Raw genomic sequence first — 57671 nt, forward strand, 5'->3', positions numbered from 1 at the left:
GCCGCCAGGTAACGAAATTCATAGAAGAAAATTTTCAAGAATAAACTATCGATACCAATAGACTATCAAGCCCATGTAAAGGCCGAATTTCCGCCTCTGCTCAGAACGCACTAGCCTTCACCCATCGGCAAATGATTCTCAACGAGGTGCGCCATGCTCAAGACCCTGACCTTTACCCTCATGCATTTCTGCATCGCCTTCGGCGTCGCCTACGTGCTCACGGGCAGCATCGCGGTCAGCGGGCTGGTCGCGGCGGTGGAGCCGCTGTGCAACTCGGTGGGTTTCTACTTCCACGAGAAGATCTGGCAGCGTTTCGAGAAAAATCGCCAAGCGCGTGACGAGCGGCCGAAACACGCCTGGTTGCATCACCACGCCTGAAGCGATTCGCCCCGAGCAGCCACCCGACAAACGTCCACCGCAAAGAAGTCGGTAGCGGCGCGCCAGCGCTTGTGCTGAACTGCAGCGAGTGACCTGCAGCCTCTCGCCAGGCGCACCCTGACCACGCCAACATGACCATGGCCACCTGGCGAATGGGCTTCAGCATCGACACTCCACCGCCACCGAGTGCGCTCGCGGCGGTTGCGCGCGCTTCCGAAACCCAGGCATGGCACTTTGCCTAGCTAGCCGTTGTCATACTCACGCGATTCAATCCAGACGATCTCTTGTCAAAGGGACTTTAAATTTATGTCCAGCCTTGCACGACTTGCCACCTGGCTCGGTGGCCTGGTCTTCTGTGTGTCCGCTGCGGCCGCCGATATCGACGCACAAAGCTATGGCTATCCGATAGCCAATCCGTTCGAAGCCACCATCGCGACCACGCCACCGGAGCTGCGCCCGAAGCTGCCGGATGACCGCGATATCGATCAGAGCGACTACTCGGTACTCCTGCGTCCGGATCGCGAGTTCGAGCTGCTCGACAACTTCTGGCCGGTGACACGCATGCAGTATCGCCTCGCTCAGCAGAAAGGCCGGGCGCCGCTGATCTTCATCATCGCCGGCACCGGCGCCAGCTACAGCAGTGGCACCACCGAATACCTGAAGAAGCTGTTCTACGGTGCGGGCTTCCACGTGGTACAGCTCTCCTCGCCGACCAGCTATGACTTCATGGCCTCGGCATCACGCTTCGCCACCCCGGGTTACAGCCCGGACGATGCCGACGACCTGTATCGCGCCATGCAGGCGGTTCGCGCGCAGCATCCGAAGCTGGACGTCAGCGAGTTCATGCTCACCGGCTACAGCCTGGGCGCCCTGCATGCTGCCTTCGTCAGCAAGCTGGACGAGACTCGCCGCGCCTTCAACTTCAAGCGCGTGCTGATGCTCAACCCACCGGTCAACCTCTATACCTCGGTCAGCAACCTCGACAAGCTGGTACAGACCCGCGTCCAGGGTATCGACAACAGCACCAACTTCTACGACCTGGTACTGGGCAAGCTGACCCGCTACTTCAACGACAAGGGCGGCTTCGACATCAACGAAGCCATGCTCTACGACTTTCAGCGCTCCAAGGAACACCTGACCGACGAGCAAATGGCCATGCTCATCGGCACCTCCTTCCGCTTCTCTTCGAGCGACATCGTCTTCACCTCGGATCTGCTCAACCGCCGCGGCCTGATCACCCCGCGCGACTATCGCATCACCGAAAGCACCAACCTCACGCCCTTCTTCGAAATGGCGCTACGCTGCGACTTCGAATGCTACATGACCGAACAGCTGGTACCCATGTGGCGCGCCCGCTACGACGGCGGCAGCGTCAACCAGTTGATCAACGAGAGCAGCCTCTACGCCCTGGAGGACTACCTCAAGGGCAGCGACAAGATCGCCGTGATGCACAACGCCGACGACCTGATCCTCGGCAAGGGCGATATCGGCTTCCTGCGCCGCACCTTCGGCGACCGCTTGACCCTGTACCCGCGTGGCGGTCACTGCGGCAACCTCAACTACCGCGTCAACAGCGACGCCATGCTGGAGTTCTTCCGTGGCTAAGCACAAAGTCCTGATCGCCGCCCTGCTGCTGGCCAGCGGGCCGGCCCTGGCCGAACGCCAGATCGATGCCGATGGCTTCACCAACCCGTTGCAGAATCTCCAGTTCAACCCCGGGCTCGACCAGCAGGAGTTCGAACGCGCTTCCAGCGACGCCCTGCAGGTCTATGATCCGCTGGAGCCGTGGAACCGCCGCGTCTACCACTTCAACTACCGCTTCGATCAATGGGTGTTCCTGCCCGTGGTCGAGGGCTATCAGTACGTGACGCCGAATCTGCTGCAGACCGGCGTGCACAACTTCTTCAGCAACCTGGGCGAGATTCCCAGCCTGGCCAACAGCCTGCTGCAGCTCAAGGGCGAGCGGGCGATGAACAACACCGCGCGCCTGCTGTTCAACACCATCCTCGGCATTGGCGGCCTCTGGGATCCTGCCACCGCTATGGGCCTGCCCAAGTACCGTGAGGATTTCGGCCAGACCCTCGGTTACTACGGCGTCCCGGCAGGCCCCTACCTGATGCTGCCACTGCTCGGCCCCTCCAACCTGCGCGACACCGGTGGCCTGGTGGCCGACTACAGCCTGGAGAATGCGGTCAACTACCTGGACGTCGCCGAGGCAAGCAGCGACAACCCTGGCATCACGGTCTTGCGCGCAGTCGACCAGCGTGCCAATACCAGCTTCCGCTATGGCCAGTTCAACTCGCCGTTCGAGTACGAGAAGCTGCGCTACTTCTATCACGAGGCGCGCAAGCTGCAGATCGCGGACTGAGCCCACAACCGGGGATGAATCGAATTATTCGATTAATCCCTGGAATATTTTCCAACCATCAATCGACTCATTGCGCATAGCATGGCGGCATTCCTCACCGAACAGGAGCCCGTCATGACCCAGCATCGCCGCGTTCTCAGCATTCAACCCGGCCAACCCGCCTCGGACGGCGCCGGCGTACGCCTCAATCGTGTGATCGGCGGCCCTGGCCTGGAGCGCTTCGACCCGTTCCTGATGCTCGATGAGTTCGCCACCGACAACCCGGACGATTACATCGCCGGCTTCCCGCCGCACCCGCATCGCGGCTTCGAAACCGTGACCTACATGCTCGAAGGGCGCATGCGCCACGAGGATCATCTGGGCAACGTCGGCCTGCTCGGCAGCGGCGGCGTGCAGTGGATGACCGCGGCGCGCGGCATCATCCATAGCGAAATGCCCGAACAGGAATCCGGTGCCATGCGCGGTTTTCAGCTGTGGCTCAACCTACCCGCCAAGGACAAGCTCGGCGAAGCCGGTTACCGCGACATTCCGGCCAGCGAGATTCCTCGGCTGACCACGGCGCAGGGCGTGGAGGCGGTGGTGATCGCCGGCCAGTTCGACGACGGCAGCGTGCAACAGCCCGGCGTCGTGCAACGCCCGCATACCGAACCGCAGTTGTTCGACCTGCGCCTGCCGGCCGGCAGCGCCATCGTCCCCAAACTGCCTGACGGGCATCGGGTGATGCTCTACATCTATCAGGGTGAACTGCAATTGCCGGACGCTTGCCCGGAGCCGGTCAAGGCGGGACGCCTGGTGCGCCTGTCGGACGAAGGCGCATTGCACCTGAGCAGCAGCCAGGGCGCCGGTGTGCTACTGATCGCCGGCAAGCCCCTGAACGAGCCGATCGTGCAGTACGGGCCCTTTGTGATGAACAGCCGGGAAGAGATCGAACAGGCCCTGCGCGACTTCCGCGACGGCGTACTGGCCTGAGCACGCGCTCAGGCTGGCTGCACCAACTCCGCCAGGCCCAGAAAGGCGCACAACTCGCTCTTGCGCGCCATGGCGTCCTGGTAGCCCAGTTCTATCAGCTCGTTGCAATAACCCGACTCGAACAGCAGGTAGCTGAGCACACCGGCACCACCGGCCTTGGTCGCCCCCGGCCCGCGCAGGAACAGGCGCAGCACGCGCGGCAACTCACGCTGGTGCCGCGCGGCAATCTGATCCAGCGGTCGGCTCGGCGCTACCACCATCACATCCACCGGCTTCAGCCCCAGGCCGCGCGAACGTGGCTCGCCAGGCAGCATGCCACTCAACTGGTTCAGCCGGTTGAGCAACTCGATATCGCTTTCCAGGCTGTCGATGAAGGTGCTGTTGAGCAGATGCCCACCAATCTGCGCCAGCGTCGGCGGTCGCTTGCTGCTGGGTCGCGGCTGCAGTTCCACGGTCGTACTTTGCGAACTGGCATTGCCGCTGACGCCGATCACCAGCACCCGGCTGGCGCCCAGATGCAGCGCCGGACTGATCGGCGCGGACTGGCGCACTGCGCCGTCGCCAAAATACTCACGGTTGATCTTCATCGGCGGGAAGATCAGCGGAATCGATGCACTGGCCAGCAGATGATCCAGCGCCAGACGGGTGGGGATACCGACCCGCCGATGACGAAACCAGGGGTCGATGGTGGCGCGCCCCTGATAGAAGGTAACCGCCTGGCCACTCTCGTAGCCGAACGCCGTGACCGCCACCGCGCGCAGCTTGCGCTGGCGCACGGCGGCAGCAATCCCGGAGAAGTCCAGCTCACGCTCCAGCAAACCGCGTAGCGGCCGGCTGTCGAGCAGCGCCACAGGCGTCTCGCGCCCCAGCCCCAGTAGGCTGTGCCCCAGAAAACGTGCAGCCTGGTGCAGCACGCCCGGCCAGTCGCTGCGGTACACCTGATGGGTATGGAAGTTCTGCCAGACAGCGGTCAGCCGGCGCACCGCCTCACCGAACTGCAAGGCTCCGCAGGCCAGGCTGACGGCATTGATGGCACCAGCAGAAGTGCCGACGATGACGGGAAAGGGATTGTGGCTCGGATCAGGCAACAGGTCGGCGATGGCAGCCAGCACACCGACCTGATAAGCGGCTCGTGCACCGCCGCCGGACAGGATCAGACCGGTGACGGGCGCATACGGCTGGGCTATGACGGTCATCGGGCGATCCTGTTTTTTGTTTTCAGTATAGAGAGCCCTAACGACGCTTTCCGTACAACTTCGCCTCCCCCTCCGGACGCGTCTTGAAACGACGATGGGCCCACAGGTACTGCTCGGGGCAGGCGCTCACGGCCTGCTCGATCCACTGGTTGATGCGCAGGCAGTCGGCCTCTTCGCTCTCGCCGGGGAAGCCTTCGAGCGGCGGATGGATCACTAGCCGATAGCCGCTGCCATCCTCCAGCCGGCGCTGGGTGAAGGGCACCACGCGCGCCTTACCGAGACGTGCGAACTTGGTGGTGGCGGTGACGGTCGCCGCCTGGATGCCGAACAGCGGCACGAAGATGCTCTGCTTGCGCCCGTAGTCCTGATCCGGTGCGTACCAGATCGCGCGGCCGGCGCGCAGCACTTTGAGCATGGCGCGGATGTCCTCGCGCTCGATGGCCGTGGCATCCAGGTTGTGCCGCTCGCGGCCACGACGCTGGATGAAATCGAACAACGGATTCTTGTGCTCGCGATACATGCCGTCGATGGTGTGCAACTGGCCCAGCAGCGCCGCGCCGATCTCCAGCGTGGTGAAATGCACCGCCATGAGGATCACGCCCTGCCCCTCGGCCTGTGCCTGCTGCAGATGTTCCAGGCCCTCGACATGCGCCAGGCGCGCCAGGCGCGCCCGCGGCCACCACCAGCTCATGGCCATTTCGAAGAAGGCGATGCCGGTGGAGGCGAAGTTCTCGCGCAACAGCCGCTCACGCTCAGCCTCGCTCTTCTGCGGGAAGCACAGCTCCAGATTGCGCCGGGCGATACGTCGCCGCGCACCGGCGCTGCGGTACATCACCCACCCCAGCGCCCGCCCCAGCGCCAACAGCCAGCGATAGGGCAACTGCACCAGCAACCACAGCAGCCCCAGGCCCAGCCACAGCGGCCAGAAGCGCGGGTGAAGGAAGAAGGCGCGAAAACGGGGGCGTTCCATGAAGCAGATCCGGTTACAGGCAAGGCCGCGCATTCTACCCCAGTTTGCCCGCCTCGCTGCCGACCACGCCTCGGCAGATGGCGAACCTGCGCGACATGTCGCGGTCAATCCCCGGGACAGGGGCTGCGAGTTGCGGTGCGCAGTCGTTACCGCTATAAGTCCCGCAAACTTTCGTACCGCTGCAGAAGCCCCGCGCCCGACCATGAGCCAAGCCGATCTCCTCGACCAAGACCCCGTATTCCAGCTCAAGGGCAGCATGCTCGCCATCACCGTGATGGAACTGGCGCACAACGACCTCGAACGCCTGGACGCCCAGCTCGCCGAGAAAGTCGCCCTGGCTCCGGCCTTCTTCAGCAACACGCCGCTGGTGCTGGCGCTGGACAAGTTGCCGGAAGGCGAAGGCGAGCTGAACCTGGACGCGCTGATGGACGTCTGCCGTCGTCACGGCTTGCGCACCCTGGCCGTACGTGCGGCGCGCGAAAGCGACATCGCCGCGGCAGAGGCGCTCGACCTGCCGGTGTTGCCACCTTCCGGCGCGCGCGAACGCCCCATCGACCCGGCGCCAAAGGCACCGCCGAAGCCGGTGGAGCCGGAGCGCAAGCCAACCCGCGTGATCACCACACCGGTACGTGGCGGTCAGCAGATCTATGCCCAGGGCGGCGACCTGGTCGTGCTCGCCCCGGTCAGCGCCGGGGCGGAACTTCTCGCTGACGGCAACATCCATGTTTACGCGCCCATGCGCGGCCGTGCCCTGGCCGGTATCAAAGGCGATGTCACGGCGCGTATTTTCTGCCAGCAGATGGGCGCCGAAATGCTCTCCATCGCCGGTCAATACAAGGTTGCAGAAGACCTGCGCCGCCACCCGCTCTGGGGCGATTCGGTACACGTCAGCCTGTCGGGCGACGTGTTGAACATCACCCGCCTTTGACGGATACTGCGGCCATTTTTCATGGACACAAAAGGAGCGTCTGAAAACCTCGGCAAAGCCACCCGCAACAGGCGAAAACAGGCGCATGCAAGCGATCTGTCATCGACCTTCGCGGCAGCCAAGCAAGGCGTTTTCAGAGGTTCGTCAAAGGGCATCCGGACGCCTCGACCGGCCGACGGATTCCCGCGTTATCTTCATTTCTTAGGGTGAATCACCTTGGCCAAGATCCTCGTAGTCACTTCCGGCAAGGGTGGCGTCGGCAAAACCACCACCAGCGCTGCCATCGGTACCGGCCTCGCCCTGCGCGGGCACAAGACCGTCATCGTCGACTTCGACGTCGGCCTGCGTAACCTCGACCTGATCATGGGTTGCGAACGCCGCGTGGTGTACGACTTCGTCAACGTGATCAACGGCGAAGCCAGCCTGACCCAGGCCCTGATCAAGGACAAGCGCATCGAGAACCTGTTCGTCCTGGCCGCCAGCCAGACCCGCGACAAGGATGCGCTGACCCTCGAAGGCGTCGAGAAAGTCATCGCCGAGCTCTCGGAAACCTTCGACTACGTGGTATGCGATTCGCCAGCCGGCATCGAGAAAGGCGCCCACCTGGCCATGTACTTCGCCGACGAAGCCATCGTCGTGACCAACCCGGAAGTGTCCTCGGTACGTGACTCCGACCGCATGCTCGGCCTGCTGGCGAGCAAGTCGCGCCGCGCCGAGAAAGGCGAAGACCCGATCAAGGAACACCTGCTGCTGACCCGCTACAACCCCGAGCGCGTCACCAAGGGCGAAATGCTCGGCGTCGAAGACGTCGAGGAAATCCTCGCCATCCGCCTGCTCGGCGTGATCCCCGAATCGCAGGCCGTACTCAAGGCCTCCAACCAGGGCATCCCGGTCATCCTCGACGAGCAGAGCGATGCCGGCCAGGCCTACAGCGACGCCGTCGAGCGTCTGCTCGGCAAGGAAATGCCGCACCGCTTCCTGGACGTGAAGAAGCAGGGCTTCCTGCAAAGACTATTTGGAGGTCGAGAATGAACATCTTTGACTTCTTGCGTTCGCGCAAGAAGGACACCACAGCCTCCATCGCCAAGGAACGCCTGCAGATCATCGTCGCCCACGAGCGCGGCCAGCGTACCCAGCCGGATTACCTGCCAGCCCTGCAGAAGGAACTGGTCGAGGTGATTCGCAAGTACGTCAACATCGATCAGAAGGACGTACAGGTGGCGCTGGAAGATCAGGGCAGTTGCTCGATTCTGGAGCTGAACATCACCCTGCCGGATCGTTAAGCGAACCCGGCAACGCTCACGGCGGCTTCGGCCGCCGTGTTCATTTCTAGCCAAACGCACCTGTAGGAGCGGATTCATCCGCGAAGCTTCTACAGGCCAACAGCATCGCGGATAAATCCGCTCCTACACCAGCCCAAACACCATGCCGCTAAGCCAGATCGAAATTCTCCACCAGGACGCCGCACTGCTGGTGATCAACAAGCCCACCCTGCTGCTGTCGGTGCCTGGCCGCGCCGATGACAACAAGGATTGCCTGGTCACCCGCCTGCAGGAAAACGGCTATCCCGAAGCGCGCATCGTGCATCGGCTGGACTGGGAAACCTCGGGCATCATCGTCCTGGCCCGCGATGCCGACAGCCACCGCGAGCTGTCGCGCCAGTTCCACGACCGCGAGACCGAGAAGGCCTATACCGCGCTGTGCTGGGGCCAGCCACAGGCCGATAGCGGTAGCATCGACCTGCCGCTGCGCTACGACCCGCCGACCAAGCCGCGTCACGTGGTCGATCACGAACTGGGCAAACACGCCCTGACGCACTGGCGCATCATCGAGCGCTGCGGCGACTGGTGCCGAGTGGAGCTGACGCCCATTACCGGCCGTTCGCACCAGTTGCGCGTGCACATGCTGTCCATCGGCCATCCGCTGCTGGGCGATCGCCTCTACGCCCACGAGCAGGCCCTGGCCGCCCATGAGCGCCTGTGCCTGCACGCCAGCATGCTCGCCCTCACCCACCCGCAAAGCGGCGAGCGTATGCGCTTCGAATGCCCGGCGCCGTTTTGATCACCCGCCGTAGGGTGGATGACACTTTTTCATCCACCTTTCTGACGGCCACAACCTGCGCCCAAGCCCCCGCAAACGCCTAGCAGATAGCCTGAAACTATCGCCCCAAACGAGTGCGCAGCCGGCACAGGGCGATGCAAATTGGTTACACTCGCGCCATCGTTGCCCGGAGTCCCTATGCGCGAAGAACTGATCCAAGGCCTGCTCGATTTTCTCAACGCCTCGCCGACCCCCTTCCATGCCACCTCCAGCCTGGCCATGCGCCTGGAAGCTGCGGGTTATCGCCATCTAGACGAACGCGCGCCCTGGCACACCGAGGCCGGCGGCCGCTATTACGTGACCCGCAACGACTCCTCGATCATCGCCTTCAAACTGGGCAAGCGCCCGGCCGTCGAAGGCGGCATCCGCCTGGTCGGCGCACACACCGATAGCCCCTGCCTGCGCGTCAAGCCGAGCCCGGAGCTGCAACGCCAGGGCTTCTTCCAGCTCGGCGTGGAAGTGTACGGCGGCGCCCTGCTCGCGCCCTGGTTCGACCGTGACCTGTCGCTGGCCGGCCGCGTGACCTATCGCCGCGACGGCAAGGTCGAGAGCCAACTGATCGACTTCTACCAGCCCATCGCGGTGATCCCCAGCCTGGCCATCCACCTCAACCGCGAGGCCAACCAAGGCTGGGCGATCAATGCGCAGAACGAGCTGCCGCCGATCCTCGCCCAGCTCGCCAGCAGCGAAACCGCCGACTTCCGTGCCCTGCTCGCCGAGCAACTGGCCATGGAGCACGACTTCAACCCGGACGCGGTGCTGGACTACGAGCTGAGCTTCTATGACACCCAGAGCGCCGCCATCGTCGGCCTCAACCAGGATTTCATCGCCAGCGCGCGCCTGGACAACCTGCTGTCGTGCTACGCCGGCCTGCAGGCGCTGATCGACTCGGACGACGAGGAAACCTGCGTGCTGGTCTGCACCGACCACGAAGAAGTGGGCTCCTGCTCCGCCTGTGGCGCCGACGGCCCCTTCCTCGAGCAGGTGCTGCGCCGCGTGCTGCCGGAAGGCGATGCCTTCGTCCGCGCCATCCAGCGCTCGCTGCTGGTATCGGCCGACAACGCCCACGGCGTGCACCCCAACTATGCCGACAAGCACGACGGCAACCACGGGCCCAAGCTCAACGCCGGCCCGGTGATCAAGATCAACAGCAACCAGCGCTACGCCACCAACAGCGAAACCGCAGGCTTCTTCCGCCACCTGTGCCTGGAAAACGAAGTGCCGGTGCAGAGTTTCGTGGTGCGCAGCGACATGGGCTGCGGCTCGACCATCGGTCCGATCACTGCCAGCCAGCTCGGCGTGCGTACGGTCGATATCGGCCTGCCCACCTTCGCCATGCACTCGATCCGTGAACTGGCAGGCAGCCATGACCTGGATCACCTGGTGAAAGTGCTGACCGCTTTCTATTCCAGCAGCGACCTGCCTTGAGGCCCGAGATGATCGAACATATCCGCAACAGCCTGCAGGAAGCCCAGCGCGCGCTGGAGGCCTTCCTCGCCAACGAACAGACCCTGGGCAATATCCAGAAGGCCGCCGAACTGCTGGTCGAGAGCTTCGAGCACAAGGGCAAGGCCTTCTCCTGCGGCAATGGCGGCTCGATGTGCGATGCCATGCATTTCGCCGAGGAACTGACCGGGCGCTACCGCAAGAACCGTCCCGGTATCGCCGCCGTGTCGATCAGCGACCCCAGCCACATCAGTTGCGTGGCCAACGACTTTGGCTACGACTTCATCTTCTCGCGCTACATCGAGTCGCACGGCCGTGAAGGTGACGTGCTGATCGCCATCAGCACCAGCGGCAAGAGCCCCAACGTGGTCAAGGCCGCCGAAGCCGCCAAGGCGCTGGGCGTGAAGGTGATCGCCCTGACCGGCAAGCCCGGCTCACTGCTGGAAAGCCTGGCCGACGTGTGCATCTGTGCGCCGGGCGGCGATTTTGCCGACCGCGTGCAGGAGTTGCATATCAAGACCCTGCATATCCTCATCGAGCTGATCGAGCGCAAGCTGAGCCCGCAGAACTACGCTTGAGTGCCAACGGCGGGTTGCACCCGCCCTACGCAGCGCGCAGGCGCTTCGGCGTCAACCCCAGATAGCGGCGCATCGCCGTGGTCAGCGCGCTCTGGCTGGAAAAGCCGCACTCCTCGGCAATTCGCACCAGTGGCAGCTTGCTTTCGCGCAGCAGGCGCGCAGCCCGGTCAAGGCGGGTCTTGAGCAGGTACTGATGAGGCGTCAGGCCGACGCTGCCCTTGAACTGCGCATGGAAATGACTGGGGCTGAGGCACGCCACCTGGGCCAGTTCGGCGACACTGATGCGCCGCGCCAGGTGCTCGCCGATATAGCCATCGAGACGCTGCAGATCCAGCGCAGTCTGTGGCGGCCGACGCTGCTCACCGAACAGACGCAGGTGCAAGGCCCGCAGCAGCACACCGCCAATCGAACGCGCCAGAATGGAGTCGCCGCCATAGCGCTCCAGCTCGGCGCCGGCATAACTCAGCAAATTCTGAAAATCCGCATCCAGAGCCGGGTAACAGGGCTTCTCGAAGAGGCGCTGGAGCAGTTCCAGGTCTTCGCCGGGCGTATCCTGCTCATCCAGATCGAGGATCAGCATGCGGTTCTCGCCCATGCCGGCGAACTGGTGCGCAGCATCGCCCGGCACCAGGCAAGCACGCATACGGCAGACCTCGCCACCGCGACCGCCCACCTCAAATTCGGCACGGCCGACCAGCGACATCACCAGTTGATGATGATCATGGGCATGGTTATGAGCCTGTTCGTCCAGGCGAATCACTCGGGCTTGCAGCATCGGTCAGGATCCACGACGCGAAACGAGGGTTGCACTTTACCGTTTTTTCGGAGAAAGCGCCGCAACCCGTCGTCGACAAAGGTTGCACCTTTAGCAACCAAGCCCCTTAAGCCGGCCTGAACACCCCATGAGTGACGAGTCATTCGGCCGAGCAGCGATCCGATCCAGCCTGTCCGCCAGGTGCCTCCATAGCGCCAGGAACCATTGGCAGGCGTTGAAAACCTCCGCGCCTCGCCCCATGTAGCAGCTAACGTACACGCACAGGTGCTCCATGAACGATCAGGACAACACCCCCGAAGCTGTCGAAGTTCACGTCCAGGCCGATAGCACCGGCCTGGTACTGCCCGCGCAGCAGTTGCCGGACAAGCTCTACATCATCCCCATCCACAACCGTCCGTTCTTCCCCGCCCAGGTACTGCCGGTGATCGTCAACCAGCAGCCCTGGGGGCGCACGCTGACGCGTGTCGGCAACACCGAACACAAATGCCTGGCGGTGTTCTACGTCGACAACCCACCGGACGAGCATGGCGAGTTCGATCTCGACAGCCTGCCCGAGCACGGCACCCTGGTGCGCGTGCACCACGTCAGCGAGGAAGGCGGCAAGCTACAGTTCGTCGCCCAAGGCCTGACTCGCGTACGCATCCGGGGCTGGCTCAGCCGCCGTGGCCCGTACCTGGCCGAAGTCGAATACCCCCAGGCGCCGAACGACCCGCGCGACGAGGTCAAGGCCTATGGCATGGCGCTGATCAACGCGATCAAGGAGCTGCTGCCGCTCAACCCGCTGTACAGCGAGGAGCTGAAGAACTACCTCAATCGCTTCAGCCCCAACGATCCGTCGCCACTCACCGACTTCGCCGCCGCCCTGACCACCGCCTCTGGCCAGGAACTACAGGAAGTGCTCGACACCGTGCCCATGCTCAAGCGTATGGAAAAGGTGCTGCCCCTGCTGCGCAAGGAGGTCGAAGTCGGCCGCCTGCAGAAAGAACTGTCCGCCGAGGTGAACAAACAGATCGGCGAGCGTCAGCGCGAATTCTTCCTCAAGGAGCAGCTCAAGCTGATCCAGCAGGAGCTGGGCATCAGCAAGGACGACAAGAGCGCGGATCGCGAGGAATTCCTCGCCCGCCTGGAAGGCAAGACCCTGCCGGCGCCCGCACAGAAGCGCATCGACGAGGAACTGAACAAGCTGTCGATCCTCGAAGCCGGCTCGCCGGAGTACGCCGTCACGCGCAATTATCTGGACTGGGCCACCGCCCTGCCCTGGGGCATACACGGCGAGGACAAACTCGACCTCGGCCGCGCACGCAAGGTGCTGGACAAGCACCACGCCGGCATGGACGACATCAAGGAGCGCATCACCGAGTTCCTGGCCGTCGGCGCCTTCAAGGGCGAGATTGCCGGCTCCATCGTGCTGCTGGTGGGCCCGCCCGGCGTGGGCAAGACCAGCATCGGTAAGTCCATCGCCGAATCCCTCGGCCGACCGTTCTACCGCTTCTCGGTGGGCGGCATGCGTGACGAGGCGGAGATCAAGGGCCATCGCCGCACCTACATCGGCGCCATGCCCGGCAAGCTGGTGCAGGCGCTGAAGGAAGCCGAGGTGATGAACCCGGTGATCATGCTCGACGAGATCGACAAGATGGGCACCAGCTACCAGGGCGACCCGGCCTCGGCGCTGCTGGAGACCCTCGATCCGGAGCAGAACGTCGAGTTCCTCGACCACTACCTGGATCTGCGCCTGGACCTGTCCAAGGTGCTGTTCGTCTGCACCGCCAACACCCTCGACTCCATCCCCGGGCCACTGCTCGACCGCATGGAAGTGATCCGCCTGTCCGGCTACATCACCGAGGAAAAACTAGCCATCGCCAAGCGCCACCTGTGGCCCAAGCAATTGGAAAAAGCCGGCGTGCCGAAGGCGCGCCTGTCCATCAGCGATGCGGCGCTGCGCGCGGTGATCGAAGGCTATGCCCGCGAAGCCGGCGTGCGCCAGTTGGAGAAGCAACTGGGCAAGCTGGTGCGCAAATCGGTGGTGAAACTGCTGGACGATCCCGAGGCGAAGATCCGCATCGGCGCCAAGGATCTGGAAGCTGCGCTCGGCATGCCGGTGTTCCGCAACGAGCGGGTATTGGCCGGCACCGGGGTGATCACCGGCCTGGCCTGGACCAGTATGGGCGGCGCCACCCTGCCCATCGAGGCGACACGCATCCACACGCTCAACCGCGGCTTCAAGCTCACCGGCCAGCTCGGCGAAGTGATGAAGGAGTCGGCTGAGATCGCCTACAGCTACGTCAGCTCGCACCTGAAGCAGTTCGGTGGCGACCCGACCTTCTTCGACCAGGCCTTCGTCCACCTGCACGTACCGGAAGGCGCCACGCCCAAGGACGGCCCCAGCGCCGGCATCACCATGGCCAGCGCCCTGCTATCCCTGGCGCGCAACCAGGCGCCGAAGAAAGGCGTGGCCATGACCGGCGAGCTGACCCTCACCGGCCAGGTGCTGCCCATCGGTGGCGTGCGCGAGAAGGTGATCGCGGCGCGCCGGCAGAAGATCCATGAGCTGATCCTGCCGGAGGCCAATCGCGGCAGCTACGAGGAACTGCCGGACTACCTCAAGGAGGGCATTACCGTGCACTTCGCCAAGCGCTACAGCGACGTGGCCAAGGTGTTGTTCGACTAAAGAGGCGTATGTAGGAGCGAGCTCTGCTCGCGAAGCTTTTCAGGCTCACAGACATTCGCGAGCAGAGCTCGCTCCTACGGCAAACCGCGCGTCTCTACGGTCGCCACCGACAGGCCTATGCCGCTATGCTGGGGCCAGGTTTCGTCGACTGGAGTTCGTCATGTACGCCACCTTGCGCCTGCTCACCCTGCCCGCCCTGACCCTGCTCAGCGCCTGCGCCCACCAGTCTGGCACACTGGAGTTGAGCAAGCAGCGGCAATGCCCGCTGACGCTGGACAAGGGTCAGCAACTGATCCTCAGCCTACCGAGCAACCCCACCACCGGTTTTCGCTGGGAAATCCGCGACGGAGCGGAGAAGGTTTTGCGCAGCCTCGGCCCCGAGGTCTACAGCAATCCGGAGGATGCCGGGCTGGTCGGTGCTGGCGGCATGTCCACCTGGCGTTTCACGGCGCGCGAGCCTGGCGAAGGTCGCCTGCTGCTGACCTATCAGCAACCGTGGGAGCCGAATGTGCCGCCGGCAGAAACCTTCGTGTGTGAACTGCGGGTGAAGTGACCCGACGGCTTCTGTGGCAGCGGCTTTAGCCGCGACAGCTCGAAATCAGTCGCCGCCAAGGCGCTTCCCGTAGGGCGGGTGAAACCCGCCATGAATATGTGGCGGGTTTCACCCGCCCTACGGGCTGAGGATTTCCCTCGTTTCGCGGCTCAGCTCTTGAGCCGGTAACCGGTCTTGAAGATCCAGCCCACCAGCGCGATGCACAGCGCCAGAAAACCCAGCACCATCGCCAGGCTGACGCCGACGTTGACGTCGGACACGCCGTAGAAGCTCCAGCGGAAGGCGCTGATCAGGTACACCACGGGGTTGAACAGGGTCACCGTCTGCCAGGCGGGCGGCAGCATGCTGATGGAATAGAACGCACCGCCGAGGAAGGTCAGCGGCGTGACGATCAGCGCCGGGACGATCTGCAGCTTCTCCCAGCCATCGGCCCAGACGCCGATGATGAAGCCGAACAGGCTGAAGGTCAGCGCCGTCAGTACCAGGAATGCCGCCATCCACAGCGGATGCTGAATCTCGAAATCGACGAACAGCCTGGCGGTGAGCAGGATGATGATGCCGAGGATCACCGACTTGGTGGCTGCCGCGCCGACATAACCGATCAGAATCTCCAGGTACGAGACCGGTGCCGAGAGAATCTCGTAGATGCTCCCCGAGTACTTGGGCATGTAGATGCCGAACGAGGCGTTGGAAATGCTCTCGGTCAGCAGCGCCAGCATGATCAGGCCGGGAATGATGAAGGCGCCGTAGCTCACGCCGTGCACCTGAGTCATGCTCGCACCGATGGCCGAGCCGAACACCACGAAGTACAGCGAGGTACTGATCACTGGCGTGGCGATGCTCTGCAGCAAGGTGCGCCAGGTGCGCGCCAGCTCGAACAGGTAGATGGCCTTGATGGCATAGAGGTTCATGCGCGCGACTCCTTGAGCAGGGACACGAAGATTTCCTCCAGCGAACTCTGGCTCGACTGCAGATCCTTGAAGTCGATGCCGTGCTGAGCCAGGTCGCGCAGCAATTCGGCGATACCGGTGTTCTCGTGCTGGGCATCGAAGGTGAACACCAGGGCATGGCCCTGATCGGCCAGCTCCAGGCCATAGCGCGCCAGTTCCGCCGGCACGCAGGACAGTGGCTGCTGCAACTGCAGGGTGAGCTGCTTCTTGCCCAGCTTGTGCATCAGCACCTGCTTGTCCTCCACCAGGATGATGCGGCCCTTGCTGATCACCCCGATGCGGTCGGCCATTTCCTCGGCCTCTTCGATGTAGTGGGTGGTGAGGATGATGGTCACGCCGCGCTCGCGCAGGCGCCGCACCATGTTCCACATGTCGCGGCGCAGTTCCACGTCGACGCCCGCGGTGGGCTCGTCAAGGAAGAGAATCTGCGGCTCGTGCGAGAGCGCCTTGGCGATCATCACCCGGCGCTTCATGCCGCCGGACAGTTCCATGATCTTGGCGTTGCGTTTGTCCCACAGCGACAGATCCTTGAGCAGCTGCTCCAGGTAGGCCGGATCGGGTTTCTTGCCGAACAGGCCACGGCTGAACTTGACCGTCGCCCAGACGGTTTCGAACACGTCGCTGACCAGCTCCTGAGGCACCAGGCCGATCTGCGAGCGGGCCGCGCGGTAGTCGCGGACGATGTCCTTGCCGCCGACCAGCACCCTGCCCTCGCCTGGATTGACGATGCCACAGATGATGCTGATCAGGGTGGTCTTGCCGGCGCCGTTGGGGCCGAGCAAGGCGAAGATCTCTCCCTGGCGAATGTCCAGGTCGATACCTTGCAGCGCCGGATGCCCGGACGCATAGATCTTGTTCAGTTGCTGGATGGAAATGACCGACTGCACGGTGGATGGCCCCTTGCCTGCGGAAAACGCCACAGTTTACAGGGCTTGCCAGCGCCAGGAGAAAAAACGGCGCACTTGTGGTGCGCCGGGGGTGCTGCTGGGAGGGAAGGAACGATTGCACCGCTTGTGACGGGGCAACGATAGGCCAGGCGGCAGGCGCAGCCCGGCGTATGCCGTAGGGCGGGAGCAACCCGCCAACTGAAGCGGCGGGTTGCACCCGCCCTACAATGGAGTCAGCAACCTGCCGTTGGCGATGAAGGCGCGCAGGTTATCCAGCACCAGATCAGCCATCTGCTGGCGCGTCTCGACGCTGCCACTACCGACATGCGGCAACAGCACCACGTTGTCCAGCTCGCGCAATGCCGCCGGCACCTGGGGCTCGCGTTCGTACACGTCCAGCCCGGCGCCGCCAATCACCTTGTGCTGCAACGCCGAGATCAGCGCGGCCTCATCGACCACCGAGCCACGTGCGACGTTGATCAGAAAACCATCCGGGCCCAGCGCTTCGAGTACCTCGGCATTGATCAGGTGATGGGTAGCCTTGCCGCCCGGACAGGTCAGCACCAGGAAGTCTGCCCAACGCGCCAGCGCCAGCAGATCCGGCTCGTGCTGGTAAGGGCTACTCTCGACCGCACGGCGATTGTGGTAACGCACCGGCATGGAGAAACCGGAGGCACGCTGGGTCACCGCCTCGCCGATACGGCCGAAGCCGACGATGCCCAGGCGCTTGCCGCTGACCCGACGCGCCAACGGGAAGCCCGTGGGGCTGTTCCAGGCGCCGCTGCGCACGAAGCGATCGGCCTCGGACAGGCGTCGCGCACTGTCGATCATCAGCCCCATGGCCAGGTCGGCGACACAGTCGTTGAGCACGTCTGGCGTGGTGCTGAGGGCAATGCCGCGATCACGCAACAGCTCCAGCGGATAGGGGTCATAGCCGACACCGAAACTGCAGATCGCGCGCAGATTCGGCAGCAGCGCCAGCTGGTCAGCCGTACAGCCGAAACGTGCCGAAGACACCATGTAGATGAACTGCTCGCCCTGCTCGCGCAGGAACGCCAGCGGCTCGGCCTGTTGCCACAGCGCGCTGACCTCGTACTCCTCGGCCAGTTCGCGATTGAAGCGCTCGCTCAACGGGCCGATCTGCAGCACCTTGGGTTTGCTCATGGATCCTCCTGTCTCGATTGTACGACTCACAGCAATTTGCCCGGGTTCATCAGCCCGGCCGGATCCAGCGCCTGCTTGACGCGAGCCATCAACTCCAGCTCCAGCGGCGCCTTGTAGTGCTGCGCGGCCAGGCGCTTGGACTGGCCCAGGCCATGCTCGGCGCTGATGCTACCGGCATAACGCAGGGTCTGGTCGTAGATCACGCGCATGATCGCCTCGGCCTGCGCCTTGAACGCGACATCCTCGGCGCCGATTGGCTTGCTGATGTTGTAATGCAGGTTGCCGTCGCCGACGTGCCCGTAGGCCACGATGCGCACACCGGGGAAGGCCTGCTGCAGTGCGGCATCGGTACGTTCGATGAAGTCGGGAATACGGCTGACCGGCACGCTGATGTCGTGCTTGAGGCTCGGCCCCTCGTGGTTCTGCGCCTCCGAGATGCCTTCACGCAACGCCCACAAGGCGCGCACCTGCGCGTCGCTGGCGGCGACCACGGCATCCAGCGCCACGCCCTGTTCGAAGGCAGCACCGAGGCCCTCTTCCAGCAACTCGTTCAAGGGCGCGTTGGGCTGGGTGTCACTCAGCTCGATCAGTACATACCAGGGATGCGCATCGGCGAACGGATCGCTGACACCGGCGACATGACGCAGGACGAACTCGACGCTTTGCCGCGACATCAGCTCGAAGCCGGTCAGGCGGTCGCCGCACAGCCCGCGCATCTGCCCGATCAGCTCGACGGCCGCCTGCGGGCTGGGCAGCGCCACCCAGGCAGTGGTCAGGCTGCGCACGGCGGGGAACAGCTTGAGCACGGCGGCGGTGATGATGCCCAGGGTGCCCTCGCTGCCGATGAACAGGTGTTTGAGGTCGTAGCCGGTATTGTCCTTGCGCAATCCGCGCAGGCCGTCCCAGATGCGCCCATCGGGCAACACCACTTCCAGACCCAGGGTCAGGTCGCGCATGTTGCCGTAGCGCAGCACCGCGGTGCCGCCGGCATTGGTCGCCAGGTTGCCGCCGACCGTGCAGCTACCCTCGGCGCCCAGCGACAGCGGGAACAGCCGGCCGACTTCGGCGGCGGCCTCCTGTAGCTGCTGCAGGATCACCCCCGCTTCGACGGTGATAGTTTCATTGCCCACATCCACTGCGCGGATGCGCTTCATACGTGTCAGCGACAGCACGACCTGCGCGCCGCTGTCGTCCGGAATCGAGCCGCCGCACAGGCCGGTATTGCCGCCTTGTGGCACCAGGGCGACGCCGGCCTGCGCGCACAAACGCACCACGGCGGCAACTTCCTCGGTCGAAGCCGGGCGCAGCACGGCAGCCGCCTGGCCACGGTAGGCACCGCGCCAGTCGCTCAGGTAGCTCTGCATGCGCTCGGTGTCAGTGATCAGGCCAGCCTCGCCGACCGCCTCGCGCAATGCCTGGAGCAGAGCATCGGACAGGCCCGTCATCTCAGGTCACCGGCGCCGGATTGAACAGCACCAGATCGTTGTGCAGGCGCAGGTGCTCGGCGCAGGTCTGCTTGCGACCACTGGCCACGTCCAGGTAGAGCTGGAAGATATGCCAGCCCATTTGCTCCAACGTCATGCACCCGGAAACGATCTGCCCGGCGTCGACGTCGATCAGATCCGGCCAGCGTTCGGCCAGTTGCGTGCGTGTGGCCACCTTGATCACCGGCACCATGGACAGGCCATAAGGCGTACCACGCCCGGTGGTGAAGATGTGCAGGTTCATGCCCGCCGCCAATTGCAGGGTGCCGCAGATAAAGTCGCTGGCCGGCGTGGCGCAGAACCACAGGCCCTTGCCACGAATGCGCTCGCCCGGCGCGACCACGCCGGCAATCGGGCTGTTGCCGGACTTGGCGATGGAGCCCATGGCCTTCTCGACGATGTTGTTCAGCCCGCCTTTCTTGTTGCCCGGTGTGGTGTTGGCGCTGCGGTCGGCCATGCCGCGCTGCAGGTAGCGGTCGTACCAGTCCATCTCGCGGATCAGCGCATCGGCCACTTCGATGCTGGCGGCGCGCGGGGTGAGCAGGTGAATGCCGTCACGCACCTCGGTGTTCTCCGAGAACATCACGGTGGCGCCGGCGCGCACCAGCAAGTCGGCGGCCACGCCGAGCGCCGGGTTGGCGGTAATGCCGGAGAATGCATCGCTGCCGCCGCACTGCATGCCAACCACCAGCTCAGACGCCGGTACGGTCTCGCGTCGGCGCTGGTCGAGCACCTTCAGGCGTTCCTCGATCATGCCCATGATCTGCTCGACCATGCCGGTGAAGCCGGTGCCGGAGTCCTGCAGGCGGAACAGCCAGTCTTCCTCGTCCATGCCGTTGGTGAGCTGGTCACCATCCATCAACTGGCTGGCCTGCAGCTTCTCGCAGCCGAGGCTGATCACCAGCGCCTGGCCACCCAGGTTGGGGTTGCGGCTGATGTTGTACAGGGTGCGGATCGGCACCACCGCGTCCGGCGCGTTGATCGCTACGCCGCAGCCGTAGCTGTGCGACAGCGCTACTACGTCGTCGACGTTGGGGTACTTGGGCAGGACTTCCTTGCGCACGCGCTCGACCACGTGATCAAGCACGCCGACCACGCACTGCACGGTGGTGGTCACGCCGAGGATGTTGCGCGTACCGACGCTGCCGTCCGGGTTGCGGAAGCCCTCGAAGGTATAGCCTTCCAGCGGCTCGCCAGGTGCGGTCTTGAGGGTCGCCTTGGGCAGGTTGTCCAGCACCGGCGGCTCGGGCATGCGCAGCACCTGCTCAGTGACCCAGCTGCCGGCGGCGATGGCTTTGAGCGCATAGCCGATGACCTCGCCATAACGCACCACCTCGCCACCTTCGGCGATATCCACCAGCGCCACCTTGTGGCTCTGCGGGATGCCTTCAATGGCCGTCAGGCCGTCGTCGAACTGGCCGCCTGCGGCCACGCCCTGGTCATTGACCACCACGCCGACGTTGTCGCTCGGGTGCAGGCGGATGTAACGGGGCGAATCCTGATGGGGAATCAACTGCATGCTGCGTGCTCCTGTTGTGCGTTCAGGATGCCGAGCCGGACGTGGCGTCCAGCTCGACCCTGTGAATACGGCCGACGATCAAGCCGAAGCTCACGACCGCCAGCAGGGCATTGAGGCCGACATAGACCAATGCCCCATCGAAAGAACCGCTATGGCTGACCAGATAGCCGATGATGATCGGCGTGGTGACGGCCGCCAGGTTGCCGAAAGTGTTGAACAGCCCGCCGGATAGGCCAAGGATCTGCCGGGGCGAGGTGTCGGCCACCAGCGTCCAGCCCAGCGAGCCGAGCCCCTTGCCGAAGAACGCCAGGGCCATCAGTGCCACCACGGCGGCGTCGCTGTCGACGTAAATGCACAGCACCACCGCGCTCGACAGCAGCAGGCCGAGCACCATCGGCAGCTTGCGCGCCAGGGTCAGCGAGTGGCCGCGACGCAGCATGCCGTCGGACAGCAACCCGCCGAGCACGCCACCGATGCAGCCGCTGATGGCCGGCAGCGCAGCGGCGAAACCGGCGCCGAGGATGCTCATGCCACGCGCCTGCACCAGGTAGACCGGAAACCAGGTGAGAAAGAAGTAAGTAATGGCGTTGTTGCAGTACTGACCAAGGTAGATGCCGATCATCGTGCGCTGGCGCAGCAGCAGGCCCAGGTAGCGCCACTGCGCACCGCCGTTACCGCCGCGCTGCCCTTCCAGATCGATCAGCGCCCCGCCCCGTTCCAGGTGGGCCAGCTCGGCTGCGCCGATACGCGGGTGCTGACGCGGGCCGTGCAATTGCTTGAGCCAGACGAACGACAGCGCCAGACCGAGACAACCGAGCACGATAAATACCGACTGCCAACCCAGAGTTTGCACCACCCAGCCCATCAACGGTGCGAACAGCGCCGTGGCGGCGTACTGCGCCGAACTGGAAATGGCCGTGGCGGTGGCGCGCTCGGCGGTGGGAAACCAGGAAGCGGTGATCCGCGCATTGCCCGGAAAGCAGGGCGCGCTGGCAAAGCCCACCAGCAGCCGCAGCAAAAACATCGAGGTTACCGCCCAGGTGGTCGGCAGCCAGCCGACGAAGCCTTGCAGCAGGGTCAGCGCCGACCAGATGAACAACGCCAGGGTATACACCGGCTTGGTGCCGAAGCGGTCGAACAGCCAACCGCCGGGTATCTGGCCGATCACATAGGCCCAGCCGAACGCCGAGAAAATGTAGCCAAGCGTCACCGCATCGATGCCCAGGCCAGCCTGCATCGCCGAGCCGGCGACGGACAGACTGGAGCGATCGGCAAAGGTGATGGTGGTGACCAGAAACAGCATCAGCAGAATGCTGTAGCGCACACGACCCGGTTTGGCATCTGGCATCGGCAAGGCTCGTGAGACAACAGGAAAGGCTAAGCCCGTAGGTGAGCAGGACACCCGTAGGGCGGGCCGGGCGGCGCTCCGCTTCAGCCCACCGATTGTAGTCACGGTGGGCTAAAGCCCACCCTACAGGACTGCGGGCTTGGCTCAACGCACCAGGCAGGGCTTCTTGTTATTGAAGGTCCAGCCGGGGATCAGGTACTGCATGGCCACTGCGTCGTCGCGCGCGCCCAGACCTTTGGCCTGATACAGCTCGTGCGCCTTGGCCAATGCATCCCAATCCAGCTCGACGCCAAGACCCGGCGTTTTCGGCACCTGCACCAGGCCACCCTCGATACGCAGCGGGTTGCGCGTCAGGTACTGGCCGTCCTGCCAGATCCAGTGGGTATCGATGGCGGTGACTCGACCCGGCGCCGCAGCGGCGACGTGGGTGAACATGGCCAGGGAGATGTCGAAGTGGTTGTTGGAGTGCGAACCCCAGGTCAGGCCCCAGTCGTTGCACATCTGCGCCACGCGCACGGAACCGGCCATGGTCCAGAAGTGCGGGTCGGCCAGCGGGATGTCCACCGATTGCAGGGAGATGGTGTGGCCCATCTGCCGCCAGTCGGTGGCGATCATGTTGGTCGCGGTCGGCAGGCCGGTGGCGCGACGGAACTCGGCCATCACCTCACGACCGGAGTAACCGTTCTCGGCGCCGCACGGGTCTTCGGCATAGGCCAGCACGCCATGCAAGTCGCGGCACAGGGCGATGGCCTGATCCAGCGACCAGCCGCCATTGGGATCAAGCGTCACACGGGCATTGGGGAAGCGCGCGGCCAGGGCACGAATCGCCTCGACCTCGGCCTCGCCATGCAGCACGCCGCCCTTGAGTTTGAAATCGTTGAACCCATAGCGCGCGTGTGCGGCTTCGGCCTGGCGGACGATGGTTTCCGGGGTCATTGCGGTCTGGTTGCGCACGCGCTCCCAGGTGTCATCGGCATCGCGCTCGTCGCGGTAGCCGAGATCGGTCTTGTCCTTGTCACCGACGAAGAACAGATAACCGAGCATTTCCACCGCGTCGCGCTGCTGGCCTTCGCCAAGCAGGGCCGCCACCGGCACACCGAGGTGCTGACCGAGCAGGTCGAGCAGCGCCGACTCCAGCGCGGTAACGGCATGAATGGTGATGCGCAGGTCGAAGGTCTGCAGGCCGCGACCACCGGAATCACGATCGGCGAAGGCGCGGCGTACCTGATTGAGCAGCGCGTTGTAATTGCCGACCGGCTGGCCGACGAGGATCGAGCGGGCATCTTCGAGGGTCTTGCGAATGCCCTCGCCGCCGGGGACTTCGCCGACACCGACATGGCCGGCGCTGTCCTTGAGAATGAGGATGTTGCGGGTGAAGTAAGGGCCGTGGGCACCGCTCAGATTGAGCAGCATGCTGTCCTGACCGGCGACCGGTACGACTTGCAGCTCGGTGATCAGCGGAGTGCCGACAGCGGCAGGAATCTGTGAAGTCATGAGCGTTACCCTGTTGTTCTTGTGCGGGTTCGACAATGGTTCAGCGTCGTCGCGCCGGGCCTGCCGGCGCGCGACTGGGCCGCTCACCAAGGCGAGCGGCCATCTGCGGTGTTACTGCGCGCCTTGCGCTTCGACCAGCTTGGCCAGAGCTTCGTACTCTTCCGGCAGCAGATCGGTCAGCGGAGCACGTACCGGGCCGGCATCGTAACCGACGATCTTGGCACCGGCCTTGACGATGCTCACGGCATAGCCGGCCTTGCGGTTACGGATGTCCAGGTACGGCAGGAAGAAATCGTCGATCAGCTTGCCGACGGTGGCGTGATCTTCGGCAGCGATGGCCTTGTAGAACGCCATGGCGGTTTTCGGAATGAAGTTGAACACGGCCGAGGAATACACCGGTACACCCAGGGCCTTGTAGGCCGCTGCATAGACTTCAGCGGTCGGCAGGCCACCGAGGTAGGTCAGGCGCTCACCCAGGCGACGGCGGATCGACACCATCAGCTCGATGTCGCCCAGGCCGTCCTTGTAGCCGATCAGGTTCGGGCAACGCTCGGCGACCTGCTCCAGCAGGTTGGCGTTGAGGCGGCAGACGTTACGGTTGTAGACCACCACGCCGATCTTCACCGACTTGCACACCTGCTCGACGTGAGCGGCAACGCCGTCCTGCGAGGCTTCGGTCAGGTAGTGCGGCAACAGCAGCAGGCCCTTGGCGCCCAGACGCTCGGCTTCCTGTGCCATCTCGATGGCAACGCGGGTCGGGCCGCCAACGCCAGCCAGGATCGGTACGGACTTCTCGCAGGTGTCCACGGCAGTCTTGATCACGGCGCTGTACTCGTTCGGCGCCAGGGAGAAAAACTCACCGGTACCGCCAGCAGCGAACAGGGCGGAAGCACCGTAAGGCGCCAGCCACTCGAGGCGACGGACGTAGCCAGCCGGGTTGAAATCACCAGCGGCATCGAAGTCGGTCACCGGGAAAGACAGCAGACCAGAGGAGAGGATGGACTTCAGTTCTTGTGGATTCATTATGCGAACACCCTGTAAAGCGAGTTGTGAGAAATGACGTCAGCCGCAGCTGTAGAGATACGTTATCGTACAACAACAAAAAAAACACCAGTTTTTGCATTCGCCGTTCGTCGAAGCCTTCCGCTTAATCCCAACGCTCCGCGTGCGTCCCTGCGTTTTCAAGGGAAAGCCACATGCAGAGCAGCTTCTACCACAGCCGCCGAATGAATGGCAGCGCAATCATCGTCCACCAAAACAGCGTTGACAGCCTCGGATCGGGCTGGTACTAATTTCGCCAAGTCATACGACAACCTATGACATTCCAATAAAAACAAGCGAGGCCCAGGTCATGTCACCGACCTTCACTGCCACCCTGCCCTGCCATCGCCCGGCTCCTCACCGCGATGCCAGCAGCCAACTGACCAGCGCGTCCTGCGCAGGCTTCGTTGCCGTTTTTGTCCACGCCTTCACGTGCAGCAGCGAGGATCGTCTGCTGATCCCGGCGCACGACTGAACCGCCCCTTCGCCATTGCGGCCAAGGGCCGCGCCAGTTTTGGAGCCCCAGCCAAGATGTACGAAGCCTCCCGCCATAGCACGCCGCAGATCGTCGAGATGGAGGTCATTCCGGTTGCCGGGCATGACAGCATGCTGCTCAATCTGTGTGGCGCCCATGCACCCTATTTCACCCGCAATCTGGTATTGCTCAAGGACAATGCCGGCAACACCGGTTGCGGCGAAGTGCCGGGGGGCGAAGGGATCCGTCAGGCGCTGGAGCGCTGCCGCGAACGGGTGATCGGTCAGCCGATTGGCCGCTACAACCGCATTCTCAACAGCCTGCGCCAGGCCATCGCCGGCCCGGCCAAGGGTCCGCAGACCACCCAGCACCAGGTCACCTCGGAATCCGAAGCGCGCGTGCTCAAGCAGCCGCATGAGATCAACCTGCGCCTGGACAACGTGATCACCGCCGTCGAAGCCGCGCTGCTCGATCTGCTCGGCCAGCATCTGGGTGTGCCTGCCTGCGAACTGCTTGGCAGCGGCCAGCAACGCGATAGCGTGCCGATGCTCGCCTACCTCTTCTATATCGGTGATCGTCAGCGTACCGACCTGCCCTACCTTGCCGGCAAAGGCTCGGCCGACGACTGGTACCACCTGCGCCATCAGGCTGCAATAACACCGGAGGCCATCGCTCGGCTGGCCGAGGCAGCGCATGCGCGCTACGGCTTCAACGATTTCAAGCTCAAGGGCGGTGTGATGCGCGGCAGCGAGGAGATGGACGCGATCCGTGCAATCAAGGCGCGCTTCCCCAATGCGCGCGTCACCCTCGACCCCAATGGCGCCTGGTCGCTGGACGAGGCCATCGCCCTGTGCCAGGGCCAAGGTCATGTATTGGCCTACGCCGAAGACCCCTGCGGCCCCGAGAACGGTTATTCCGGCCGCGAGGTGATGGCCGAGTTCAAGCGCGCCACCGGCATTCCCACCGCTACCAACATGGTCGCCACCGACTGGCGGCAGATGGGCCACTCGCTGCGCCTGGAAGCCGTCGACATTCCGCTGGCCGACCCACACTTCTGGACCATGCAGGGCGCCGTGCGCCTCGGCCAGGTGTGCGAGGAGTTCGGCCTGACCTGGGGTTCGCATTCGAACAACCACTTCGACATTTCCCTGGCCATGTTCACCCATGCCGCTGCGGCCGTACCGGGCCGTGTCACCGCCATCGACACCCACTGGATCTGGCAGGAAGGCGAGGAGCGCCTGACTCGCGAACCGCTGCAGATCGTCGGCGGCCAGGTGCAGGTCTCGGACAAGCCCGGCCTGGGTATCGAGCCGGACATGGAGCGGATCATGGCCGCACACGAGCTTTACAAGAAGGTGGCCAACGGCGCGCGTGACGACGCCATGGCCATGCAGTACCTGGTTCCGGGTTGGCAATACGACCCGAAACGTCCCAGCCTCGGTCGTGACTGACTCACGCGACCTCAATCCCCCACCCGGAGCATTCCAATGAAAAAAACATTCCGCGCCTCCCTCCTCTCTGCCGTCGTCGGCATCGGTGCCCTGGTCAGCCACGCGGCTACCTTCGCCGATGAGGTCAACTGGCCGACTCGCCCGATCCAGGTGGTGGTCATCGCCAACCCCGGCGGCGACACCGACTTCAACGCCCGCATGATGGCCAAGTACTTCAACCAGATCACCGGCAAGACCATGGTGGTGACCAACGTCGCTGGCGGCGGCGGCACCCTGGCGGCCGAACAGGTCAAGGGCGCCGCACCGGATGGCAACACCATCCTCTTTACCCACCCGGGCCAGTTGATCGTCAACGAAGTCGCCGGACTGACCCAGGACAGCTATGAAACCTTCGATGTCGCCTGCATCGCCGGTGTCGATAAAAGCACCGTGTTCGTCGCCTCCAAGCAGGCTGGCGTCAACAACATGCAAGAGCTGATCGACAAGTCCAAGGCCAATCCGGGCAGCGTCACCTACGGCACCGAGATGGGCAGCTTCTCCCACCTGCAGGGCCTGATGCTGGAGAAACTGGCCGGCATCAAGCTGAAGATGGTCGATGGCGGCACCGTATCCGACCGCGTGGTCGGCATGCTCGGCGGTCGCCTGGGCATGGGTGCCATCACCTACGGCTCGGTGCAGGATTATGTTCAGGGCGGGCAGATGGTCGCGCTGGGCCAGCCTAACGCCGAGCGTAACCCGATGATCGGCGACGTACCGACCCTCAAGGAGCAAGGTCTGGATATCACCATGGACAAGCCGTACGTGGTCGCCTTCCCGAAAGGTACCGACCCGGCCATCGTCAAGAAGATGTCTGACCTGATGAAGCAGATCACCGAAGTGCCCGAGTACGCCGAGGATCTGAAGAAGTTCAAGCAGCCGGTCGCCTTCTACGCCACCGAAGATGCCAAGGCCATCCTGGCCAAGACCCGCAATGACTTCATGCAGTTCAAGGATGACCTGCGCAAGGCCAAGTAAGCCCCATAGTGCTGCCGCCCCGCCTGATGCGGGTCGGCAGTGCACCTCAGAACATCGAGGCATGCGATGAGCACCCTGAACAAGAAAGAACTGATCATCGGCGTCGCCATGCTGGCCGCCAGCATCGGCTACATGCTGATGAGCTACCAACTGCCTGGACACCAGGGCGTAGACGCCGCGACCGTTCCCGTCCTGCTTTCCGGCCTGCTGCTGTTGCTGGGCGTGATGCAACTGTTCAGCGCCTTTGCCAGCAAGCCAGTGCAGAGCACCGAAGCGTCCGCCCAACAAGCGGAGGAAGACGGCGAAGCAGCAGCACCTGAAATCGTCGAACCCAAGACGGTCATCAAGACCCTGGTTCTGATCCTCGCCTACATGGCCCTGCTCGGCCCGGTGGGTTTCCCGATCATGACCGCGCTGTACCTGTACCTGCAGTTCATCGTGCTGACGCCGGTGAACCAGAAAGTCCGTCACCTGACCTACGCCCTGATCGCCGTGATCAGCTCGGCCGTCATCTTCCTGCTGTTCCGCGAGGCCTTCGACCTGTTGCTGCCCGCTGGCCTGCTGAACAACTTCATCTGAGGATCGACCATGCTCGAATTACTGCAGCAAGGCTTCGGTGCCGTCTTCTCTGTCCATATCATGCTGCTGATGGCCATCGGCGTAGCCGTGGGTATCGTCTTCGGCGCGGTGCCCGGCTTGTCCGCCACCATGGCCGTGGCCCTGTGCCTGCCGCTGACCTTCACCATGGGCCCCCACGCGGGTCTGTCGCTGTTGGTGGCACTGTTCATCGGCGCCACCTCCGGAGGTCTGATCTCGGCGATCCTGTTGAAAATACCCGGTACACCCTCCTCCATCGCCACGGTCTTTGACGGTGGCCCGATGATGGAAAAAGGCGAAGGCGTGAAGGCGCTCGGCGTCGGTATCGTGTTCTCCTTCCTCGGTACCATCTTCAGCATCGTCGCGCTGATGTTCATCGCCCCGCAGTTGGCCAAGGTGGCACTGAGCTTCGGCCCGCATGAATACTTCGCCATCGCCGTGTTCTCCCTGACCCTGATCGCCACCCTGTCGGCCGGCTCCATGGTCAAGGGGCTGTTCGCCGGCGCGCTGGGTATCGCCGTGTCCACCGTTGGTATCGCCCCGGTCGAAGCCATCCGCCGCTTCACCTTCGATTTCAGCGAGCTCAACGGCGGCTTCTCCATGCTCACGGTGATGATCGGCATGTTCGCCGTGGCCGAAATCATCAAGGTCGCCGAAACCGGCCGCCATGCCGTGCAGGGCAAGGCCAAGTCGGTGAGCATGAAGAACATCAAGGGCTTCGGCTTCTCGCTCAAGGAGTTCCGCGAGCAACTGCCCAACGCTGGCCGCTCCGGCCTGATCGGCCTGGGCATCGGCATCCTGCCGGGCATTGGTGCAGGCACCTCCAACCTGGTGTCCTACATCATCGCCAAGAAGCGTGCGAAGGACGGCCACACCTACGGCAAGGGCAATATCGGTGGCGTGGTCGCCAGCGAGACCGCCAACAACGCCGGTATCGGTGGCGCCATGCTGCCGCTGATGACGTTGGGCATCCCCGGAGACACCGTTACCGCGATCATGCTCGGTGGCTTCCTGATCCACGGCATCCAGCCCGGTCCGCTGCTGTTCATCAGCCAGGGCCCGCTGGTGTACACCATCTTCGCCGCCCTGATCGTCGCCACCTTCATGATGCTGTTCATGGAGTTCTACGGCCTGCGCCTGTTCATCAAGCTGCTCGACGTGCCCAAGCACATCCTGCTGCCGATCATCCTGGTGCTGTGCGTAGTCGGTGCCTTCGGCCTGTCCAGCCGCCTGTTCGACGTCTGGTCGATCCTGCTGTTCGGTCTGCTCGGCTACGGTTTCGTCAAGGCAGGCATGCCGGCAGCGCCGTTCATCATCGGCTTCATCCTCGGGCCGATGGCAGAAACCAACCTGCGCCGTGGCCTGATGCTGTCGGATGGCAACTTCGCCGACTTCTTCACCAACCCCATCGCCGGCACCTTCCTTGGCCTGGCGCTGGCGTTCGTGCTTTGGCAGGTGTTCAGCGCGCTGCGTCCCAAACCCAGCGCGATCAACGAGATCCTGCGTACCTGATCCACCTCACCGCCCCCTCTGCTCAGGGGGCGGTTTCTTTTCCGTCCCGTTATCCCTCAAGCCCTCTAGAACGATGTCTACAGCGGCTTGAAGCAGATAATGGACGCCTGCATTGATCCAGGTCTAATCTAATCCATCACTTGATTGATACCCGGATTGAATCAATGTTCGACCTCACCCAACTGCGCTGCTTCACCACTCTCGCTGCAGAGTTGAATTTCCGCCGCGCCGCCGAACGTCTGAACATGACCCAGCCACCGCTGAGCCGGCAGATCCAGTTACTCGAACACCAACTGGGCGTGACGCTGCTCACCCGCAGCACCCGTTCGGTCGCGTTGACGGCGGCCGGGCGCGCCTTCTTCGTCGAAGCCCAGGCCCTGCTCGATCAGGCGCATCGCGCCGCACAAAGCGCCCGCCTGGCTGCCATCGGAGAAAGCGGTTCGTTGAATATCAGCTTCGTCGCCAGCGCGGTGTACGACGTGCTGCCAAGTGCGATCACCACCGCCAAGCGCGAACGCCCCGGCGTCGATATCGCCCTGCAGGAAATGAGCACCTTCGAGCAGGTGCAGGCATTGCGCGCCCGGCGCGTCGACCTGGCCATCGTGCGGGCACCGTTGCAGCAGCCCGGCCTGGTCAGCGAATGCCTGCTGCGCGAGCCCTTCGTGCTGGCAGCCCCGGCCGAGCATCCCCTGGCGCAGCACGAACGGCCGACCCTGGAAATGCTCCATAGCCAGCCCTTCATTCTCTATGCGCATACGGCCTGGCAGCCGTTCAACGAACTGCATACCGGCCTGTTTCGCGCCAGCGGCATCCAACCGGAGTTCGTTCAGTCGCTGGGCTCGACCCTGACCATCCTGTCGCTGGTCAACGCCGGCATGGGACTGGCGCTGGTGCCGCGTAGCGCCAGCGCCATTCGCTTCGAGCAGGTGCGCTTCCGCGATATCGCGCTGCCGCAAGGTGTGTGCGGCGAGCTGCATCTGGTCTGGCGCGACGACAACGACAACCCCGCATTGCCAGCGGTGATCGATGCCGTGCGCCAGGCCGCTCGCGAAATTTATCCGCCTAGCTGACCACTCAGGCGCGCTTGCCAACCTCGGCCTGCTGCACCGTCCAGGCGGCGACCTGCTCGCTCAGGCTCAGGCCCAGGCCCGGACGGGTCGGCACCAGCATGCGCCCGTCACGAATTTCCAGGCGCTCGTTGAACAGCGGCTCCAGCCATTCGAAATGCTCGACCCAGGGCTCACGCGTATGGCTGGCGGCCAGGTGCACATGCAGCTCCATGGCGAAGTGCGGTGCCAGGGTCATGCCCGCCTGCTCGGCCAGGGTCTGCACACGCAGGTACGGGGTGATACCGCCGACGCGCGGCGCATCGGGCATGAGGAAATCGGCGCCGCGCTGGCGGATGAATTCCCAGTGCTCGGCCGGGCTGGTGAGCATCTCGCCGGTGGCAATCGGCGTATCGAACTGGCGCACCAGCTCGGCATGGCCTTCGGCGTCATAGCAATCCAGCGGTTCCTCGATCCAGATCAGATCGAAGGGTTCCAGCCGACGGCACATCCGCCGCGCAGTCGGACGATCCCATTGCTGGTTGGCATCGACCATCAGCGGGAAGCTCTCGCCCAGGTGTTCGCGCACCGTGCTGACACGATGGATATCCAGCGCCCAGTCGGGCTGGCCGACCTTGAGCTTGATACCGCCGATGCCCTTCTCGCGCGAGATATCGGTGTTCTTCAACAACTGATCTAGCGGCGTATGCAGAAAACCACCCGAGGTGTTGTAGCAACGCACCGAATCGCGGTGACTGCCGAGCAGACGCGCCAGCGACAGACCGCTGCGACGCGCCTTGAGATCCCACAGCGCGACGTCGAAGGCGCCGATGGCCTGAGTCGCCAGGCCGCTACGGCCGACCGAAGCGCCGGCCCAGCACAACTTGTCCCACAGTTTGGCGATATCGCTGGGGTTCTCGCCGATCAGGTTCGGCGCCACCTCCAGGGCATGGGCGAACTGCCCAGGGCCACCAGCGCGCTTGGAATAGCTGAAACCCAGACCGCGATGACCGTCACGGGTCTCGATCTCGGCGATCAGGATGGCGATCTCGGTCATCGGCTTCTGCCGTCCGGTCAGCACCTTGGCGTCGCTGATCGGGTTGGCCAACGGCAGCGCCACCGAGCGCAGGCTCAGCCAAACGATGCGGTCGTCATCGGCACAGACAGGGTTGGATCGATCATTCATGAAAACTTCCTCGGAATGGACAACCGACGACCCAACGAGGCCGCCGAAAATGAGCAACCCGATTCAGGCTACGATGATTGCGCAATCATTCAAGCAAGGTTGTGAGAGATGAACGATGGCCCACAGCCGCACTTGAACGGCAAACCTGTGCAAGCCACGATCTCGATAACAACTCACCCACTCACCCACTCACCCGCCCGACCAGCTCGAACCCCACATCCAGCCTGAACGGCTGGCGCGCCAAATTCGGCTCGGCGATACGGGCCAACAGGGCTTCTGCGATGGCGTTACCGATGCGCGGACCGTCGATGCGGATGGTGGTCAGCGGTGGATGGCTGTGTGCGGCGCTGGAGAGATCGCCGAAGCCGATGACTGCCAGGTCGTCCGGTACACGCAGGCCACGGCTGGCGGCTTCGGCCAGCACGCCTTGGGCCAGGGTGTCGGAACTGCACACCACCACATCACCGGCCCGCCCGTCCTTTAGCAACCTGGCACAACCTTCACGGCCGACCGCGAGGGTCGCCGGAGCCGGTAGTATCTGTGCGCCGAGCAGTTCGACGCCCTGTGCAGTCAAGGCCTGCGCCAAACTGCGGTAGCGACGCAGACCGCGCGGGTCGTCGAGGGTGACCACCGACATACGCCGATAGCCCTTGCCGACTAAATAATCTGCCACGGCCTGGCCCACCGCTTCGTGAGAAAAACCAATCTGCATGTCCAGCGGTTTTGCTGACAGATCCCACGCCTCGACCACGGGAATGCCGACCCGCGCCAGGCGCTCGCGGCTGGTCTGGGTGTGCTCCGTGCCGGTGAGCACGATGCCGTCTGGCCGGCGACCGAGCACGGTTTCGAGCAGCGCCTCTTCCTGCTCCGGGCTGTAACCGGTCAGCCCCAGCAGGGTCTGGTAACCGGCGGCTGCCAGGCGATCCGTCAGCGCCTGCACCGTATCGGCAAAGATCGAGTTGGCGATGGTCGGCAGAAATACCGCTACCAGCCGGCTGCGGCTGGAAGCCAACGCCCCTGCCGCCAGGTTGGGTACATAGCCTGTCGTCCGCACGGCCTCCAGCACCCGCTTGCGCGTCGTCGCCGTCACCACCTCGGGGCGCCCCAGGGCGCGCGACACGGTAATGGGAGACACACCCGCCACCTTGGCCACGTCGATCAGTGTGGGGGCGCTACCAGGACGTCCAGCTGAAGATCGCCTGCTCATCGGTCACTCCTTGGGCATTCAGGTGAGAGACCTTGTGTCTAACGCCTGAGGAAGATAGTTGTCATACAACATTGGTCGAATAGGCCCTATTGATGCAAGCTACCGTTTCGGTATGGCTCAAGCGGCGGCCCAATACTTATCGAAAAACATCAAGATGCCTGAGATAGAGCCGCCGGATTGACTGTAAAAAGCTGCAGAATGGCGCTTTCCCGATGCTCGGCGGCGTATCCAGAGCTGGATGAAAAGTCCTGATTCAGTGCTGGTTTCACGTTGACATCCCCTGGGGCAGATGTTGATAATCACTCCAAGTCATACGACAACGTATGACAACCCAATAACAACAAGCAATCTAGAGTTCAGGCCCCGCCATGACGACCACCTCCAGCGAACTGCGCCCTTTCAATCGCCTGCTGCTGACCGGCGCCGCCGGCGGCCTGGGCAAGGTACTGCGCGAACGCCTGCGCCCCTATGCCAGCATCCTGCGTCTGTCCGATATCGGTGAGATGGCGCCCGCCGCCGGCCCGCATGAAGAGATCGTGCGCTGCGACCTGGCCGACAAGAACGCTGTGCATCAACTGGTCGAGGGCGTCGACGCCATCATTCACTTCGGCGGCGTCTCGGTCGAGCGCCCCTTCGAGGAAATCCTCGGCGCCAATATCTGCGGCGTGTTCCATATCTACGAAGCGGCGCGCGGCCATGGCGTGAAGCGCGTGGTGTTCGCCAGCTCCAACCACGTCATCGGCTTCTACAAGCAGGACGAGAAGCTCGACGCGCATTCGGCGCGTCGTCCGGACGGCTATTACGGCCTCTCCAAGTCCTACGGCGAAGACATGGCCAGCTTCTATTTCGACCGCTACGGCATCGAGACCGTCAGCATCCGTATCGGCTCCTCGTTCCCCGAGCCGGCCAACCGCCGAATGATGAGCACCTGGCTGAGCTACGACGACCTGACCCAATTGATCGAACGCAGCCTCTACACCCCAGAGGTCGGCCATACCGTGGTCTATGGCATGTCCGATAACCGTGATGTGTGGTGGGACAACCAGTTCGCCGCGCATCTGGGCTTCGAGGCCAAGGACAGCTCAGAGGTATTCCGCGCCAAGGTCGAAGCGCAGCCGATGCCGGCAGCCGATGATCCGGCGCGTATCTACCAGGGCGGCGCCTTCGTTGCAGCGGGGCCTTTCGGCGACGACTGAAGCGCTCCCGACACCGCCGCCACGTCATAACAACAAACAGAGTGACGAACCCGCATGTCAGCCGAACTGATCTTCGACGCCCGCAACGCCACCGGTGAAAGCCCGGTCTGGCATGCCGCCGAACAAGCGCTCTACTGGGCCGATATACCCGCCGGGCGCCTGTATCGCTGGCAGTTGGCCGATGGCCAAACGCAAAGCTGGCAAGCCGAAGAGATGCTCGCCTGCCTTGCCATTCATCCGGCTGGCGGCTGGCTCGCCGGCATGCAGAGTGGTCTGTTCCATCTGCGCCCTCAGGACGATGGCAGCCTGCAATCCGAGCGCCTGGCACAGGTTGCACATGCTCGCCCGCAGATGCGCTTCAATGACGGGCGTTGCGACCGTCAGGGCCGCTTCTGGGCCGGCACCATGCTGCTGGACATGGCCGCCGGCGCACGCGTCGGTACGCTGTATCGCTACGACGGCCAATTGCAGCAGGTACTCGATGACCTGATCGTGCCCAACGGCCTGGCCTTCAGCCCCGACGGTCGCACCATGTACCTGTCCGATTCGCACCCCTCGGTGCAGGCGGTGTGGGCCTTCGATTACGACATCGACAGCGGCACCCCGCACAACCGCCGCCTGTTCATCGACATGAACCTGCATCCCGGTCGCCCGGATGGCGCGGCCATGGATGTCGACGGCTGCTACTGGATCTGCGGTAACGACGCCGGCCTGATCCACCGTTTCACCCCGGATGGCCGCCTCGACCGCTCACTCGCCGTGCCGGTGAAGAAACCGGCCATGTGCGCCTTCGGTGGCGCCAACCTGGACACCCTGTTCGTCACCTCGATCCGCCCGGGCGGCGACCTCACCGACCAGCCGCTGGCAGGCGGCGTGTTCGCCCTCGACCCAGGCGTACGCGGCATCGAGGAGCCCTCCTACCAGCCCTGAATCCGATCCACCCCGGGCCGCAACAGCGGTACCGGCTAGCCATGCTGTTCACCAACAACAACAAGATGGAGCTTTCCGCATGAACCTCAAACGCAAGCTGCTTCTCGCCACACTTCCGCTGGCGCTCGGCCTGTCCTCCTTCGCTCAGGCCGAGATGACGCTGAAGATCGCCGAGATCCACCCGGCGGGTTACCCAACCGTGGTCGCCATGGAACACCTGGGCAAGAAGCTTGAAGAAGCCACCAATGGCGAACTCAAGTCGCGCATGTTCTCGGGCGGTGTACTGGGTTCCGAGAAGGAAGTGATCGAGCAGACCCAGATTGGCGCCGTGCAACTGACCCGCGTCAGCCTCGGCTCGGTGGGCCCGGTCGTCCCCACCACCAACGTCTTCAACATGCCCTTCGTGTTCCGCGACGTTGACCACATGCGCAAGGTAGTCGATGGCGAAATCGGCCAGGAAATCCTCGACGCCATCACCGACTCGGACTTCAACATGGTCGGCCTGGCCTGGATGGAAGCCGGTAGCCGCAGCCTGTACACCAAGAAGCCGGTGCGCAAGATCGAAGACCTCAAGGGCATGAAGATCCGCGTGATCGGCAACCCGCTGTTCATCGATACTCTGAACGCCATGGGTGCCAACGGCATCGCCATGGACACCGGTGAAATCTTCAGCGCCCTGCAAAGCGGTGTGATCGACGGCGCCGAGAACAACTCGCCGACCCTGCTCGAGCACAACCACTTCCGCGTGGCCAAGTACTACACCCAGACGCACCACCTGATCCTCCCCGAGCCGCTGCTGATGTCCAAGACCACCTGGAACAAGCTCACTCCCGAGCAGCAGGCCCTGGTCAAGAAGCTGGCCAAGGAAGCCCAGCAGGAAGAGCGTGAACTGTGGACGGCCAAGGAGAAGGCCAGCGACGAGAAGCTCAAGGCCGAAGGCGTCGAATACATCGAAGTCGATACCAAGCCCTTCTACGACGCGACAGCCCCGGTACGTGCCAAGTACGGCGCGCAGTTCGCTGATCTGATCAAGCGCATCGAAGCGGTCAAGTAACTCCCTCCTCCTGAAGAACGTCGCGGCGCCGAAAGGCGCCGCCTCTGGTGAAGTCTCATGAAAAACCTGGTACTGGGCGTCAACGACGTCATCTACCGGGCCTGCATCGCAGTTGCCGGGATGGCGATCACGATCATGGCCCTGATCATCCCCTGGGGTGTATTCAGTCGCTACGTGCTTGGCCAGGGCCTGGGCTGGCCCGAGCCGATCGCCATTCTGCTGATGGTGCTGTTCACCTTCGTCGGCGCCGCTGCCAGCTATCGCGCTGGCGCGCACATGGCCGTGCAGGTGTTGAGTGACCGCATGCCTGAAACGCTACAACCGCTGCTGACCCTGTTCGTGCGCCTGGCAATGGGCGCGATCAGCCTGTTCATGGTGATCTGGGGCTACAAGCTCTGCGTGGCGACCTGGAACCAGTACCTCAGCACGCTGACCTGGATGCGCGTCGGCATCAGCTACGCCCCCATTCCGCTGGGCGGCTTCATCACCCTGCTGTTCGTCATCGAGCAGTTGCTGTATGGCGACCAACACCAGCGTCGTGTCGTCGATTACGAAAACTGCGCCGACTCCAAGGAGGCCGTGTAATGGACGCCTTGATCCTGCTGGGCAGCTTCATTGCCCTGATCCTCCTCCGTGTGCCGGTGGCCTATGCCCTGGGCATCTCCGCCCTGATCGGCGCCTGGTGGATCGATATTCCGTTGCATGCCGTGATGATCCAGATCGTCGGCGGCGTGAACAAATTCTCCCTGCTGGCCATTCCGTTCTTCGTCCTGGCCGGCGCAATCATGGCCGAGGGCGGCATGGCGCGGCGCCTGGTGGCCTTCGCCGGGGTGCTGGTGGGCTTCGTTCGCGGCGGCCTGTCACTGGTCAACATCACCGCCTCGACCTTCTTCGGCGCCATCTCCGGCTCGTCGCTGGCCGATACCGCCTCGGTCGGTTCGGTGCTGATCCCGGAAATGGAAAAGCAAGGCTACCCGCGCGAGTTCTCCACCGCCGTCACCGTCTCCGGCTCGGTACAGGCGCTGCTCACCCCGCCCAGCCACAACTCGGTGATCTACTCGCTGGCCGCTGGCGGCACGGTATCCATCGCCGCGCTGTTCGTCGCCGGCATCGGCCCAGGCCTGTTGCTCAGTTTCACCATGGCCGCGCTGTGCCTGATGTTCGCCAGGAAGCGCAACTACCCCAAGGGTGAAGTGATTCCGCTGCGCCAGGCGCTGAAGATCTGCGCCGAGGCCCTGTGGGGCCTGATGACCATGGGCATCATCCTCGGCGGCATCCTCAGTGGCGTGTTCACCGCCACCGAATCGGCAGCCGTGGCGGTGGTCTGGGCGTTCTTCGTCACCATGTTCATCTACCGCGACTACAAGTGGAGTGAACTGCCGAAGATGCTCCATCGCACCGTGCGTACGCTGTCGATCGTGATGATCCTCATCGCCTTCGCCGCCGCGTTCGGCTACATCATGACCCTGATGCAGATTCCGTCGAAGATCACCACAGCCTTCCTGACCTTCTCGGACAATCGCTACGTGATCCTGATGTGCGTGAACTTCATGCTGCTGGTACTCGGCACCCTGATGGACATGGCACCGCTGATCCTGATCCTCACGCCGATCCTGCTGCCGGTGGTCACCTCCTTCGGTGTCGACCCGGTACACTTCGGCATGATCATGCTGGTCAACCTGGGTATCGGGCTGATCACCCCACCAGTCGGTGCGGTACTGTTCGTCGGCGCCGCCGTCGGCAAGGTCAGCATCGAGAGCACCGTGAAAGCGCTGCTGCCGTTCTACGTCGCGCTGTTCGCCGTACTGATGGCGGTCACCTACATTCCGGCCATCTCGCTGTGGCTGCCGAGCGTCGTGCTCTAACCACTCCGGGCAACCCAACCGAACGCCGCCCAATCGGGCGGCGTTTTACTTTGGGCCATGACAAACAGGATTTTCGTCATGCACAGCTCCACCCTCTTCCCTCGCCATATCGCCGTGCTGATTCTGGCGCTCATCGCCTGCTCCTTCGCCGGCAACCATATCGCCGCGCGTATCGCCTTCGACCATGACACCGGCCTGCTGCTGGCCATGCTGTGCCGGGCCGGCGTCACCCTGGTGGCCTTGCTGGCCCTGGTGTTCTGGCGCCGCGAATCACTGCGCCTGGGTGCACGCACCTGGGGCTGGCAGTTGCTGCTGGGGCTGCTGATCGCGATCCAGAGCTTCTGCATCTACTCGGCTGTGGCGAGAATTCCGGTGGCCCTGGCGCTGTTGGTGGTGAACCTCTCACCCATCCTTCTGGCCCTGCTGACCTGGGCGCTGGGCGGCGCAGCGCCGACCCGCCAGGCGGTGGGCATCATGGGGCTGATCCTGTTCGGTCTGGTGCTGGTACTGGATGTGCCGGGACGCCTGTTCGGCAGCGATGCCACCGATGGTCAGTGGCTGGCCGGCATCCTCTTCAGCCTGACGGCTGCCGCGGTCTTCGCGGTGGCCCTGTGGATCACCGAGAACCGCCTGTCCAAGCTGGCTGGCTCGGTGCGCAGCATGCTTACCTTGAGCGTGGTACTCGTCGCCTCCAGCGCATTGGGGGTCAGCGGTCTGCTCCCTGGTGGTCTGAGCCTGCCCAGTGCCATGCCTGGCTGGGTGGCGCTGGCCTGCCTGGTGGTGCTGTATGGCGCGGCTTTCTCGACCCTGTTCATCTGCATGCCACGGCTGAACATCGCCCACAACGCCCCCGTGATGAACATGGAGCCTGTGGCCGGTATGGTGTTCGGCTGGCTGATTCTCGGCCAGGTGCTCGGCGCCCTGCAGGTGCTGGGCGGACTGATCGTGGTCGGCGGGGTGATCCTGCTGGCCTACAAGCGCTGACGGCCGATCATGCAGACCGGCCAGCTGGGTTCGTCAACCGTGCAGCGCTTCAGCCTCGGCGGCTTCATGCGCCTGGCGCAGGCGCTCGCGGCTGTTGGTCAGGTGCAGGCGCATCGCGGCACGCGCCGCCTCGGCGTCCTGACGGGCGATGGCCTCGAAGATCTGCTCGTGTTCACGCTCCAGGCGCGCCATGTAGTGCGCCTGATCATCATGCGCCAGACGGGCGGAATTGACCCGGGTGCGCGGGATGATGCTGGTGCCCAGATGGCTGAGGATATCGGTGAAGTAGCGATTGCCGGTCGCCTCGGCGATGCGCAGGTGGAAATGAAAATCCGAGGACACCGCGTCGCTGGAGCTGGCCGTGCTTTCGTTGATGGCGTCCAGCGCCTCACGAATCGCCTGCAGTTGCACATCGCTGCGGCGCTGCGCCGCCATACCGGCGGACTCCACCTCGAGGCTGATACGCAGCTCGAGAATGGCCAACACGTCACGCAGGGTAACGATGGTCGCCGGGTCGATACGGAAACCACTGGCGCTGGGTGTGTCGAGCACGAATGTGCCGATGCCGTGACGGGTCTCCACCAAGCCGGCCGCCTGCAACCGCGACAACGCCTCACGCACCACCGTACGGCTGACGCCCTGCTCTTCCATGATCGCCGACTCGGTCGGCAGCTTGTCGCCGCGCTTGATCACGCCATCACGAATGCGCTGCGACAGCTCGGCAACCAGTTCCTGGGCCAGGCTACGGTGCTTGCGACGGGCCCTGGGTTGGGCGGGAGTGTTGTCCATATCGGCGGCGATTCTCGGTTAACGGTCAAACGGCAATCATAGCCCAGCGGTTGTACGATGACACTATCAATTAACGCACATGCGGTATCCAGCCATGTCGACGCCAGTCCTTACCTTGCAAGATAGCCTGACTCGCCTGACCGTGGCGCCGGAAATCGGCGCCAGCCTGGTCAACTGGGTGCGTCTGAGCGATGACTTGCCACTGCTACGCCCATCAGACGACGAAGCACTAGCCAGCGCCAACCCAAGAAAATTGGCCTGCTATCCCCTTGTGCCCTGGTCAAACCGTATTGGCGGCGGCGGCTTCGATTGCCCGAATGGTTGGCTCACCTTGCGGGCCAATACCAGCCACGAGCCTCTGCCCATTCACGGCAGTGCCTGGCAACAACCTTGGCAGGTCATCCACCAGAGCGAACAAGCGGCGACGCTGGAACTGCACAGCCAAGTGCCCTTCCCATACCACGCACGCTTCGATATTGCCCTGCACGAAGGGCAACTGAGCCTGGCTCTGTACGTCACCCACCAGGGCGAACAGCCGACCTGGTATGGCCTGGGCCTGCACCCCTATCTGCCGCGCACGCCAGCCACTCGCCTGCAAGCCTCAGCGCGATCGGTGTGGCTATGTGATGACGACAAACTCTCTCGTGAACACATCACCATTCCGGCCGACTGGGACTTCAATGAACAGCGCGCGCTGCCACAAGAGCTGGTGGACAACGCCTTCACCGACTGGAACGGCCAGGCCTGCATCATCCAGCCGGATCATGGTTACCAGTTGCAGTGCAACACTACGGATACCAACGTCTATCTGTTGTTCTGCCCAACCGAGCAGAACTTCTTCTGCTTCGAACCAGTCAGCCACCCGGTCAACGCCCACCACTTGCCGGGTCGACCAGGCCTCGTTCTGCTACACCGCGATCAAACCACACACTTGCGTTACAGCCTGCACTATCGACCACTACCAGCCTCTTGATACTGGACAGCCTTGGGCATTTCGCGATAATGCCGGGGTGCGCTGCGAGTCACTTATCCAAAAGCCGTTACATAATCAAATGTAACGAAACGGAAAAGACGGACTCCAACGATACTGACAGGTCATAAAAACCAGACTGGTACGACCTACCCCAACGAATGGCCGCCACAGTGAAGCACGATGCCTCACGCGCCGTTCGAATCATGAGAAACCACAGGAAAGCCAAGTGACGAAAGACGAACTGCGCGCCGAACTCGAGCGCCAGGCGCAGCGTTACAAGGATGTTTACGGCGGAGAAGTCATTACCTACGCCGCCCAGCCGGATCCCGACCGCAAGCCCTGGCGCAAACGCCCCAGCCTGCTCGACCAAGCCTTCGACAAAGAACTCGAAAAGATCGAAAAGGAACGCCAGGAAAAACAGGACGCCGCCAACGAAGCGGCGAGCTGAAAAGTGTGCTTGGCGGAGGGATTCGCCAAGTAGTCGAAAAACTATCTGAATAAAACTACACGTTAAATAGCTCTAGCCTTAGAAGCCGAATTTCCGCACGTGATAAGACAAAGGCGGATGTGTTTTTTTCCATTGTTCGAAAAAAGCCACCCCTTCTTTCTTTTCATCTACAGATAATGAATTTTCAAACTCCTCGGTCAAAAGGCTATCTGTTTTTTCTTTCCCCAAAGCATCGCGTCTAAATAAAAGCAGGCCATAAGCGCTTGTTTTTTTTGGCACATACCCAAGAGCCACGTATTCGTCAAGCAAATGCTGATGAATTAACTCCAATCTTAAAACACAGTCGTAATGGCTTGTCAGCAAGCACTTATCCAACCAAACCCTAGATTGACTATAGTCTTTTTCTTCAGAAAGAATTGTTGAGAGCAATGCCATTGCATGTGGATTACCGCCTTCGGCAGATTTTTCCAAATGATATCTAATATCCTTAGGCAATAACGCGTGGCCACTCCCATTATTCATAGAATCACTAAGTACTAGCTTAGCAAGAAAATATCCTGCTTCAGCATTTCCTTTGCTAGAGGCCTTAACCAGCCACTCTCTACTACCGGTCATATAGTACATTGCCTGCATTGCTAATCCATTACCCGCCTTAGCTTGCGACGATGCTATTTTATGCGCCTGCCCTTCCCAATATTTACTATCTTTTCCACATTCGCCATTAGCACATAAATCATCATTTTGAGACAATCGCAACATCGCAAAAATATCACCTTGCTCAGCTGCCGCGACATACCAACCAGCAGACTCCTCAGTCATATATCTGTTTGCAAGCCTTAAGGATTCCGCAAGATAGTACTGCGCTTCTTTATTGCCAGACTTTGCAGCCACCCTAAGTGGCTGTTGAGAGCTTATCCAATCATTTTGATTATAAAGAACCAATCCCTTAACCAAATCACTGTCGCTACCACATGCTATCTGCGCAGAAAAACAAAACACCAAAATCAATAATATATTTCTAGCCACAGGAGAATCCCTTTTCATTAAAGAGAGAAATACATAGATAGCTTGCGCACAACCACTCTATATTCCATTTGCGCCAAACGCACACTATCACTTCGAGTGGAGTGCCCCATAAATCTATCTAAGACGGCTAAATTTTTCCTGGCAACTTTCAGCTTATCGTCGCCATGGCTACCATCGATACTCATTCTTTCCAATGCCTTCTGAAACAAAATCTGAGCTGGATTTCTATCCACATCACTGTATGGCTTACCGAGCGAGTTATTTGCAACCCATTTCAAGCAACTAGATACAGCAATAATTTGCATATCTCTCGCCTCTTCTAAAGTATAACCATCTTTACTGCCTTCGACATGAAAGCCTTGCGGAGTACTGGTTAGCGTATAAAGTAGCGGCCCTAAAGCTTCAGGCGGCATACCCAAGAACCATCGTGCCATTGCTTCTTGTCGAATATCATTAGCAATTGTATACGCAAGAAATCCAGCTCGCTTACTGGGTTTACCTGTAACTTCATCAATTAACGAATCTACTTTGGTCGCAAGCAAAGCGCCAAACTCAGCCATACTCCCCAGTGTAACGCACCCAAAAAGTGTAACTTTACTAAGATAGGTAAATGCATTCTCATCGATCCAGTGGATTCGACGAAAATTATTTTTCATAAGGATTCGACGATAGAGCATAAGGATACTGTCAAGGGCTGCTCCATTGACCTCAAAGCTAAATGCTCCTTTAGCGCCGGGCCCGAAGAATACTGCAGCTTTGATGCAGAGCATGAGCCTGCCTCTATCCGTCATCAAATTAAAATCGAATTCAATTCCGACACCAGCTCCGATAGACGCATCAAGTTTAGCACCCAAAAGAGTAATCCAGTTTATCTCACTGGACAGGCCAGGATTAAGAATGGCTGCGTCTTTCGGTGGCTTCCAATTAACTCCACCTTGTATTGTGCAGCCCACTTCGGCACCGGCATAAAGCCTAAGTTTCCCTAGCAACCCATTACGCTCGGCAAAATCAATTCCGCTTATGCTTGGCAGGCCTTTTTCGTCGACTTTCAGTGCAATTTCGCGGGCCATCATTAAGCTCACCCCCGCAAACCCCCAAGCAACTACACTATAGTTAAGATAAAAACTTCCCATCGACTGAGAGGCTTCTTTTCCATCACCATCAATAAATCGTAGCTCGACAGGAACCGCTTCGCTCTTTGGAGGGAGTTCGATCTTAACCAGATCTACTTCAGCCCGCGCAAGGTTGACTGTCATCCCCAACTCTGCGCTTGCGAGTCTCCTCTCTTTCATCACTTTGGGGTCTGAGTCAATCCCGCTCGCATCTGCGCTGCCTGATACATCTAACGTATCAAGTCGCGTACTTAACACATCCAATTCGGCAACAGGTATTACACTAGGAGAATTATAGCGAACGAGGCTATTTACACTATCTGCACTACTCCCTATACCAAGCATTCTGACGAACTGCGCTTGATAAGATGTATCAAAAAGAATGAGCTGCTGCCGTGCACTGTCCTCAAAGACCATCTGCGTAAGATGCTGGCCCCATTGCTCGGCATAAGCATCCAAGCCTTGGATCTCATGTCCAGCGTCGTTTAGCTTGGAAAAAAATTCTCCAGGAAGAAAAACGCCGTTCTTGTCGAACCACTTGGAATCTTGCTCCTCAATTGAAATAGCACCATTACGCTCCAGAAACTGCGTCAGTATCATATCTGGATCTGCTTTATGCAGAGAGGCATATCGAGCTGTTCGGGCATGATCCTTCTTAAGCCTTGAAGCCAACTCAACGTCACACTTTTCAGCTAGATCATAGAGACTGATATGTACTAGTGGCTTTTTACTAGAGGCAAGGCTTAACTCGCGGAGAGGAATGTCGTCATTGCATACGCTATCTTGTTCGCGCATAACATAATTATTCGTATCCCATAGAAGCCGTCGACTAGGCCGAATACTTAGCATATTTCTCTGAGCACGACCAAAGAGGCGATCAGCTTCTTTTTGTAGAGGAGCAAGCATGGCTCGCTCCTCTTCTAGCAGCTCAGCTGGTGGTGGTGAAAATCCCCCAGTTGCCTTGACAAATTTTTCGTATCGTTCCTCGGCCCGACTGATCAGGGTCTGTTTCTGCTGCATGAGCTCCATGTATGCTTGGTAGTCTTTCAGACCGCTAGCCATATTATCGGCTATACTAAGAGCAAATTCAGGCGTAGCAATACCCAAGTTAGCCAGCCTAATAATTGGCTCAATGTACCCTCCAAGGCGGTACTCTAACAAGTAGTTATAATACTCTCGATAGTCGTTCAGGGCGCGGCAATTCAACTTACCCGCGTCACAAGAAAGAATGATCTTTTTATAAGCATCGAGCACATTCCAAATCGGCTCATACTGACTAGAAAGGCGATTATACTCCTCAAAGGAGTAACTTCTAACCTTAGCCATAAAGGAGTTATATTCCTCCAGAGCCGTTCTGATGGCAACTTCACGAGCCCCATAGATTTTTTTATTCTCTATATGAAACCCTAGCGACCTTGCTACGGCATATCCTTTACTTCTTAATTTCTGCCTATTAACGGTCAATGCTCTGAGATGCATCCGCCTAGATCGGACTTTAGTCTCAATTTCTTGCTGTGCAGCTCGATACTCCTGCAAATATGGCTTCTGCGCTTCCACGCCTCGCTTCGACAGCAATTTCTTTTCCGCTTCTTCAAACCGCTTAAGAACCAATGGCTCGTCAGCCTCCAGTTCCGCACGAACCTGGCGGATATCTTCCTCTAGACCGTCATATACTCCCTGGTCGTCTGGATTTAGGAATACATATGCATCCACAGGTATGAATGGCTCATGCAGCCCATGTCTTGCCAATGCATTATTCCGGGTGTCTTTGTCCGCTTGGGATAGCGAGTCCGCAAGTTCTTCATGGCATTCAACAAGCAAGTCCCTGAGTCGCTCAGGCAACAACCAAAACCGACGCTGCCCAGTAATGTATGCAATATCAGAAAATATCGTTTTCGCACAAGCTCTTGATTCATGATCGGCAAACGAAGCCTGATCAGGCTGCGAAGCATGAATTGACGACGGAAGAACTATTGGCTTTTTCAGACATTCGAACTGGGACATACCTGTCATATTATTTCTCCAAAGACTTTATCTTTTGCGCAGCACTCAGATTGCTTCGTAAAACCATCATTGCCTCGCCATCTTCAGCCAAGTTTTGATCAGACAGTAAAGGCAGTACTTGACGCAAATGACGAGATTCGTGAATACCGCAACTAACCAGAAGCTGCAGATTATCGATAGAAATTTGTAATATGTCAGGATTTAGCTGATAGCGAAGTAGCTTTGAGTTCTGGATAAGCCAAAAATACCAACGAACCCTCTTATGCTGCAGCAGAGTTTCATTGCCAACCGCCAAGAAATCAGCTTCATTCAAAGCAGCCTGAAACTTTACATTTTTATAGGTGAGCCACGCTACTTTTGGCTCTTCTTCAGACGTAATAAATGGAGCTAAAACCTCACTCCATCCTCCCATCAAACGCTCCGTATTTTTCAGCGTGGTAGCAAGTGCATGCCAAAGTCGAGGATCATAATAGCGGCACAGGCTTTCACCATAGCCATCGCAATACATAGTCAAAAGATACTGGGCTTGTGCAACTGCAGAGTCTTCTGAACACTTAGTAGAAACTGCGATACCTGCCAATGACTCCTGACACATAGTCGCAGCAAGAAGGCCTGCCTCCTGGCAGCCATTCAGCGCGATCCACACGGGGCCAACATCACTTAACCCTGCATAATCAGTACCTACAAACAATCGCCTTGCTGTAACTCTTCCGCTAACTTGATACAGCCTTTCTAAAGCATCCGGTCTAATTACCTGATCAATTATAAAGTAAGAATCAGCCCAGTCATTTTCTGATGTTTTTTTGATCTGCGAATTTTCAGGGAGACTCATTAGCCATAAAGACATGGGCAATCCCCTCTACTACAATTACCGTTCGCCTGCTTACCGCAACGAGGTACGAATGGTTGTGTTTGATGCGAGCTGCGGACAAAGACATTAGGGGCAATTGGCATTGTTAGGTGCCCCGCCTTATCCTGATCCGCCGCCCACGGAATCACCGGCGCCAGTATTTTCAACCCCGAACCACTACCCGGCGCCCCGCCCGTGTTCATCTTGATCGTCGCGCCGCTGATGGTTACGCCGCTGGGGTCGAGTTTGACGAAGCTGCCGCCGCCAGCTGCGGTGAGTTCCATTCCCGCGTCGATGACGACTTTGCTGCCAGCGTTGTAATGAATTTCGTTGCCCGCTTCGATGAATAGGCCGGTACCGATCTTGTTGTGCTGGGTGGTGGCGACGGTGAGGTGGTCGTTGGCGCGTACTTCCACCTTGCGGTCGAGGTCGGTGGTGCGGTGTTCTTCGGCCTTGAGTTCGGTGTAGGTGTTGGCCTCGACCGTGTCGTGGCGCTCGTTGCCGATGCGGATCTTCTGGTCGTGTTCGATGTTTTCGTCCCAGTCGCGCTGGGCGTGGATATAGATCTGCTCGGCGCCCTTGCGGTCTTCGATGCGAAATTCGTTGTAACCGCCACCGCCTGGGCTGCTGAGGGTCTTGAACACGCTGCGGGTCTTGTTCGCCGGCAGGTCGTAGGGCACCACATGTTCGGCGTGGTACAGGCAGCCGGTGACCAGCGGTTGGTCAGGGTCGCCTTCGAGGAAGGTGACCAGCACCTCCATGCCGACGCGAGGAATGGCCACGCCGCCATAGGCTTTGCCCGCCCAGTTGGAGGCCACGCGCAGCCAGCAACTGGTGGTGTCATTGCCCAGGCCATCGCGATCCCAGTGAAATTGCACCTTCACCCGGCCGTACTGGTCGCAGTGGATTTCTTCACCGGCAGGGCCGGTGACCACGGCGGTCTGGCTGCCGAGCACTTTGGGTTTGAGGTGTTCCAGTGCCGGGCGGTAAGGGATGTCCCAGGGCGTGGCGGTGAAACGGTTGCGATAGCCTTGCTGGAAGCCGTCACCCGGTTTGGCGTTGCTGGTGACCGACTCTTCCAGCACCTGCGGCTGCTTGCCTTCGTGGATCACTTCATTGAGCAGCCAGAGGTCGTTCCACTGCTGGCGGGGGTGGCCGGCCAGGGCGAGGAAGTGGCCGCAGATCAGATAGGCGTCGCTGTTGCCTTCGGCCAGTTCGTAGTCACTGCGCAGGCGTTCCAGGCTGCGCTTGGCCAGATGCTTGCCGCGGGTGCGGTCGGTGAAGCGCCCGGGGTAGTCGTAGACCTCCAGCGCCGGCGTGAACTCGCTGCTGTAGTCGGCTGCCATCTGCAGCTTGGGCTGTTCGAAGTCATAGTCGCGCCAACTGGCCTGGCTGCTGCGGGTTTCCAGGCGCACGCCGAAGGCGCGTACCACTTCGTGGTCGGCCGAGAGGCCACTGCCTTGCTGGTAGTTGAGCGGATCGAGCTTGGGGAAAACGCTGGCGTCGTCGCCGAACACCACGACATGACCGTCTTCGCTGTGCTGGAAGTGGAAGCTGATACCCTCCTCTTCGCACAGGCGCTGGATGAAGCGCAGGTCGCTCTCGTCGTATTGGGTGCAGTAGATGCGCTCGGGGTAGACGTAGGGGCCGAACTGCATGCGGTAGTCGGTGCCGTCGAGCAGGCCGTGTTCTTCCAGTACGGCGGCGATGATCTGCGGCGCGGTCAGATTCTGGAAGATGCGCTGGTCGAAGCTGTGGCCGAGATAGGCCAGGGTCGGGCGCAAGTCGATACGGTAGCGGGTCAGGCGCTTGCCGGAGTCGCCCTGCTCGACGCCGTAGATGACGCCGTGCACACCTTTGCCGCTCGGGCCGAAGGCCAGGTACGCGGTCTGGTTGATCAGTTCGTTGAGGTCGAGATCCGCCCGCGGGCTGACCAGCTCGATATCGAACCGATAGGGTTTGTTGAGCATTTCCCGGCCGGTGAACGCGAGCACCTGGAGATCGGTTTCGACGGCGGGGATGGTGAGGGTGATATGCGCCTGATTGGCATCCAGCATGCCGAGGTCTCCATCCATGAGTTGGGCGAAGCCTGAAGGGTGCCGGACGACGCGCGTCGGTTCAATAATGGCATTCCCATACTATGCGCCCGTTCAACAAATGGAGACCGCTTCATTCAGCGCCTTTTGCTGCCTAGCAGCGAGCCCATCAGGCCGCGTACCAGTTGGCGCCCCAACTGATTGGCGGCCTGGCGTACTGCTGATTTGAGAGCCTGCCCGGCGATGCCTCCAAGAAATTCGCCCGCCATCTGGCCCAGACCGGGTTCGTCTGTTGGTTTGCCGGACTTGTCAGAAGCGGCGCTATCGGCCGCCTTGGCCGCCCGCGCATTCAGCAACTCATACGCCGACTCTCGGTCGATCGGCTTGTCGTAGCGCCCGGCCAACGGCGATTGGCGCACCAGCGCACTGCGTTCAGCCTCACTCAGAGGGCCAATGCGCGACTGCGGCGGCGCGATGGCCACGCGCTGCACCATGGCCGGTGTGCCCTTTTCTTCCAGAGTGCCCACCAGGGCCTCGCCGATACCCAGCTCGGTCAGCACGGCGAGGCTGTCGAAGGCAGGATTGGGACGAAAGCCGTCGGCCACGGCGCGCAGCGCCTTCTGTTCCTTGGTGGTGAAGGCGCGCAAGCCGTGCTGGATACGCAGGCCCAACTGCGCCAGCACATCGTCCGGCAGGTCGCTGGGCGACTGGGTGACGAAATACACGCCCACGCCCTTGGAGCGAATCAGCCGCACCACTTGCTCCAGCCGCTCCTGCAAGGCCTTCGGCGTGCCCTGAAAGAGCAGGTGCGCTTCGTCGAAGAACAGAGCCAGCACCGGTTTGTCGGCATCACCACGCTCCGGCAACTGCTCGAAGAGTTCGGCCAGCAGCCAGAGCAGGAAGGTCGCATAGACTTTCGGCGCCTCGTGCACCAGACGGCTGGCATCGAGCAGATGCACACGTCCACGGCCATCACGATCCGGATGTAGCAGGTCTTCGAGCTGCAGCGCCGGCTCGCCGAACAGCGCTTCAGCGCCCTGCTGCTCCAGCCCCGCCAGGCGACGCAAGAGTGCCTGGGCCGATGTCGAGGTGAACAGCGCCGCATCTTCTCCCAACGCCTGCGGGTTGTCCTTGAGGTAACCGAGCAAGGCCTTGAGATCCTTCAGGTCGAGCAGCAACAGCCCCTCACGATCCGCCACCTTGAACGCGGCATAGATCGCCGCCTGCTGGCTGTCGGTGAGTTCGAGCAATGCGCCGAGCAACAATGGCCCCATCTCGCTGAGCGTGGTGCGCAGCGGGTGACCGCTGATGCCATGCACGTCCCACAGCGTCAGCGGGTAGGCCTGCGGCCGATGTTCCAGCCAGGGCATGCTGGCGATGCGTTCAGCCACCTTGCCCTGTGGCATGCCAGCGGCGCCCAGCCCACAGAGATCGCCCTTGACGTCGGCGGCGAACACGGCGACGCCGGCATCGCTGAAGGTTTCGATCAACCGCTGCAGGGTCACGGTCTTGCCGGTGCCGGTCGCACCGGCAATCAGACCATGACGATTGGCCAGGCGCAGTGGCTGACCAACGGGTTGCCCCTGAGCGTCGGCACCGATGATGAACTGGGAACTTGCAGGCATCTTGCCATCCTCTGAGTTAGCGCTTTACTGCAGATATGCCGACACGGACGTCAGACCGGCGAACGATCTTCGCTTGGTCTGGCAGGCTTCCGCAATCCGGCTGTTGCCGGTTTACGGACACCCCCAGCCGTCAACCGGAGGCACGACCATGGCCAAGTCCCTGCGTTTCAGCCATAAGATCCTGATTGCCGCCTCACTGGTGGTGATTGCGGCTTTCTCCCTGTTCACCCTCTACAACGACTACCTGCAACGCAACGCGATACGCGACGACCTGCAGAACTACCTGCGGGAAATGGGCGATGTCACTGCAAACAATATCCAGAACTGGCTGGATGGACGCATTCTGCTGGTCGAGACCGTCGCCCAGGCCTTCGCCGGCGACAGCAGCCCCGATCATGTGATCAAGCTGCTCGAGCAGAAGGCACTGGCCAATACCTTCGCCTTCATCTACCTGGGTACGGCACAAGGTGCCTTCACCATGCGCCCAGACGAGAAGATGCCGGACGGCTACGACCCGCGCGCCCGCCCTTGGTACAAGGACGCCCAAGCAGCCGGTGGCACGACACTGACCGAACCCTATATCGATGCAGCCACCAACGTGCCGATCATGACCATCGCCACGCCGGTGCCGGCAGTCGGCGTGGTCGGTGGCGATCTCAATCTGCAGACCCTGGTGAACATCATCAATGCGCTGGATTTCGACGGCATGGGTTATGCCTTTCTGGTGAGCAATGACGGCAAGATCCTGGTGCATCCGGACAAGAACCTGGTGATGAAGAGCCTCGCGGATCTCTACCCCCGCGACACACCGCCGATCAGCAGCAACTTCAGCGAAGTGGAGCAGGATGGCCAGACGCGCATCCTCACCTTCGCCCCGATCAAGGGCCTGCCCTCGGTACAGTGGTACGTCGGTCTGTCGATCGACAAGAACAAGGCCTACAGCATGCTCAGCGAATTTCGCACCTCGGCCATCATCGCCATGAGCATTGCCGTGGTGCTGATCATCGCCTTGCTCGGACTGCTGATCCGCGTGCTGATGCAGCCGCTGACAGCCATGGGCAAGGCCATGGAAGACATCGCCCAGGGCGAAGGCGACCTGACCAAACGGCTGGCGATCCAGAGCCAGGATGAGTTCGGCGCGCTGGCCAATTCCTTCAACCGCTTCGTCGAACGCATTCACGCCTCCATCCGCGAAGTGGCCTCGACCACCGGCCAGCTGAACGAAGTCGCCAAGCGCGTGGTGAGCGCCTCCAACTCATCCATGCTCAATTCCGACGAGCAAGCCAGCCGTACCAACAGCGTGGCGGCGGCAATCAATCAGCTCGGCGCGGCCGCCCAGGAGATTGCCCGCAATGCGGCTGATGCCTCGGCGCAGGCCTCCGATGCCCGGCATGAGGCCGAGGATGGTGGCCACGTGGTGCAACAGGCCATTGCCTCGATGAGTGAGCTGTCGCAAAAGATCAGCGATGCCTGCGCAAAGATCGAACAGCTCAACAGCAAAACAGTGGATATCGGCCAGATACTCGAAGTGATCAAGAGCATTTCCCAGCAGACCAACCTGCTTGCCCTCAACGCGGCTATCGAAGCTGCGCGCGCGGGCGAAGCCGGCCGCGGTTTTGCCGTGGTCGCCGACGAGGTACGTAGTCTGGCGCACCGCACCCAGGAGTCGGCTCAGGAAATCGAGAAGATGATCGAGGAGTTGCAGGTCGGCTCACGCGAGTCGGTCAGCACCATGACCGAGAGCCAGCGCTACAGCGAAAACAGCGTGCAGATCGCCAATCAGGCCGGCGAGCGGCTAGGTACAGTGACCGCGCGCATCGGCGAGATCGACGGCATGAACCAGTCCGTGGCAACAGCGACTGAGGAGCAGACCTCGGTGATCGAGTCGCTGAATATGGACATCACCGAGATCAACACGCTCAACCAGGAGGGCGTGGAAAACCTGCAAGCGACGCTGCGAGCCTGTGGCGATCTGGAGCATCAGGCCGAACGCCTAAAGCACCTGGTCGACAGCTTCCGCATCTGAAACCACGAAGGGCATGTGAGTGCCCTTCAGGATTCCTTCCTGTCATCAGCATCGACAGCCTGCTCATCCTGCAGCTGTCGCCAGAGTTCGGCGGCCTGCGGAAAGTCGGTGCCGTCTTCTTCGCTCAAGGCCTCCGGGTCGTAGCGCCGCACACAGCCCTCGCCCAGGGTCGGCGGCGCCTTGGAGGTCGCCTTGTCCAATGGATCGTTCATGCGCCAGCCTCCTCTCAGTTGGATAGCAATCGTCCCGGATCATGCTGGGCGAACTCCTTCACCGCGCGCAACACGTCATGACGACTGACCTGCCCGACCAGACGACCATCCTCGATCACCGGCAGACGGCCACGCCGCCCGCTGAGAAAGCGCTGGGACAGCTCGATGACATCGGTATCCGGGCTGATCGCCTCGACATCGGTGGTCATGTAGGTGCTGACGCAACCACCCGTCGCCTCGTAATAGGCGCCGGAGAGAATACCGCGCAGGCAATCACCCTCCGACAGCATGCCGATCAGGTGGCCCTGGGAATCCACCACTGGAGCACCGGAAATACGGTGCTCCAGCAGGCGGTTGATGGCGGTGAACAGATCAGTATCCGACCTGAAGGTCACCAGGTGGCGCGTCATGTAGTCGCGCACCTTGATGGATTTGAGCATGGGGCGGCCTCCTCCACGATGAATGGGCTCGGCCACCGACAACAGGATCAGTCGAATACCACCGTCTTGTTGTCGTGCACCAGAACCCGGTCTTCCAAGTGATAGCGTAGCCCACGGGCCAGCACCATCTTCTCCACGTCCTTGCCGAGGCGCACCATCTCTTCGATATCGTCACGATGGGTCACGCGCACCACGTCCTGCTCGATGATCGGGCCGGCATCCAGCTCTTCGGTGACATAGTGCGAGGTGGCGCCGATCAGCTTCACGCCACGCAGCGAGGCCTGGTGATAGGGCTTGGCGCCCACGAAAGACGGCAGGAAGCTGTGGTGAATGTTGATCACCCGCTGCGAATACTCGGCGCACAGCGCCGGCGGCAGAATCTGCATGTAGCGCGCCAGGACGATGACGTCGGCCTGATGCTCCTTGACCAGACGCTCCACCTCGGCGAAAGCCGGTGCCTTGTCCTTCGGGTCGACCGGTACATGGAAGTACGGAATGCCGTGCCACTCGACCATGCTGCGCAGATCGTCGTGGTTGGCGATCACGCAAGGGATCTCGCAATCCAGCTCATTGCTGTGCCAACGATGCAGCAGGTCGGCCAGGCAATGCGATTCACGGCTGGCCATCAGCACCACGCGCTTCTTCTGCGCCGAATCGGTGATGCGCCACGCCATGGAAAACTCACGAGCGATGGGAGCGAAGGCCTGCTTGAAGCCATCCAGATCGAACGGCAACGAATCAGCGCGAATTTCGTGACGCATGAAGAACCAGCCAGTCTGGGTATCGGAGTGATGGCTAGCCTCCGTGATCCAACCGTTGTAGGTGGCCAGGAAGTTACTGACTTTGGCAACGATACCGACACGGTCCGGGCAGGAAATGACCAATCTGAATGTACGCATGAAGTATTGACCCTGGGTAACAGCGCAAAAGTGCGCCATTCTAGGGGCTCGCGGAAAAACCGTCGAGCGACGCCCATCCCGACAGCGATGAGTTGCAATCAGGGCAGCACCGGCATCGATGATCGGGAACGCCAATTATTTCAGCTCCACACAACTACGGTTTCATCCGTGTTGCCCAGACCCGGTTTCGAGCTAATAGCATCAGTGCAAACGGTTTAATGCCACACCGACACTTCGATTAATGCCGCGAAACTGCCAGCCGCGCCATCACCCCGGCACCCCGCCATAGCCTGTGATTCCCACGCGCTAAAGGACAGCGCTGGCACCCTGCGGAACTTTCCACATCCGCAATACTCGACCAATTATTACCAGGCTGACCGATACAATCAGTTGCAGTGCAGCAGAGAAAGTTTTGTGGCCCGCTGTTTACTTGTTATTAACGCCTGACTACTATTACCCCACTGTCCGCTGTACACACCCGATATCAAGGTAAATTCCATGTCGCTGATCAACGAATACCGCGCTACCGAAGAAGCCATCAAGGAACTGCAAGAGCGCCTGAAAAACCTGTCGCAAGACGACAAGCTGAAAAAAGAACTGGAATTCGAAGGCAAGCTGCGCACCCTGATGGGTGAATACCAGAAGTCGCTGCGCGACATCATTGCCCTGCTCGACCCGGAAGCCAAAGTCGGCAAGGCTCCGCGCGCAGCCAAGCCTGTCGCCAAGCGTGCCCGCAAGGTCAAGCAGTACAAGAACCCGAACACCGGCGAAGTCATCGAGACCAAAGGCGGCAACCACAAAACGCTGAAAGAGTGGAAAGCCAAGTGGGGCGCTGACACCGTAGAAGGTTGGGCAACCCTGCTGGGTTGATTCAATCGCTTCAGCCAAAACGCCAGCCAAGCTGGCGTTTTTTATTTCCGTATTTTTCTTGCTGAAATTTGGCGCAACGCCAATACGCTGACAGCCATAGAGGCAGATGGCGCAGACCGAACGGTCATCTTTTCGCTCAGTCTTGCCGCCCCTTCTTTGTGCACGCTCGTATCAAAATCGCTTAATCATTCAGGCCGTAACGAAGTTCCAGTACCTGCGCATGACTCAGCCATTGCGCAAGAAGTTGCACCTGCGCTGGTGAACATTCGCTTCGTAACTTTTCCAGTGCCTCCCTGAACTGTGCCAGGGTATTGGGCGCGCCCCATTCAGGCTGGCTAAGGCGCTGCCGACAAAAGTCGAACCAGCGCTGCTGCTCATCGGCCGACAGACTGCCTGGAAAGTTACGCGCACGATAGCGGAACAACAATTCGGGCAAGCGTGGGTCATCGAACGGGAATTGCCCGCTGCCTAAATCAACGGGCTCTGCGCGCCTGACCTGTTCGCATAAACGGCGGTCACGATCACCAATGAATCCGTCGTACAACTGCTGCTCGGGATCGGCACTTCCCGCGAATTCTTCTTCCTTGTAGATAACGGACAACTTGTCCTGCCAGGCGCCTGGGTTATCACGCAAAAGCGCAGCATGCTGCTCGCATTGCTGCAAATCCAATCCCAGGCGCAGACGATCCTGCTCACGCAGAACGGAGAGGGGCGCGACCACCGGGCAGCGGTTGATGTGCAGCAACTTCAGCGGCACGGGCATCTCGCCTTCAGCCAACTGGTCACGGCGGGTATACAGGCGGCTACGCAGGGTGTCGGCGTCCAGATCGAACAGCGGCGATGGATCGGCCTGCAGATCGATGACGATCAGTGCATTGCGGTTACGCGGATGCCAGGCCAGCGGCAGGACAGGCGCGAGGTAATGGCGCGCCGCCGAGAAGCGTCCGGAGATATGCAGAACCGGTTGCAACAGGCGAATCTGGTCGAGCACGCGCTGCTTGCTGCGCAACTGGTAGAGGAAGTCATAGAGCCGTGGCTGGCGCTCACGCAGCAGCCGCGCCAAGCCGATGGTGGCGCGCACATCGGAAAGCGCATCGTGCGCCTGTCCATGGTCGATGCCGTTGGCCTGGGTCAGCCTTTCCAGCTTCAACGTTACGCGCCCATCTTCCTGCGGCCATTCGACGCCTTCCGGGCGTAACGCATAGGCGGTACGCACCAGATCGATCAGATCCCAGCGGCTGTTGCCACCCTGCCACTCACGTGCATAGGGATCGAAGAAATTGCGGTAGAAGCTGTAACGCGTGACCTCGTCATCGAAGCGCAAGGTGTTGTAACCGGCACCACAGGTACCCGGTAGCGACAGTTCAGCGTGCACCCGGGTGATGAACGCGCCTTCATCGAGCCCTAGCTGAGCCAAACGCTGTGGCTCGATGCCGGTTACCAGGCAGGCAGCCGGATGCGGCAGGATATCGTCACTCAGGCGGCAATAGAGATTCAGCGGCTCAGCGATCTCGTTGAGCGCCTCGTCGGTGCGGATACCGGCCACCTGGATCGGGCGGTCACAGCGCGGGTTGATACCGGTGGTTTCGTAGTCGTACCAGAAGATGCTTTGACTCAAAACGGATTCCTTTGAACGAAGGCGACGCCTTGAACAGGGGCGACCGCCAAGAAACGTGAACGAGCGCTCAGCGCGGGAAACGCCTGCAAACAGCCATTGAGGGTCGTCCGTTAAGTCACTACGATGCCGCTTCCAACCACTCCCTACAAGGACGCAACCGTGAGTGAGACCAGCGTACTCAATCCGTACTCTGCCCCCAGCAGCGATCTCAACCCCACTGCCAGCAATGAAATCAGCGCCGACCCGCGCCTTGCACTGGCTCGCGGTTACGACTTCTCCATCGGCGATCTGCTCGCAACTGCCTGGCGCAAGACCAGTGGCACCAAAGGTCTGATCTGGGGTGGTTTTCTGGTCATGATGGGCGCGCTGTTCATGGCACAAATCGTCCTATATATCGTCGCCATGATCTTTGGTATCGGCTTTATCGGCCTCGGCGCCCTGAGCGGCTCTGATGGCGGGATGGCCGTGGCCGGCGCCTTCGGCCTGCTCGGCTTCATCTTGATCAGTTCGGTCGCGGTCGTGGCACTGATGTACCCCTTCCTGGCTGGCCTCAACATGATCGGCATTCGCCAGGCAGCAGGCCAGCCCCTGCGCTTCGCGGAAATATTCAGTCACTTCGGTCGTACCTTGCCACTGTTCGCAGCCGGTCTGTTGATAGTGATTGCGACCAACATCGGCTACATGCTGCTGATTCTTCCCGGCATCTATTTGCAAGTTGCACTGCTGCTGACTATTCCACTGGTGGTCGAGCGCAAGCTGTCGGCCTGGCAAGCGATCGTGGTGTCCTGCAAAGCCATCAACCGTCACTGGTTCAAGGTGTTCTTCCTGATGCTGAGCATGGGCATCCTGCTGGTCATCAGCGCACTGCCATTCGGCATAGGCCTGATCTGGACCATGCCCATGTTCATCGTGATGATTGGTGAACTGTACAACCGCATTTTCGGTGTTCTGCCAGCTCCGGCAGTTTGACTTCTGCAACCGGGCCGATCTTCGGCCCGGTTGCGTTTGTGTCCCGCTGCTCGCTAGCATCGGGCTTTCGTCCATACAGACTGCCGATGCCTTCACCTACCCGCTCCAGCCCTGCTGCCGCTGTCACGGCCCTGGACACCCACTATGACGTGGAAACGCCAGAGGGCATCGATCTGCATCTACGCCCGGCCAGCCTGGTACCTCGCGCGCTGGCATTCGCCATCGACCTGGCCATCCGCGGTCTGATTCTCGGCGTGGCGTACCTGATCCTCGGCCTGCTTGGGCAGTTCGGCATGGGCCTGGGTACCATCCTGCTGTTTGTCGTGACCTGGTGGTACATGGTGCTGTTCGAGGTACTCAACCAGGGGCGCTCTCCGGGCAAGCAGATGCTCGGTCTGCGTGTGGTACACGATGACGGTACGCCCGTGGGCTGGGCGGCGT

Annotated in this window: 53 protein-coding genes and 1 pseudogene (1 of these 54 cut by a window edge); 31 read left to right on the plus strand and 23 right to left on the minus strand. The window is 61.4% G+C overall.

Annotated elements, in window-relative coordinates; translation table 11 throughout:
• Positions 1-153: 153 nt before the first annotated feature.
• The 4 genes from VC352_RS05775 to VC352_RS05790 all read left to right on the plus strand — a co-directional run bounded on the left by VC352_RS05775 (position 154) and on the right by VC352_RS05790 (position 3715).
• Positions 154-378, plus strand: coding sequence for a DUF2061 domain-containing protein (locus VC352_RS05775; protein ID WP_322978623.1), 225 nt, complete (start codon positions 154-156; stop codon positions 376-378).
• 306 nt (positions 379-684) lie between these two features.
• Positions 685-1983, plus strand: coding sequence for a serine/threonine protein kinase (locus tag VC352_RS05780; RefSeq protein WP_322978624.1), 1299 nt, complete (start codon positions 685-687; stop codon positions 1981-1983).
• Positions 1976-2746: a VacJ family lipoprotein gene (locus tag VC352_RS05785; protein WP_416340092.1), complete on the plus strand. Its 771-nt coding sequence runs from the start codon at positions 1976-1978 to the stop codon at positions 2744-2746. The genes VC352_RS05780 and VC352_RS05785 overlap by 8 nt, the downstream gene beginning before the upstream one ends.
• Positions 2747-2860: 114 nt before the next feature.
• Entirely contained in the window at positions 2861-3715 is an 855-nt protein-coding gene (locus VC352_RS05790) for a pirin family protein (protein WP_322978625.1), read from the plus strand.
• 8 nt (positions 3716-3723) lie between these two features.
• Here the strand turns inward: VC352_RS05790 and VC352_RS05795 are convergent, their stop codons facing one another.
• Both VC352_RS05795 and VC352_RS05800 read right to left on the minus strand, forming a co-directional pair.
• A complete protein-coding gene (locus VC352_RS05795; protein WP_322978626.1) occupies positions 3724-4911 on the minus strand; it encodes a patatin-like phospholipase family protein in 1188 nt (395 codons plus the stop codon).
• A gap of 37 nt (positions 4912-4948) precedes the next feature.
• A complete protein-coding gene (locus tag VC352_RS05800) occupies positions 4949-5881 on the minus strand; it encodes a lipid A biosynthesis lauroyl acyltransferase (RefSeq protein ID WP_322978627.1) in 933 nt (310 codons plus the stop codon).
• Between the two features lie 202 nt (positions 5882-6083).
• Between VC352_RS05800 and minC the strand changes: the two genes are divergently transcribed.
• The 6 genes from minC to lpcA all read left to right on the plus strand — a co-directional run bounded on the left by minC (position 6084) and on the right by lpcA (position 10933).
• The gene (gene minC / locus VC352_RS05805) at positions 6084-6809 is read left to right on the plus strand and encodes a septum site-determining protein MinC (protein ID WP_322978628.1); all 726 of its coding nucleotides are present in this window, start codon (positions 6084-6086) and stop codon (positions 6807-6809) included.
• 216 nt (positions 6810-7025) lie between these two features.
• Positions 7026-7841, plus strand: a complete 816-nt coding sequence (gene minD / locus VC352_RS05810; RefSeq protein ID WP_322978629.1) for a septum site-determining protein MinD — start codon at positions 7026-7028, stop codon at positions 7839-7841.
• Positions 7838-8092 (plus strand): cell division topological specificity factor MinE, encoded by a 255-nt coding sequence (gene minE, locus VC352_RS05815; RefSeq protein WP_322978630.1) that lies wholly within the window; start codon positions 7838-7840, stop codon positions 8090-8092. Before minD ends, minE begins: the two co-directional genes overlap by 4 nt.
• A 142-nt stretch (positions 8093-8234) precedes the next feature.
• Positions 8235-8870 (plus strand): RluA family pseudouridine synthase, encoded by a 636-nt coding sequence (locus tag VC352_RS05820; protein ID WP_322978631.1) that lies wholly within the window; start codon positions 8235-8237, stop codon positions 8868-8870.
• A gap of 177 nt (positions 8871-9047) precedes the next feature.
• Positions 9048-10337: a M18 family aminopeptidase gene (locus VC352_RS05825; protein ID WP_322978632.1), complete on the plus strand. Its 1290-nt coding sequence runs from the start codon at positions 9048-9050 to the stop codon at positions 10335-10337.
• A gap of 8 nt (positions 10338-10345) precedes the next feature.
• Complete coding sequence (gene lpcA, locus VC352_RS05830) at positions 10346-10933, plus strand: D-sedoheptulose 7-phosphate isomerase (protein ID WP_074860265.1); 588 nt, start codon at positions 10346-10348, stop codon at positions 10931-10933.
• Positions 10934-10958: 25 nt separating this feature from the next.
• Here the strand turns inward: lpcA and VC352_RS05835 are convergent, their stop codons facing one another.
• The gene (locus tag VC352_RS05835) at positions 10959-11708 is read right to left on the minus strand and encodes an AraC family transcriptional regulator (RefSeq protein ID WP_322978633.1); all 750 of its coding nucleotides are present in this window, start codon (positions 11706-11708) and stop codon (positions 10959-10961) included.
• A 271-nt stretch (positions 11709-11979) separates the two neighbouring features.
• Here VC352_RS05835 and lon point away from each other — a divergent pair, with 271 nt between their 5' ends.
• The gene (gene lon, locus VC352_RS05840) at positions 11980-14376 is read left to right on the plus strand and encodes an endopeptidase La (protein ID WP_322978634.1); all 2397 of its coding nucleotides are present in this window, start codon (positions 11980-11982) and stop codon (positions 14374-14376) included.
• 160 nt (positions 14377-14536) lie between these two features.
• A complete protein-coding gene (locus VC352_RS05845) occupies positions 14537-14929 on the plus strand; it encodes a protease inhibitor I42 family protein (protein ID WP_322978635.1) in 393 nt (130 codons plus the stop codon).
• Positions 14930-15078: 149 nt separating this feature from the next.
• Here VC352_RS05845 and VC352_RS05850 read toward each other — a convergent pair whose 3' ends face one another.
• The 8 genes from VC352_RS05850 to kdgD all read right to left on the minus strand — a co-directional run bounded on the left by VC352_RS05850 (position 15079) and on the right by kdgD (position 24798).
• Positions 15079-15840: an ABC transporter permease gene (locus VC352_RS05850; RefSeq protein WP_322978636.1), complete on the minus strand. Its 762-nt coding sequence runs from the start codon at positions 15838-15840 to the stop codon at positions 15079-15081.
• The gene (locus tag VC352_RS05855) at positions 15837-16766 is read right to left on the minus strand and encodes an ABC transporter ATP-binding protein (RefSeq protein ID WP_322978637.1); all 930 of its coding nucleotides are present in this window, start codon (positions 16764-16766) and stop codon (positions 15837-15839) included. The genes VC352_RS05850 and VC352_RS05855 overlap by 4 nt, the downstream gene beginning before the upstream one ends.
• A gap of 222 nt (positions 16767-16988) precedes the next feature.
• Entirely contained in the window at positions 16989-17930 is a 942-nt protein-coding gene (locus VC352_RS05860; protein ID WP_322978638.1) for a 2-hydroxyacid dehydrogenase, read from the minus strand.
• 26 nt (positions 17931-17956) lie between these two features.
• Entirely contained in the window at positions 17957-19375 is a 1419-nt protein-coding gene (locus VC352_RS05865) for an FAD-binding oxidoreductase (RefSeq protein ID WP_322978639.1), read from the minus strand.
• 1 nt (position 19376) lies between these two features.
• The gene (garD, locus tag VC352_RS05870; protein WP_322978640.1) at positions 19377-20933 is read right to left on the minus strand and encodes a galactarate dehydratase; all 1557 of its coding nucleotides are present in this window, start codon (positions 20931-20933) and stop codon (positions 19377-19379) included.
• A gap of 22 nt (positions 20934-20955) precedes the next feature.
• Positions 20956-22281 carry an MFS transporter gene (locus VC352_RS05875; RefSeq protein WP_322978641.1) on the minus strand — a complete coding sequence of 442 codons (1326 nt, stop codon included), beginning with the start codon at positions 22279-22281 and terminating at the stop codon, positions 20956-20958.
• A gap of 144 nt (positions 22282-22425) precedes the next feature.
• Entirely contained in the window at positions 22426-23775 is a 1350-nt protein-coding gene (gene gudD, locus VC352_RS05880; protein WP_322978642.1) for a glucarate dehydratase, read from the minus strand.
• Between the two features lie 111 nt (positions 23776-23886).
• Entirely contained in the window at positions 23887-24798 is a 912-nt protein-coding gene (gene kdgD, locus VC352_RS05885; protein ID WP_322978643.1) for a 5-dehydro-4-deoxyglucarate dehydratase, read from the minus strand.
• Positions 24799-25126: 328 nt separating this feature from the next.
• Between kdgD and VC352_RS05890 the strand changes: the two genes are divergently transcribed.
• The 6 genes from VC352_RS05890 to VC352_RS05915 all read left to right on the plus strand — a co-directional run bounded on the left by VC352_RS05890 (position 25127) and on the right by VC352_RS05915 (position 30935).
• Positions 25127-25291 (plus strand): hypothetical protein, encoded by a 165-nt coding sequence (locus tag VC352_RS05890; RefSeq protein WP_322978644.1) that lies wholly within the window; start codon positions 25127-25129, stop codon positions 25289-25291.
• 56 nt (positions 25292-25347) lie between these two features.
• Positions 25348-26742 (plus strand): enolase C-terminal domain-like protein, encoded by a 1395-nt coding sequence (locus tag VC352_RS05895; RefSeq protein WP_322978645.1) that lies wholly within the window; start codon positions 25348-25350, stop codon positions 26740-26742.
• 36 nt (positions 26743-26778) lie between these two features.
• Positions 26779-27756, plus strand: a complete 978-nt coding sequence (locus VC352_RS05900; protein WP_322978646.1) for a tripartite tricarboxylate transporter substrate binding protein — start codon at positions 26779-26781, stop codon at positions 27754-27756.
• 66 nt (positions 27757-27822) lie between these two features.
• Positions 27823-28335 (plus strand): tripartite tricarboxylate transporter TctB family protein, encoded by a 513-nt coding sequence (locus VC352_RS05905; RefSeq protein WP_322978647.1) that lies wholly within the window; start codon positions 27823-27825, stop codon positions 28333-28335.
• A 9-nt stretch (positions 28336-28344) separates the two neighbouring features.
• A complete protein-coding gene (locus VC352_RS05910; protein WP_322978648.1) occupies positions 28345-29865 on the plus strand; it encodes a tripartite tricarboxylate transporter permease in 1521 nt (506 codons plus the stop codon).
• 164 nt (positions 29866-30029) lie between these two features.
• On the plus strand, positions 30030-30935 hold the full coding sequence (locus VC352_RS05915) for a LysR family transcriptional regulator (protein ID WP_322978649.1): 906 nt from the start codon (positions 30030-30032) through the stop codon (positions 30933-30935).
• A 4-nt stretch (positions 30936-30939) separates the two neighbouring features.
• On the opposite strand, the gene VC352_RS05920 is transcribed toward VC352_RS05915, so the two are convergent.
• Both VC352_RS05920 and VC352_RS05925 read right to left on the minus strand, forming a co-directional pair.
• Positions 30940-32097, minus strand: coding sequence for an L-talarate/galactarate dehydratase (locus tag VC352_RS05920; protein WP_322978650.1), 1158 nt, complete (start codon positions 32095-32097; stop codon positions 30940-30942).
• Between the two features lie 181 nt (positions 32098-32278).
• The gene (locus VC352_RS05925; protein WP_322978651.1) at positions 32279-33304 is read right to left on the minus strand and encodes a LacI family DNA-binding transcriptional regulator; all 1026 of its coding nucleotides are present in this window, start codon (positions 33302-33304) and stop codon (positions 32279-32281) included.
• Between the two features lie 368 nt (positions 33305-33672).
• Here VC352_RS05925 and VC352_RS05930 point away from each other — a divergent pair, with 368 nt between their 5' ends.
• The 6 genes from VC352_RS05930 to VC352_RS05955 all read left to right on the plus strand — a co-directional run bounded on the left by VC352_RS05930 (position 33673) and on the right by VC352_RS05955 (position 39333).
• A complete protein-coding gene (locus VC352_RS05930; protein ID WP_322978652.1) occupies positions 33673-34500 on the plus strand; it encodes an NAD(P)-dependent oxidoreductase in 828 nt (275 codons plus the stop codon).
• A 54-nt stretch (positions 34501-34554) separates the two neighbouring features.
• The gene (locus tag VC352_RS05935; RefSeq protein ID WP_322978653.1) at positions 34555-35430 is read left to right on the plus strand and encodes a glucurono-1,5-lactonase; all 876 of its coding nucleotides are present in this window, start codon (positions 34555-34557) and stop codon (positions 35428-35430) included.
• A 79-nt stretch (positions 35431-35509) separates the two neighbouring features.
• The gene (locus VC352_RS05940; protein WP_322978654.1) at positions 35510-36484 is read left to right on the plus strand and encodes a TRAP transporter substrate-binding protein; all 975 of its coding nucleotides are present in this window, start codon (positions 35510-35512) and stop codon (positions 36482-36484) included.
• A gap of 57 nt (positions 36485-36541) precedes the next feature.
• Positions 36542-37069: a TRAP transporter small permease gene (locus VC352_RS05945; RefSeq protein ID WP_322978655.1), complete on the plus strand. Its 528-nt coding sequence runs from the start codon at positions 36542-36544 to the stop codon at positions 37067-37069.
• Entirely contained in the window at positions 37069-38349 is a 1281-nt protein-coding gene (locus VC352_RS05950) for a TRAP transporter large permease (RefSeq protein ID WP_322978656.1), read from the plus strand. Before VC352_RS05945 ends, VC352_RS05950 begins: the two co-directional genes overlap by 1 nt.
• Positions 38350-38427: 78 nt before the next feature.
• Positions 38428-39333 carry a DMT family transporter gene (locus VC352_RS05955; RefSeq protein WP_322978657.1) on the plus strand — a complete coding sequence of 302 codons (906 nt, stop codon included), beginning with the start codon at positions 38428-38430 and terminating at the stop codon, positions 39331-39333.
• Between the two features lie 33 nt (positions 39334-39366).
• Here VC352_RS05955 and VC352_RS05960 read toward each other — a convergent pair whose 3' ends face one another.
• Positions 39367-40122 carry a FadR/GntR family transcriptional regulator gene (locus VC352_RS05960; protein WP_322978658.1) on the minus strand — a complete coding sequence of 252 codons (756 nt, stop codon included), beginning with the start codon at positions 40120-40122 and terminating at the stop codon, positions 39367-39369.
• Between the two features lie 94 nt (positions 40123-40216).
• Here VC352_RS05960 and VC352_RS05965 point away from each other — a divergent pair, with 94 nt between their 5' ends.
• Entirely contained in the window at positions 40217-41095 is an 879-nt protein-coding gene (locus tag VC352_RS05965) for an aldose 1-epimerase (protein WP_322978659.1), read from the plus strand.
• Positions 41096-41321: 226 nt separating this feature from the next.
• A complete protein-coding gene (locus tag VC352_RS05970) occupies positions 41322-41543 on the plus strand; it encodes a hypothetical protein (protein ID WP_322978660.1) in 222 nt (73 codons plus the stop codon).
• Positions 41544-41621: 78 nt separating this feature from the next.
• On the opposite strand, the gene VC352_RS05975 is transcribed toward VC352_RS05970, so the two are convergent.
• The 5 genes from VC352_RS05975 to VC352_RS05995 all read right to left on the minus strand — a co-directional run bounded on the left by VC352_RS05975 (position 41622) and on the right by VC352_RS05995 (position 50196).
• The gene (locus VC352_RS05975) at positions 41622-42569 is read right to left on the minus strand and encodes a hypothetical protein (protein WP_322978661.1); all 948 of its coding nucleotides are present in this window, start codon (positions 42567-42569) and stop codon (positions 41622-41624) included.
• Positions 42570-42586: 17 nt separating this feature from the next.
• A complete protein-coding gene (locus VC352_RS05980) occupies positions 42587-45694 on the minus strand; it encodes a hypothetical protein (protein WP_322978662.1) in 3108 nt (1035 codons plus the stop codon).
• Between the two features lies 1 nt (position 45695).
• Positions 45696-46532, minus strand: a complete 837-nt coding sequence (locus VC352_RS05985) for a DUF4123 domain-containing protein (RefSeq protein ID WP_322978663.1) — start codon at positions 46530-46532, stop codon at positions 45696-45698.
• Positions 46517-48592 (minus strand): type VI secretion system tip protein VgrG, encoded by a 2076-nt coding sequence (locus VC352_RS05990; protein WP_322978664.1) that lies wholly within the window; start codon positions 48590-48592, stop codon positions 46517-46519. The genes VC352_RS05985 and VC352_RS05990 overlap by 16 nt, the downstream gene beginning before the upstream one ends.
• A gap of 116 nt (positions 48593-48708) precedes the next feature.
• The gene (locus VC352_RS05995; RefSeq protein WP_322978665.1) at positions 48709-50196 is read right to left on the minus strand and encodes a helicase HerA-like domain-containing protein; all 1488 of its coding nucleotides are present in this window, start codon (positions 50194-50196) and stop codon (positions 48709-48711) included.
• Between the two features lie 148 nt (positions 50197-50344).
• Between VC352_RS05995 and VC352_RS25330 the strand changes: the two are divergent.
• Positions 50345-51367 (plus strand): annotated as a pseudogene (locus VC352_RS25330) (cache domain-containing protein); the annotation flags it as partial.
• 90 nt (positions 51368-51457) lie between these two features.
• Complete coding sequence (locus VC352_RS25335; RefSeq protein ID WP_416340100.1) at positions 51458-52222, plus strand: methyl-accepting chemotaxis protein; 765 nt, start codon at positions 51458-51460, stop codon at positions 52220-52222.
• 26 nt (positions 52223-52248) lie between these two features.
• Here the strand turns inward: VC352_RS25335 and VC352_RS06005 are convergent, their stop codons facing one another.
• The 3 genes from VC352_RS06005 to purU are packed head-to-tail and all read right to left on the minus strand — an operon-like array spanning position 52249 to position 53773.
• The gene (locus VC352_RS06005; protein WP_322978667.1) at positions 52249-52434 is read right to left on the minus strand and encodes a hypothetical protein; all 186 of its coding nucleotides are present in this window, start codon (positions 52432-52434) and stop codon (positions 52249-52251) included.
• Positions 52435-52448: 14 nt separating this feature from the next.
• Positions 52449-52874: a CBS domain-containing protein gene (locus VC352_RS06010; protein WP_322978668.1), complete on the minus strand. Its 426-nt coding sequence runs from the start codon at positions 52872-52874 to the stop codon at positions 52449-52451.
• A gap of 47 nt (positions 52875-52921) precedes the next feature.
• Positions 52922-53773: a formyltetrahydrofolate deformylase gene (purU, locus tag VC352_RS06015; RefSeq protein ID WP_322978669.1), complete on the minus strand. Its 852-nt coding sequence runs from the start codon at positions 53771-53773 to the stop codon at positions 52922-52924.
• A gap of 498 nt (positions 53774-54271) precedes the next feature.
• Between purU and mvaT the strand changes: the two genes are divergently transcribed.
• Positions 54272-54643, plus strand: coding sequence for a histone-like nucleoid-structuring protein MvaT (gene mvaT / locus VC352_RS06020; RefSeq protein WP_322978670.1), 372 nt, complete (start codon positions 54272-54274; stop codon positions 54641-54643).
• Between the two features lie 181 nt (positions 54644-54824).
• Here mvaT and sbcB read toward each other — a convergent pair whose 3' ends face one another.
• Positions 54825-56261, minus strand: coding sequence for an exodeoxyribonuclease I (gene sbcB / locus VC352_RS06025; protein ID WP_322978671.1), 1437 nt, complete (start codon positions 56259-56261; stop codon positions 54825-54827).
• 159 nt (positions 56262-56420) lie between these two features.
• Here sbcB and VC352_RS06030 point away from each other — a divergent pair, with 159 nt between their 5' ends.
• Complete coding sequence (locus tag VC352_RS06030; RefSeq protein ID WP_322978672.1) at positions 56421-57230, plus strand: hypothetical protein; 810 nt, start codon at positions 56421-56423, stop codon at positions 57228-57230.
• Between the two features lie 86 nt (positions 57231-57316).
• A protein-coding gene (locus tag VC352_RS06035) for an RDD family protein (RefSeq protein ID WP_322978673.1) crosses the window boundary here: on the plus strand, positions 57317-57671 show its 5' portion. Its footprint extends 371 nt past the window's final position; 355 of the gene's 726 nt are visible here — the first part of the coding sequence; the start codon lies at positions 57317-57319; its stop codon lies off the right edge, out of view.

Source organism: Pseudomonas sp. C11 (assembly GCF_034683865.1).
Classification (GTDB): domain Bacteria; phylum Pseudomonadota; class Gammaproteobacteria; order Pseudomonadales; family Pseudomonadaceae; genus Aquipseudomonas.

What these genes read in the sequence shown, in the direction of transcription:
- VC352_RS25335 (WP_416340100.1), top strand. Translation starts at nt 51,458, where the DNA reads ATGCTCAATTCCGACGAGCAAGCCAGCCGTACCAACAGCGTGGCGGCG.
- VC352_RS05965 (WP_322978659.1), top strand. Translation starts at nt 40,217, where the DNA reads ATGTCGACGCCAGTCCTTACCTTGCAAGATAGCCTGACTCGCCTGACC.
- VC352_RS05845 (WP_322978635.1), top strand. Translation starts at nt 14,537, where the DNA reads ATGTACGCCACCTTGCGCCTGCTCACCCTGCCCGCCCTGACCCTGCTC.
- VC352_RS05780 (WP_322978624.1), top strand. Translation starts at nt 685, where the DNA reads ATGTCCAGCCTTGCACGACTTGCCACCTGGCTCGGTGGCCTGGTCTTC.
- VC352_RS05925 (WP_322978651.1), bottom strand. Translation starts at nt 33,304, where the DNA reads ATGAGCAGGCGATCTTCAGCTGGACGTCCTGGTAGCGCCCCCACACTG.
- VC352_RS05775 (WP_322978623.1), top strand. Translation starts at nt 154, where the DNA reads ATGCTCAAGACCCTGACCTTTACCCTCATGCATTTCTGCATCGCCTTC.
- VC352_RS05825 (WP_322978632.1), top strand. Translation starts at nt 9,048, where the DNA reads ATGCGCGAAGAACTGATCCAAGGCCTGCTCGATTTTCTCAACGCCTCG.
- minE (WP_322978630.1), top strand. Translation starts at nt 7,838, where the DNA reads ATGAACATCTTTGACTTCTTGCGTTCGCGCAAGAAGGACACCACAGCC.
- VC352_RS05980 (WP_322978662.1), bottom strand. Translation starts at nt 45,694, where the DNA reads ATGACAGGTATGTCCCAGTTCGAATGTCTGAAAAAGCCAATAGTTCTT.
- VC352_RS05835 (WP_322978633.1), bottom strand. Translation starts at nt 11,708, where the DNA reads ATGCTGCAAGCCCGAGTGATTCGCCTGGACGAACAGGCTCATAACCAT.
- VC352_RS05790 (WP_322978625.1), top strand. Translation starts at nt 2,861, where the DNA reads ATGACCCAGCATCGCCGCGTTCTCAGCATTCAACCCGGCCAACCCGCC.
- purU (WP_322978669.1), bottom strand. Translation starts at nt 53,773, where the DNA reads ATGCGTACATTCAGATTGGTCATTTCCTGCCCGGACCGTGTCGGTATC.
- kdgD (WP_322978643.1), bottom strand. Translation starts at nt 24,798, where the DNA reads ATGAATCCACAAGAACTGAAGTCCATCCTCTCCTCTGGTCTGCTGTCT.
- VC352_RS05900 (WP_322978646.1), top strand. Translation starts at nt 26,779, where the DNA reads ATGAAAAAAACATTCCGCGCCTCCCTCCTCTCTGCCGTCGTCGGCATC.
- VC352_RS05960 (WP_322978658.1), bottom strand. Translation starts at nt 40,122, where the DNA reads ATGGACAACACTCCCGCCCAACCCAGGGCCCGTCGCAAGCACCGTAGC.
- lpcA (WP_074860265.1), top strand. Translation starts at nt 10,346, where the DNA reads ATGATCGAACATATCCGCAACAGCCTGCAGGAAGCCCAGCGCGCGCTG.
- VC352_RS05915 (WP_322978649.1), top strand. Translation starts at nt 30,030, where the DNA reads ATGTTCGACCTCACCCAACTGCGCTGCTTCACCACTCTCGCTGCAGAG.
- minC (WP_322978628.1), top strand. Translation starts at nt 6,084, where the DNA reads ATGAGCCAAGCCGATCTCCTCGACCAAGACCCCGTATTCCAGCTCAAG.
- VC352_RS05890 (WP_322978644.1), top strand. Translation starts at nt 25,127, where the DNA reads ATGTCACCGACCTTCACTGCCACCCTGCCCTGCCATCGCCCGGCTCCT.
- lon (WP_322978634.1), top strand. Translation starts at nt 11,980, where the DNA reads ATGAACGATCAGGACAACACCCCCGAAGCTGTCGAAGTTCACGTCCAG.
- garD (WP_322978640.1), bottom strand. Translation starts at nt 20,933, where the DNA reads ATGCAGTTGATTCCCCATCAGGATTCGCCCCGTTACATCCGCCTGCAC.
- VC352_RS05955 (WP_322978657.1), top strand. Translation starts at nt 38,428, where the DNA reads ATGCACAGCTCCACCCTCTTCCCTCGCCATATCGCCGTGCTGATTCTG.
- VC352_RS05820 (WP_322978631.1), top strand. Translation starts at nt 8,235, where the DNA reads ATGCCGCTAAGCCAGATCGAAATTCTCCACCAGGACGCCGCACTGCTG.
- VC352_RS05995 (WP_322978665.1), bottom strand. Translation starts at nt 50,196, where the DNA reads ATGCCTGCAAGTTCCCAGTTCATCATCGGTGCCGACGCTCAGGGGCAA.
- VC352_RS05905 (WP_322978647.1), top strand. Translation starts at nt 27,823, where the DNA reads ATGAGCACCCTGAACAAGAAAGAACTGATCATCGGCGTCGCCATGCTG.
- VC352_RS05850 (WP_322978636.1), bottom strand. Translation starts at nt 15,840, where the DNA reads ATGAACCTCTATGCCATCAAGGCCATCTACCTGTTCGAGCTGGCGCGC.
- VC352_RS05860 (WP_322978638.1), bottom strand. Translation starts at nt 17,930, where the DNA reads ATGAGCAAACCCAAGGTGCTGCAGATCGGCCCGTTGAGCGAGCGCTTC.
- VC352_RS06010 (WP_322978668.1), bottom strand. Translation starts at nt 52,874, where the DNA reads ATGCTCAAATCCATCAAGGTGCGCGACTACATGACGCGCCACCTGGTG.
- VC352_RS05800 (WP_322978627.1), bottom strand. Translation starts at nt 5,881, where the DNA reads ATGGAACGCCCCCGTTTTCGCGCCTTCTTCCTTCACCCGCGCTTCTGG.
- VC352_RS05930 (WP_322978652.1), top strand. Translation starts at nt 33,673, where the DNA reads ATGACGACCACCTCCAGCGAACTGCGCCCTTTCAATCGCCTGCTGCTG.
- mvaT (WP_322978670.1), top strand. Translation starts at nt 54,272, where the DNA reads ATGTCGCTGATCAACGAATACCGCGCTACCGAAGAAGCCATCAAGGAA.
- VC352_RS05910 (WP_322978648.1), top strand. Translation starts at nt 28,345, where the DNA reads ATGCTCGAATTACTGCAGCAAGGCTTCGGTGCCGTCTTCTCTGTCCAT.
- VC352_RS05990 (WP_322978664.1), bottom strand. Translation starts at nt 48,592, where the DNA reads ATGCTGGATGCCAATCAGGCGCATATCACCCTCACCATCCCCGCCGTC.
- VC352_RS05865 (WP_322978639.1), bottom strand. Translation starts at nt 19,375, where the DNA reads ATGACGGGCCTGTCCGATGCTCTGCTCCAGGCATTGCGCGAGGCGGTC.
- VC352_RS06005 (WP_322978667.1), bottom strand. Translation starts at nt 52,434, where the DNA reads ATGAACGATCCATTGGACAAGGCGACCTCCAAGGCGCCGCCGACCCTG.
- VC352_RS05895 (WP_322978645.1), top strand. Translation starts at nt 25,348, where the DNA reads ATGTACGAAGCCTCCCGCCATAGCACGCCGCAGATCGTCGAGATGGAG.
- VC352_RS05795 (WP_322978626.1), bottom strand. Translation starts at nt 4,911, where the DNA reads ATGACCGTCATAGCCCAGCCGTATGCGCCCGTCACCGGTCTGATCCTG.
- VC352_RS05945 (WP_322978655.1), top strand. Translation starts at nt 36,542, where the DNA reads ATGAAAAACCTGGTACTGGGCGTCAACGACGTCATCTACCGGGCCTGC.
- VC352_RS05875 (WP_322978641.1), bottom strand. Translation starts at nt 22,281, where the DNA reads ATGCCAGATGCCAAACCGGGTCGTGTGCGCTACAGCATTCTGCTGATG.
- VC352_RS05950 (WP_322978656.1), top strand. Translation starts at nt 37,069, where the DNA reads ATGGACGCCTTGATCCTGCTGGGCAGCTTCATTGCCCTGATCCTCCTC.
- VC352_RS05985 (WP_322978663.1), bottom strand. Translation starts at nt 46,532, where the DNA reads ATGTCTTTATGGCTAATGAGTCTCCCTGAAAATTCGCAGATCAAAAAA.
- VC352_RS05920 (WP_322978650.1), bottom strand. Translation starts at nt 32,097, where the DNA reads ATGAATGATCGATCCAACCCTGTCTGTGCCGATGACGACCGCATCGTT.
- VC352_RS05935 (WP_322978653.1), top strand. Translation starts at nt 34,555, where the DNA reads ATGTCAGCCGAACTGATCTTCGACGCCCGCAACGCCACCGGTGAAAGC.
- VC352_RS05940 (WP_322978654.1), top strand. Translation starts at nt 35,510, where the DNA reads ATGAACCTCAAACGCAAGCTGCTTCTCGCCACACTTCCGCTGGCGCTC.
- gudD (WP_322978642.1), bottom strand. Translation starts at nt 23,775, where the DNA reads ATGACTTCACAGATTCCTGCCGCTGTCGGCACTCCGCTGATCACCGAG.